This window comes from Atopococcus tabaci DSM 17538 (assembly GCF_000429585.1).
Classification (GTDB): Bacteria; Bacillota; Bacilli; order Lactobacillales; family Carnobacteriaceae_A; genus Atopococcus; species Atopococcus tabaci.
This window is the reverse complement of sequence record NZ_AUCD01000003.1, coordinates 1-56,504: the sequence shown is the minus strand read 5'-3', so window position 1 is coordinate 56,504 and position 56,504 is coordinate 1. Positions and strand designations below refer to the sequence as shown.

The window sequence follows — 56,504 nt, the reverse complement described above, 5'->3', positions numbered from 1 at the left end:
ACATCATCCGGAACAACACCGCATAAGAGACCAACGACGTCACGCTCGGCAGGAAAAGTGCCAGGCAAAAAGAACGTCCGGCCTTTCAACCGCGGCGAATTCAAAATAAACGCCAGAATCAACCCCAGAACCAACATGATCGGCACTTGGAAAATCAAAAAAAGAAAGTTGTTGAACAGGGCCTGCCGGAACACGGGGTCCTGCAGCATCCGCACGTAGTTTCCCAGCCCCACAAACGTACTGTTCAATCCCTGCATGCTGTGCAGCGAGAGATAGATGGAATAAATAATCGGTACAACAGGAACACACTGCTCAACAAGATGGAAAAGATCGTAAACTTCCAGACTTCGCGGTTGTCTTTCCTGGAACGTTTGACTGATTGCTGTAACTTCTTCATGAGAATCCCTCCAAACTGCAAAGAAAACGAAAAGACGGTCATCGCCAAGTGGGAAACAACCGTCTTTCCACTGCTTTGTTATTGCTGACCAACTTGCATGTTGTAGTATTCTTCGGCCTGCTGGATCATGTCATCCAACGAAATTTCCCCATCCATGTATTGCTGCATCACTGACCGGAACGCTTCCCCGCCTTGCGCTGGAATGTACGTCCCAACCGCCCCGTTTTCCACCAAGATTTCTTGATAGAACTCTTCGTTTCCGGCAAATTGGGTTTCCAACAGTTCGATGGCGGCTTCTTTATTCGGGGAATCTTCCCAAACATACCAGCTCGCACCGCCGAGGTTCGTGTACGGTGTGGCATTGTCCACTGTCTCCAACTGCGGCACATTGGTGTAAGCCCACAAACCGGATTGGTCTTCTGCGGAACGGATTGTTGCCGAATACCAAATCGCGGAGTTGACTGCAGCAACATCTCCGCTCGTCACAGCGCCCACCGCTTCAGGAGAGAAATAGTCCACCGGCATCGCCATCTGCATGTAATGCGTGCCCCGTCCCGGAATGAATACAAGGAACCATTTGCCCGTCGCTTCTTTGACGTCTTTTCCGATTTCGACAAATTCGGACCACGTCAAATCTTGCATGTCTTCTTGTGTATATCCTGCCTGCTCGAGGTAATCGGTTCGGTAGTACAACCCGGCAGAACCGGAATCGAACGGCACCACGTATACCCCGTCGTTATGTGAAACCAAATCTACTTTGTAATCCGCAAATTGGCTCATGTCTATGTGCTCAGACAATTCTGAGAATTTGCCTTCGTAACCCGTCAGCATGCGCTGGGCGTCGTAGTCATCCATCAAGACGATATCCGGCAGTCCTTCCGACACTCCGGATGTGAACCCGGAAATCAACCGCTGCATCACGTCTTCGTTTGCCATCTCCACGACTTCCACGTTTGGTGCGCCGTCCACTTGTTCCGTGTAATATTGCCCGGCTTTTTCCATGATCGGCACGTTGAAGTTGGCGTCCCACGCCCATACTGTCAGCGTATCGCCACCTGCACCGCCGCCTTCTGATCCTTCAGGCGGCTGCGTTCCATCCGTTCCGCCACACCCCGCCAGAGCACCCACAATTCCAATCCCAACATCCAAGAAAGAACTTTCTTCATTCCAGTCCCTCCGTTCTCTATTCTTGTGAAAGCAGTTTCTTTCAGTTGAATCCATTTAAACACAGGAATGCAAAAATAAAGGAATAGAAACGCTTGGAAGCAGCGGTCAATCGTAAGCGGCAAACGCTTCTCGTTGCGCACTTTGGAGAAAGATGCATTGATTCCATAGTGTTTTCTTTGTATAGTTAAACTGCAAAATTGTATTTGGAGGAGTGTACAAATGGACGCATTTAACGAATTTTTATCCGGTATTGACCATCCGGAACAGCGCCAGCGCACAGAAGAAGTACTGACTTGGGTGAAAGACACCTTTCCAAATCTAGTCCCTGTGGTGAAATGGAACCAGCCGTTGTTTACCGAGCATGACACGTATATCATTGGTTTCAGTGTGTCGAAGAAGCACTTGGCCGTCGCACCGGAACAGGCGGGCATCCATCATTTTGAAGAAGAAATTCAGTTGGCGGGCTATGACTATACGAAGGAACTCATCCGGATGAGCTGGGACAAACCGGTCAACTACCCTCTTCTCCAAAAGATCATCGAGTTCAACATCCAAGACAAAGCCGACGCCACAACTTTTTGGCGGAAATGACGGCAACCCGACCCGTTTTTTAGAATGAGTTTGGGTCAAAACGGAGAATGACCTCAACTCAGACGGAATTTTTTTACGAGTTTGCATCAAACAGCGAAATGACCGCAACTCAACTAAAATGAACCCGCGAGTTTGGGTCAAAGAGCCTTTAAAACGAAAAAAAAGACTGAAGCCCGCGCTTCAGTCTCTTTCGTATTTTCTCTTAACTTAATTCTTCGCTTGAGATGGTGGCGCCTTCGCGGTTTTCAATCGATGGCTTCCACAGTCCCAAGACCAACGCCGAAACGGCTGTTCCAATCAACAGGGCCAAGAGGAACATCAACGGGCGTTCCGCCAGGGTGATGACGAAGATGCCGCCGTGTGGAGCTGGAATGGAGACATTCCAGAATTGTGTCAACCCGCCTGCAATCGCGGAACCAAGAATGGAAGATGCGATGACGCGGATCGGGTCTGCCGCTGCGAAAGGAATGGCGCCTTCCGTAATGAACGAAGCGCCCATGACAAAGTTGGACAGTCCGGATTTGTGTTCCACATCCGTGAACTTATTGCGGAACAACACAGTCGCCAATCCGATCGCCAACGGTGGAATCATTCCGCCGGCCATGACCGCCGCCATCAAGCTTCCGTCCCCGGTGTCGGTGAAAATTCCAATGGAGAACGCATACGCTGCTTTGTTGAACGGACCGCCCATGTCGATGGCCATCATGCCGCCCAATACGGTGCCGAGAAGAACCGCGTTTCCGGTTCCCAAGTTTTCCAACACGCCGATCATTGCGTTATTGATGGTGGCAAAAATAGGTCCGACGAGGAAGTACATCAACAATCCGACCAAGAGCAAGCCCAGCACGGGGTAAATCAAAATGGGTTTCAACCCGGCCAAGGATTTCGGCATAAACTGGAACGCTTTTTTCAACCAGACCATGAGGTACCCGGCTAAGAACCCAGCGACCAGACCCCCAAGGAATCCGGCGTTGCTATTGACGGCCAATAGTCCGCCCGCCATCCCCGGCAGCAGTCCTGGACGGTCGGCAATACTCAACGCGATGTACCCGGCAAGAATCGGAATCAAGAAGTTGAACGCAGCGCTTCCAATATCATTGAACGACGTGAACCAAATACTTTCAGAACCGAATTGGCTTTCAAACAAGAAAGAGATGGCCAACAAAATTCCGCCCCCTACCACAAACGGCAGCATATGCGAAATTCCGTTCATCAGGTCTTTGTAGATGCTTCCCCAAGCAGATTGGTTTTCATCCGGCGTTTCTGCACGGGAAATTTCGTTTTCGTCGACGTGAAGTACCGGCGCTTGGCCTTCCACTACCCGATTCAACAAGTCTTCCGTTTTGTTGATGCCGTCACTGACCGGACGCTGCAACACCGGTTTGCCGCTGAAACGGTTGATTTCCACTTTTTTGTCCGCCGCGATGATGACACCGTCTGCGCGCCGGATTTCATCATCCGTCAACGGGTTTTTCACCCCGTCGGATCCGTTGGTTTCCACGCGGATGTCGATGCCCATCTCGTTGGCTTTCTTTTTCAACGCGTCTTCCGCCATATAGGTGTGAGCGATACCGGTCGGGCAGGCAGTGACCGCCACGACAAACGGCCGTTTCGTTTCCGCTTCCGGAGCTGGCTGGGCTGCGCGGGTTTCTTCCGCTTCTCGTTCCTCTTCTTTGCCCGCGAACAACTGAAGCACGTCATCCGGCGTCTGTGCCTGCTTCAATTCAGCCACCAGTTCAGGATCCACCAACGAACGCGACAAGGAAGCCAGCACTTCCAAGTGAACGTTGTTTCCGCCTTCGGGAGCTGCAATCATGAACAGCAAATGAACCGGCTGCCCGTCCAGTGATTCAAACTCTACACCTTTTTGGCTTTTGGCAAAGACAACCGCCGGCCGCCGGACCGCTCTGTTCTTCGCGTGCGGCATCGCAATCCCGTCACCCAGCCCGGTGGAAGTCTGCGCTTCGCGGTCCATGATGCCCTGCTTGTAGACTTTGATGTCATCGATAATGCCGTGCTCATAGAGCTGCGCGATCATCTCATCAATCGCCGCTTCTTTTGTTTCGGCCTGCAAATCCATGATCATCAATTCTTTCAATAAAATGTCTCTGATTTTCATTTTGTACTCTCCCTTTCTATTTCTTGAACGTTGATTTCCGGCAAGAGCCGCTCGATTTGTTCTTTCGTCGCCAAATCTTCTTCAAACGCCGTGGCGCTGCCGCATGCCAAACTGATGCGGAACGCTTCCAACGGGTCGCGCGTTTTCCAATATGTGCCGACAAATCCGGCTATCATCGAGTCACCGGACCCAACGGAATTTTTTACGGTTCCTTTAGGGGCGCTGCCTCTGTAGACGCCTTCATTTGTGAAGAGCACCGCTCCTTTTTCCGCCATCGAAATGATCGCATGCTCTGCACCTGCTTCGAGCAGTTTTTGCCCGTACTTGAAGATGTCTTCTTCGGATTCCAATGTGACGCCGAACAATTCCGCCAATTCATGGTGGTTCGGTTTGACGACGAGCGGGCGGTACTGCAGCGCCTGCTTGAGTTCTTTTCCCGTGGTGTCGATGACAAACCGACATCCTGAAGCCGTGATGCGCTGAATGATTTGTTCGTAATAGTCCGCGGGCAGGTTGGCGGGTTTGCTGCCGGAGAGGATAACAATGTCTTCCGGGCCGAATCCGCTGACTTTATTTAGAAATTCTTGAGCTGTTTTTTCCTCAATCGCAGGACCTTTGCCGTTGATTTCCGTTTCTTCGGCGGCTTTGAGTTTGACATTGATGCGTGTGATATCCGGGACTGGCGTGAAAGCCGTCTCTACCCCTTCTTCATTCAATTTTCCTTGGATGAACCTTCCAGTGAAACCGCCCATGAAACCCAGCGCCGTATTTTCGTATCCCAATCGTTTCAAAATACGGGATACGTTGATGCCTTTTCCTCCGGGAAGAAACTGTTCCTCTTGAATGCGGTTCAACCCTCCGACGTTCAGTTCATCGACCCGGATGATGTAATCGATCGACGGGTTTAAAGTGACCGTATAAATCATTTTGCTGCCTCCCATACTTTTGTCCGTCTGTTGAATGCCTCTTGCTCGCGCGACGCCAAGTGGTCGGTGATTACCACATAATCTTCCAGTTCGCCAACTTTTGAAAAACTCACTTGGTGAAATTTCGAATGATCCGCCAACACGTAGCTCTGATTGGCGTGGCTGCCCGCCAGCCGTTTGATGGCCGCTTCTTCCACATCAGGTGTGGTGCAGCCAAACTCTTCGTCAATTCCGTTCATGCCGAGAAACGCTTTGCTGAAGCGGTACCCGCTGAGCTGCTCCTGGGCGGTGGCGCCGATAATCGCTTTCGTTTTCAACTTGATTTGACCGCCTAAAAGAATCGTGGCGATGTTGTGCTCCGTCAAGAGCTGCGCATGGCTCACTCCGTTGGTGACCACCAGCAAGTTTTGAATACCTTCCAAATAAGGGATGACTTCATATGTCGTGCTTCCGGCATCCAGAAACAAAATGTCCTCTTCCTCCACCAATCCGGCTGCGAATCGGGCAATCTGCTGTTTTTCTTGAATGTTTTTGGCGGATTTTTCTTCCATTTCCGGTTCAGAAGACATCGTATACACGCGTTTGGCTCCCCCATGAACACGAACAAGCACGCCTTCTTCTTCCAGCTGCGACAAATCCCTCCGCACCGTGGACTCTGAACACCCTAACTCCTCCATTAATTCTTGGGTTTTCAAGGTGTGTTCTTTTTGTAATTTTTCGATTATATATTGATGGCGCTCTTCTGTAAGCACTTTCTTCACCTCGTGATTACTATATCACCTCTGTCATTCAAAATCAATCATTTTCCGTCATAAACCTTCAAATATTTGAGTGGCATTTAGTACCTCCCAAACCTGTTTAGTGATAGAATGAATTTGATAAAAAGACACTCGTTATCTTTCTCCCGCCCTTTTACTCATATGTCATGCTTCCGGTTTTTACTAAAAGGAGTGGTGCCTCAATTTATGAGCTGCGGTTGCTGGGTAAAATGGGGTGGATCATGAGAAACGATCAACAAAATCAGCGGAAATGGCTCCGACTGGTGTATATAGTGACGTTATTGGTGATGGCGCTGTCCGTTTTCTCCTTATCCGTCCATGCGTCTAATATGAACCGGATGAGCGATACACTTGTACTGGCGGAAGGCGATACGATTGACGGACCGGGATTCTTTTCAGGTGATGTGGTTCAAATTGACGGGACGGTAAACGGAACAACTTTCGCATCCGGGCAGTCGATTCAAGTGAACGGAACTATCAACGGCTCGTTGTTCGCGGCAGGCCAAACGGTGATTATCAACGGTGAAGTCACCGGGAACATTTATGGTGCAGGTCAGACAATCACGATGAACGGGCAAAATGAGCAAGACGGTTTTCTGGCCGGGGCTACAATAACGGTCAGTCAAGACGCACAAATCGGTCGAGACCTCTTCATGACGGGCTCCACCCTCGTGCAGTTAGGAACGCTCTCGCGTCATCTGTTTGGAGCCGGTCAACGGTTTACGCTGGATGGTTCGGTTGGGGGCGATACCAACTTTGATGTGGAGCAGTTGACCTTGGAGGATTCTGCAGTCCTTGAAGGGGATTTGAATTATACCAGTCCGAATGAAGCGACGATTCATCCGGATGCAACCATCAATGGGCAGACCGATTTTCAGCGAAGGTCGCAGGAAAATAGGCGCCCCGCTCCGCCTACCACTTCAGAACGTGTCATCGCCACGCTGCTTGGTATCTTGTGGAGCTTGTTGAGTGCGCTGTTGGTTTGGCTTTTATTCAAGTTGTGGCGTTCGGATTTTTGGATGAACACGATTCCGCCTATCGCAGCAGTTCCCTTGAAAACTATGGGGTTCGGTTTGTTGGCCTTGCTGGTCACTCCGTTAGTGGTTGTGTTGTTGATGATTACAGTCATCGGTATTCCTCTCGCTTTGATTCTTGCGGCGTTGTACGCCATCTTCTTGTATCTTTCGAAAATTGTTGTGGCGGTCTTTATCGGCTCATGGCTGGCCAATCGGTTCCACTGGGAAAATCTTCATAGGGAAATTTGGCTGGTGCTCATTGGTTTGGTGATTTTGGAACTGCTGGATTTGATTCCGTTTGTCGGCGGTCTGGTTGGCTTGTTGGTCGCCATCACCGGTCTCGTCGCATTGATTCTTTCCCACTACCGGAGACCCGCTGCACCGGAAGTGACCTCACCGTAAATGGTGTCTCCCCTCGTTTGGTGAGGGGAGTTTTTGTTTGAGTGGCTCCACTTTTACGTGAGCGGCTGTCTCACGAAAGAGTGAGATGAAAAAGAAGGTTTGCTTTTACGTGAAAAGTTGTTCCACGAAAGAGTGAGCTAAAAAAACTACCCCACTTTTCCGTGGCAATGACCTTCATGGAAAAGTGGGACCCCCATTCGATTCGACGAAACAAAAAAGCTGCTCCTCTTTGATTGCGGGGCAGCTTTTTCATTCATTACATCACTTTTTCATCGTCAATCCAGACACTTGGTTTTGTGGTCACACAATCGATGTGGACTCCGGCTTCGTTGATTCCGCCGAATGGCTTGTTGCTTCCGAAAGCGATGTGGACGGTGCCGTAGACTTTTTCGTCTTCCAATACCACACCGGTGATTCGGGCAGCTGTGTTGGTGCCGATTCCGAATTCCGCAATAATTCGTCCGTTGCCGTCTCCAAGAAGGTCCAGCAGCTTGCGGCCCATTTCGCCGGACGCATCCACCAAGCGACCTTGTTCGATCGTCAAAACAACCGGCTCATCCACTTTTCCAAGTTGGGCGATACTGCCGTCGACGACAAATTTTCCGTTCGCGGAATCTTCCAACGGGGCGGTGTACGCTTCTCCAGAAGGGATGTTTCCTGCTTCCCCTTTGTTTCGGAAAATGCCCGTACTTGGAATGCCTTTGCGGCCGTTGATGGAAAACTCAACGGTTTCGCCGTCTTTTTCGATGCGGACAGAACGCCCTGTTTCAAGCAGTCCGGCAAAACGAGCTGTCAACTGTTCGACTTCTTCCGGGTCTGCAGTGATCGCGCCCTCTTCCAGCATATCCAACGTGATGCCCGGCATGGTGCCGATACGTGTGTCTTCTGCGGAGGCTTCTTTGCGGGCTTTTGTATGCGTGAGTGACGCTTTGGTGATGCACAGCGCGACATCCGCGGCTTTCATTGCAGCCGCAACCGAAACCGGCGGCTCTTCACCGGACGTGTAAATTGCCGGCATCTGTATCCACGCAACCTCATTTCCCAATGCTTTCCCGGCATTGTAAAAATGTTCCGCGATGGACGCCAACTCGTCATCCGTCACGATCAACAAACTTTCTGTTTCTTTTAAATCAAAATTATTTTGGAACACTTTTTTGGCGTTTTCTATGTAAGAAGCCATATGGTTCCTCCTTTTCTCTTTTCTTTATCGTACCATACTTTTTTTGTCAAACTCGAGCGTTTATTCGTTGTCGTCCTTTTTCTTACTTTGACTTGCTCCGTATGCTGCTCCGAAAGCAATACCCAACGCAATGCACACTCCCAAATTATCCAACAGCAGTCCGAAAACAACCCCAAAAGAAATCCCAAGCGCCATGCCAGACCCCATTGAAAATGACAACTGCTCTTTTTTCGGTTCTTTTTTCATTTCCGTCACTCCTCTTGTATTCCTTCTTTAGTATACAGAAAAACGTTTCCAGGTGGGATATTCTTTAAAAATGAAAAAACCCCCATCCACAATGGACGGGGGTTTTCCCTTATATAGATCTATATGGGCACTTGCTATAGCAAGTTGGTATTTCACTATGTGAACTCACTATAACATGTTTGGAAAAAGTTTCCAGTGAATTTTAAAAAATTCGCAATTCTGACAAACTTTTCGGATAACTTTGTCTTATTTAATTTTTTTCTTTCTTTTTTGCGTATCTTATTTATTTAAGATGACAGCGTCAAATCCTGCTCGTTTCAGCTCTCGAATCTGTGCTTCCGCATTCTCTATTTTTGAAAAAGCACCCGTTTGGACCCGATATAATTGTTTCTTCTTTGATTGGGGCGAGACATACGACACGCCCAGACTGGGACAGAGTGTTTGAACCACCGCTTCCGCCGCTTGATAAAATGTGTCTTCCCGGCTGTAGACAGCATGGTCTTCGCGGTTGTCGATAAAGCCGTATTCAAGAATCACCGTCCGGGTATTCCCGGTCAAGCGGTGCATGTAATACCAATCCTGTCCGGTGCTGTTCTTTTTACTGAACACGCGTCGAAACGGGATGCCGGCTGCTTTTGAAACCGCCCGGGCGAGGTCTTCCGCCATCTCCTTTCCTGCATAAATCGAATGGATGGCTTCCACTCCCCGTGCCTTCCCGTTGAATGCATTCCAATGGTTGCTGAGACAATAGTCGTACTTGTTTTTGATCTGCGCTGTACGCTGCGCCGGCTCCAATGTCGCATCGGTCGATCGAGTCAACGCCACATCGGCTCCCAATTCTCTCAAACGGGCATATTGGTAGATGCTGATTTTACGCGTCCACTCTTTTTCTTTTGTCCCGAATCCGACAGCTCCCGGATCTTTTCCTCCATGTCCCGCATCGATGATGAGTGATTTTTTCATCTTTGTTCTCCTCCTTGTTGTGCTTGTCCCGTTTCATTTTTCAATACCGGTAAAAAGTGACGCAGCTTGTGACCGATTTTTTTGCGGCGAGTGTACACCGTTTTGCGGATCACTCCATATTTCTCCGCCATCTCGGTCGATGTCAGCTGATGCAGTACCAAATCCACCAAGTACCGCTGCTCTGTTTCTGTCAGCAACGACAGCATACTGCGGACCAGTTCCCTCTCCACCTGGCTGTCTTCCACGGGGGACTGGTCATCCGGATACAACGTGTCGAATGTTTCCGGCAGTCCTGTTTCATGTTCGGTTTTCTTTTGCGCCTTTCGCAACAAGTCCAACAAGTGCCAGCGCACTCTTTGATAGGCATACCCGGCGAATGGATTCCGGCTGTTTGTGTGATCCACCGTTTCTGGATACGTTTCGTACGCTTCCACCAGTTTCATCAACCCATGTTGCGCATAGTCCTCGTAGTCCGGATGTGTGCGGAGGATTTCCAACCGCTTCATCGCTCCATAAACAATTCCAGCGTATTGTTCGAAAAACGCCGCTTCCTTTTCAGGTGTCAATCTGCGTTTCGTCATTTCTCATCGTCCTTTATGTTTGGTACAAGGCCTTGTTCTCCTTCATCCTACTTTGGGACAACACACTTTGACAAAACGCCAAACGTCCATGAATTGGCGCCGTATTCTCTGCTTTTTCCAATTCCGTTTCAAAAGCCCCCACTTTAGAATAAAAACAACTCTTTTCTCACTCTTTTTTTAATATAAAGTGGAGGTTAATCGGAAACACACAAGACAAAGTGAATAAAAATAAAAATCCGCTTGTATTTTTATGTGGGTATCGCTTACAATATTATGTGAAATAAATAACATGAAAAGGAGGCAGGTCACATGGTCGATTGTTTTGAAGAACGTCAACATGAGAAATTTTTCTTTAGGTGGAAGGAAGGCTTCACAAACCGTTCGTTGTTTTCCGATCGAAACGGGCACCGACTCTCTAAAGAAGATTATTTCAATGAGCCGATTCCTCATGAGCCACCGGCCGTATTTCCTGTGTATCACACAACGATAGATCCGTTGAAGATTAAAACCGATTTGTTGACGGAGGTGTTGGACATCAGTTTCGAATGCCCGCATATTCTGGTCAATGAAGACACGCTGTATATTTTGGATATCAGCGAACAAGATGCGACTTCTTACAACACCCTCGTCTTTCAACTGAAGGATGCGCCGTTGAAGACGAAAGAAACCTCTAAACAATTAATGGACCGGTATTTCGAACACAAACGGTTCCCGTATACGGTGAATAAGAAAATCCACAAGTACTTCGGATTTACCCAGCGGTGTCCCTACATTTCCGGGGAAACTGTCTTTGTTCCGGACCGCGGCACCAGTAAGCAACCAGCAAGTTGGTATGCAATGCATCACGTGCTGCATGCCACGTTTGAGTCCACTCTCAAGCAGACTGTTTTGAATTGCCGTATGCACCGCCAACTTGTGCTGCCGCTTGAAAAGGCGGCATTCAAACAACAACTGGTCCGTGTTGCGACGGTTTACCTGGCGCAGCGGAAAATGCGGGATGAGATGATGGCTCATGGAAATTATGTCCGTGTGCCGGAGTCGTATGGGTCTGAAAACATCATACATAAACAACTCAAGGAACAAGCATATCCGTTCTTTGAATACTCTTTTTATGACTTTCTCGATTACATCATCCACCGGGCGACCTCCAATGAGTTGGTCCGCATCCTGGAAGCGGAAAACCCCTATCTGGACGATCTTTCTGAGGAGTACAAGTTTCCTACTCTTGGTTGAAGGAAAACAGCGGTACAAAAAATAGGCATTCGCCCCTAAGGAGACGAATGCCTCTCTATGTTGTGGTTTAGTTGAACTCACCCGTAATCGGGTCCATCACCGACAGTCTTCCACTGCTCAAGTCGTACTGGTAAATGCCTGTCATATTGGAGATTTCCACATCGCCTTGCAGGTTGGAGTGGCGGATTTCCACTTGGTACAGGGTTGCATCCAGTTTGACCAAGAAAAACTGGTGCCCTTCCGCATCAAACGGCAGCTGGGAGATGACGGCTTCCAAAATTTGTTGTTCTTCTTCGTAAGGGTCGGTTTCTAACTCGTTAGTGGGTTCGGATGGGAACTCTGAGGATGGTTCGGTTTCTTCTGGCGGCGTTTCTTGCGGTTCAACGGACGAACTCGATGATTCTGGTTCCGTATCGGGAGTTTCTTCGATAGTTGATGTCTGAGAGGCGGCGTTTGGAGTGGACGGAGGTGTGCTTTCTTCTGCTGAGGGTTTTGTTCCTGATTCGGGAACTTCTGTTGCTGTTTCGGTTTCGATCTCGGGTGCGGCTTCTTCCGGCACAGTGTCCGACGGCGCTTCTTCATGGACGGCCGTCTCTTCCTGCGGGATTGCTTCTTCGTTTTCCGGTTCAAGAGCTGCCGTTTCGATGGTTTCAATCGGAGCAGGTTCATATACAACCGCCGCAAACAGCGCTGGACTTCCATAGAGGAAGCGGACCGAACTTTCTTGTGTTTGCTGCGCGACTTTTTCTATAGCGGGAGGCGGCAGTTCCACCTCGGAGCTTTCAACCGGTGAAGCCGTTGACGAATAGCCAAGCAGCAGCGTACTGAATAATAAGTAAAGCCAACCTTTTTTCATGACTTTTCCTCCTGTTCAGGAACGTTTATGAACTTTTTTGTTACCGCTTACTTTAACTATCTTTATTATATCATTCAGATATCTTTTTCCATAAAAAAACATCCTCTTGGTATATTTAAACAAAAGAGCCCCACTTGTCCGTAAGGTTGTTCGTTACGGACAAGTGGTCTTATCAGTTGTTGCTGTAGTGGTCGATTTCCGCACGTGAATGGCGGGTATTTTGGATGACCCGGTCGTAGTTACGTGAAGCGTAAGTGTAAAACAACACATCCACCACCAGGAACTGGGCGTGCAGCGAACTCGTTGCCGCGCTCCGGAGCTCTTCTTCTTTTGCCCGCACCGTCTGCAGAGAGACATCCACCTTCGACGCAATGGTGTTGCCGCCAAACCGTGTCAAGCCGATGGTGGTGCACCCGTTGTCTTTGGCAATCTGGACAATTTTGCTTACTTCTTTCGTTTCTCCGGAATTGGAGATGCCAAAAAAGACGGTGTTCTCATCGCTTCCCGCCAAAGCAGCCACAAGGTTGTGCGGATCGTTGGGACAAACGCAAGTCTTCCCGATGCGGCTCCATTTTTGGGCAATATTTTGCGCCACCAATTGGGAGGCACCGATTCCGAACACATAAATCACCGACGCTTTTTCCAGTGCATCAACAGCTGCAAACAATCGGTCTTTGTTCAAAATCGATACAGTATCCTGCATCGACTGGAAGGCATTCCCCAACAATTTATCCATGATGTCGTCAATCTTTTCATCCGCAGTGATGTCCGCATACCCTGTGGGACTGGTATGGCTGATTTCGCCGGAAACCATGACTTTCAACTGGGTGAAACTCTCCACTCCAAGGCGTTTACATAAACGGATGACCGTTGCGGCACTAGATTTTGCTTCTGTTCCAAGTTGGGAGGCCGTCATATTCACAATGGTTTCCGGTGAATGAAGGATCACTTCTGCAATTTTTTTCTCTGCTTTCGGCAAATCCTCCATGATACTGGCGATTCTTCCCAGCACATTATGTCCAGCCATAGGTCATTCTCCTCTGTTCATTCTACATAAAATTGAAATTTGTCGTCCGGGCCGATATAGTTCAACAACCCGACGGTTCCTTCTTTGAGATGAGCCAACACATTGACACGGTCATCTTGGGGCAACATTTTTTTCGTGATTTGGATTTCCCCCGCGTAGCGCCCGTATCGCACATTGTCTATCGTAACACATCCGACGGGTCTTTCGGTACAATATTTCGGCTGAATCACTTGGTCCTGCAACGTCAAACGGGATTCAGAAGCCCGGACGACATCCGCCGCCACATCGGGACGGTTGGCATGAACCGCATAAAAATTCTCCGGTAGCACCTCTTCATCCACCACCTCCACCGGCAGTTGGATAATCCGCTCCGTCACCCATTTCATCAATCGGCGCATGCTGGACGGGGCAAGAGAAATATCCCCAATGAACACCTCATCCACGAGGCAGTGGCGCATCAAATCCAAATAAGCTTCCAAAGGATCCATGTCCCGGTGTTCTTCCAAGGTCGGCAGCCCCGCATAAACTGGTCCGCGCTTTTCTCCGTCGCCGGCGATGAAGGCCATGACGGAAAAACCTTTCTCTTTCAAGTACCGGTTTCTTTCCAGGAAAAATTGGTGGTCCAACCCGGTGTTCTCCCGCGGGTAATAATTGTGGCAGACTGTCACTTGGGACAAATCGATGCCGGCTTGTTCCAATTCATTGCAGTAAGCTTCATCGATGGTGCTCGCGTTCAGCACCAAATGAAAGCGGCCTGCCAACTCTTTGATGTCTTCCATTGAAAACCCGAAATCCAGACGGATGACGCCTACTCCCTGTTGTGTCAAGAAATCGGAGAGCGCATCCTTTTCCAAACCGTACTGGCTGGCCGTGTTGGACGACACATCCACCATCAGTTCCATCTCCCAGTCTTTCATCAAACGAGTCACTTCCCGCAGCACATCCAACGTCTGGGAAGGATCGTCTTCAGGGATATGGAGGGAGGTGAACACTTTCCGGATTCCCGCTTCTTTCATTTCTTTGAGGAGGTGTTTGTTTTTTTCCGTTCCTTGTGATAAATACAATGACGCTCCTAACATGCTTTCGGCTCCTTTAATTGTTTGATTCAAAAAGAATAGTGCAGAACCCAACAGTTGGATTCTACACTATCCGGTCTTTTGCACCTTAGATATTCATGGCTTCTTCTACAGTCGGTTGGCTGGAATCATCTGCTTCAGACGGTTCCATCGCTTCAGCCGGTACTCCGAAGAAGTACGTGACGAGGAATCCGCCTGTGTAAGCTGCAAGAAGTCCTGCAACATATGCCCACCACAAGCCGTCCACAATCAATGGAATCAAGGCCACACCACTTGGACCAATTGCGCTGGCACCGACGCCGCCGATTGCTCCGATGACCGCTCCGCCGATACCGCCGCCGATACATGCTGTGATGAAGGCACGTCCGAGTGGCAAGGTTACTGCGTAAATCAACGGTTCACCGATACCAAGAATTCCGACCGGCAAAGCTCCTTTAATCATGTTGACCAATTGTTTGTTTCTACGTGCTTTCACCCAAAGGGCAATAGCTGCTCCCACTTGTCCGGCACCCGCCATCGCCAAAATCGGCAGCAACTGGGTGGAACCGGTCTGTGCAATCATTTCGATATGAATCGGTGTCAAGATTTGGTGCAAACCGAACATCACCATCGGCAAGAACAAGCTGCCCAAGATGAAACCGGCTACTGCTCCTCCGATTTCAAGGACGGTTGTAATGAAGCCGACCAACCCAGAGGAAATCGCACCTGCCAAAGGCATGATGATGAAAATGGTGAACAATCCGACAGCCAGCAGTGACAGCGTCGGCGTCACAATGATGTCCACTGCGTTCGGCACCACTTTGCGCAACTGTTTTTCCACTACAGACAAAATCCATACAGCTGCGATAACACCAAGGATTCCACCCTGTCCTCCAGCCAAATCTCCGCCTGTGAAGATGTTTGGAAGAGGCATTTCCGGGTTCATGTTCGTCAAATAAATGATACCACCGATGATCCCGCCGAGACCTTCCGTTGCACCGAAGACTTTCGCTGCGTTGATCCCTACGTAGATGTTTAGGTAACCAAATAATCCTGATTGAATAATACCTGCGACCATGACAAAGTATTGCCATCCGGCTCCTTCAATGGTTCCGGCTGTTAAAAGGTTGGTAAAGATGGATGCGATTCCGCCGATGATTCCCGATCCAACGAATGCTGGAATCAATGGAATGAAGATGCCCGCGATAGAACGCAGCACCCGTCTGAGCGGCGTATCGTGTTTTTTCTTCTGTTTGGCTTTGTTCTCAGCTGCCCGTCGTTCCGCTTCTTCTTTGCCTGTCTTAAATTGATTGACATCTGCACTCGGTGCCGCTTCCGTCTGCATCTCCACACCGGCATTTTTCGCCATTTCCTGCGCAACCTTCACAGACAACCCCGGTCCCAAAATGACTTGCAGGGTATCTTGGTTGACCACCCCTAAGACTCCGTCAATCTGTTTCAATTTGTCTTCGTGGACTTTGCCTTCGTCCCGAATCGTCAAACGAACACGGGTCATACAGTTGACTACATTGTCCACGTTTCCAGGACCTCCGATTTGCTCGTATATTTGACGAGCGAGGACTTTTTCGTCTTTGTTTGCCATTTCGTTTTCCTCCTTATTGTGCTTCCTTAACCCACTCGATGCGACTGGTAATGCGTGTGTTTTCCCTCCTTTACGATTGTTTGATTGCTTCTCTCACGAAACCGTCCGCTTCTTCCAGACGGGTTTCGGCTGTTTCCTTGTCCACATCCGTCAAGTACATCACGATAGCGGTCTTGACGTGGTGATCCGCTTTTTCGAAGTACTCAGCGGCTTCTTCATAGGTGCAGCCGGTCGCTTCCATCAAAATGTTTTTCGACCGTTCTTCCAATTTGATGTTGGAAGGCTGCACATCGACCATCAAGTTTTGGTAGACTTTCCCGATGCGTACCATGGATGCCGTCGACAACATGTTCAACACCAATTTTTGAGCTGTTCCTGCTTTCAACCGGGTGGACCCGGTCAAGACTTCCGGACCGGCATCCACTTCAATCGCAATGTCTGCGTACTGGCTCATTTTGGCGTTTTTGTTGCACGAAAGAGAGACCGCGGTTGCGCCTGTTTCTTTAGCGTATTCCAACCCGCCGATTGCGTAAGGCGTCCGTCCGCTGGCGGCGATTCCAACGACTGTGTCCTTTTCGTTCAACGACAAAGCACGCAAATCGGCTTTCGCCAATTCTTTGGAGTCTTCCGCCCCTTCCACCGCATCAATCATCGCCTTTTGACCGCCTGCGATGAGGCCGCGCACCATATCCGGGCTGACGCTGAACGTCGGCACACATTCCGCCGCATCCAACACACCCAACCTTCCGCTGGTTCCGGCGCCCATATAAATCAACCGTCCACCCTGTTGGAAGGACGCCACAATGGCGTTGACCGCATCTGCAATTTCCGGCAGCGCCTCTTTTACGGCCGGCGCCACTTTTTGATCTTCTTCATTCATCGCTTGCAAAATTTCTTCTATTGATAACGTATCCAATTCCATGGTGACTTTGTTTCGTGTTTCCGTGGATAAATGGTTCAACTTCTCCACACGCTCACTCCTTTTTGTGTTTCCTTGCTTATTTACCTACAGTATAATGTAATCGCTTTCGGATTTCAACATAAAATTTTATTTGTTTTGTTTTATTTATGAAATATTTTTTCTGAGTATATACAAAAAGCTGCACGACGGATGAATGCCGTGCAGCTTCGTTGGTTTAATGAATGCCTTCTTTTTCCAGCCATGTGTAGAACTCCCGTTTCTGTTTTCGGCGTAAAGCGGCTTTTTTAATCCACCCTTTTTCCGGCGAAAACAGGAATGCCAGCAAACACGTGACTCCGGTGACGACCGCCGCCATTCCCGCCAAGGAAGTGTCCAGCAGAAAAGCCAACTCGATGCCGATCAAGCTGTTGATGACAGCCGCCAGGACGGCGATGCCGATCATCTGTTTCAACCGGTTCGTGAGCAAGTAACCGGTCAATGCCGGTCCGACCATAAAGCCGACCACTAAGATTGACCCCACCGAGTCGTACGCTCCCACAGCGGTGAGTGAAACCAGCGTCATCAGACCGTAATGCAGCAGCGCCGGTGAAAATCCGACCGCCGCCGCAAATGCGGGATCAAACGTCGTCAGCTTCAACTCTTTGTAAAACACCCCGATGAAGGCGGCGTTCAATGCCAAAATCACGGACATGGTCCACAACGATTTCGGACCCAAATCCATTCCGAACAGCGTCAACCTTCTGAACGGCGCAAAGGCCAGCTCCCCCATCAACACGGAGTCCGCGTCCAAATGCACATCTCCGGCGTACCGGGTGATCAAGATGATGGCGATGCTGAAAAAGAGCGGAAACACAATGCCGATTGCGGTGTCGTTTCCCAACAGCTTGGTGCGTTGGAGCGTTTCAATCAGCCAGACGGTGGCCACGCCCATCAAGGTGGCGCCGATCATCAACAGCGGCGAATTCAAATCTTGTGTGATGAAAAACGCCAGCACAATGCCCAATAAAACAGTGTGCGTGATGGCATCCGACATCATGGTCAAACTGCGCAGCACCAAAAACACTCCCGGAAGCGCGCAGGCCACCGCCACAATGACGGCGATCAATCGAATTTCAACCAACATACTCGTTCGCTTCCTTTCTCGTTTGTAATTGTTGTGCGTATTTCTGTTTGCGTTTTTTCTGTTCCAACTGTTTCATCAGCAGGCCGCGTTTCGGCGCAAACAAAAGACTCGCCATCACAAAAATACTCAGCACGACGACAATGGTCGGGCCTGTGGGAATCTGGTGTCCGATGGAACTGAGCGTGGTCCCAATCACTCCTGAAAGGAACCCGAACAAACCGGACAGTCCCATCACACCACTCAACCGGTCGCTCCATTGACGCGCCGCGACAGACGGTCCGACCACCAACGCACTCATCAAGATGACGCCGACCGATTCCAGTCCTAAAATGATGACGACAACCATCATGCCGGACAACAGAAACTCCAACAGCGTGCCTGAGAACCCAAGTGTCTGCGTGAAGACCGGGTCAAAGGTGTACGCTTTGAATTCTTTCCAAAACAGCCCCACCACCAACAGCAGGACCGCTCCGATGCCGGCAATGGTTTGAACGTCTTGGATGAGCATCGCCGACGCCTGCCCGTAAATGAACGTATCCAACCCGGCCTGATTGGCGTTCGCGCTGCCTTGGATATGCGTCAACAACACCAAACCCAGTCCGAAAAAGCTGGAGAGGATGAGCGACAAAGCACTGTCAAATTTCACGACACGTTTGCGGCTCATCCATTGAATCAATGCCGTAGCCGCCAATCCACTGGCCGCCGCTCCCAACATCAAGACCACCCATTCTTTCCGGCCGATGAGCAGGAACCCAATCGCGATTCCCGGCAGTGCGGCGTGGCTCAACGCGTCCCCCAAAAGACTCTCTCCCCGGATCGTGGCATAGGTGCCGATCACTCCGCTCAACAATCCCAGGAAACCTGTTCCCAAAGCGACCACTTGAAACGTGTAATCGGTCAGTAAACTGATCAGTTGGTCCATCATCTTTCACTCACCCCTGATTGGACAGTTTGTTCTTTGCGGTATGTTTCTTCAATATTCCCTTCTGTGAAGGTGATTTCTGTGGGGCCGGCCGCAATGATCTGCCGGTTCAAAAACACCACTTCGTCAAAATACTCTTCCACTGTCTGCAGATCGTGGTGCACCACCATGACCGTCTTGCCTTCCAGAACCAGCTCCCGCAGCAGCTGCATGATGATCCGTTCGGTTTTGATATCCACGCCCGCCAGCGGTTCGTCCAAAATGTAGATGTCCGCCTGTTGCGCCAAGGCCCGCGCCATGAACACCCGCTGCCGCTGCCCGCCGGAGAGCTGACTGATTTGACGGTCTTTGAATGCTTCCATGCCCACTTTTTCCAACATTTCTTCCGCCAGTTGGATGTCGTGTTTTCTCGGCCGCTTAAACCAGCCGAGGTGTCCGTACCGGCCCATCACCACCACATCCAACACGGTCGTCGGGAAACTCCAATCCACCGAACTCTTTTGTGGCACATACGCGATGGCTTTCTTCACTTCCGAGTAAGCCGCATCCGTTTTTCCGGCCGCAGAAAAGGACACGCTGCCCGCCACCGGTGGATGCAGGTCCAACATCGCTTTGATCAACGTCGACTTCCCTGCGCCGTTTGGACCGATCAGCGCCGTCAACTTGCCTTTATAGATGTCTGCCGAGACATTCCACAAAACCGGCTGGGACTGATACGCCACAACTACTTGATTCAATGAAATTGCTATTTGAGTCATCTGTTTCATCCTTCTTTCTCTTTATTTCAGTGCGTCCACAATCGTGTCGATATTCGAACGGTACATTTTCACATACGTTTCTGCGTTTTGCGCTGCATCCCCGAGGGCATCCGAGAACAACTCCCCGCCGATGGTGACTTCCCATCCGCGTTGCTGGACCGCTGCTTGGAGGGATTCGATGGTGCGGGTCGGCACCGAGCTTTCCACAAAGACCGCTTTGATCCGATGGTCTGCCACGAACTGCGCCAAGTTGCTCACGTCGCGCGTGCCGGCTTCCGTCTCCGTGTTGAGTCCCTGCAGGCCGATGACGTCAAATCCGAATGCTTCCCCGAAGTAATGGAAGGCGTCATGGGCGGTAATCAAATAGCGACTTTCTTCCGGTACTTCTTCGATACGGGCGGCGATATATGCTTCCAGTTTGTCCAACTCTTTTTGGTACCGCTCGTTGTTCGCCCGGTAGTCTTCTGCGTGTTCCGGGTCGATGACGCTCAACTTTTCTGTAATGTACGCGGCGGAGTGTTTCCAGTTTTCCACGCTGAACCAAATGTGCGGGTCATATGCTTCCGCAGAATCATCCGAAGCCAACAGATTTTCTTCCGGGATGCTTTCTTCGAGCACCAGCACGTCTTTCCCCTGTTGGTCCAGTCCTGAAAACACTTCCCCCAGCTGGGCTTCCAAATGGAGTCCGTTATGCACGACCACATCGGCTTCCATCATATCGATGACATCTGAAGCGGTGGCTTGATAACCATGGGGGTCCACACCCGGCCCCATCAATCCTTCCACCTGCACATGCTCTCCGCCGATCTGCTCCACCAAATCGGTGATCATCGTTGTGGTTGTCACAATCTGCAAAGCATCGGTATCCTCTTCCCCGGCTTCTGTCGCGGTCCATTGGCAGCCTGCCAGAAAAACGGCCACCATCCCGATTAAAAGAAAAGCTCTTTTTTTCATCATTGGTCTCCTGCTTTCCGTTATTTTAATTCTATTTTTAGACTAGACTAAAAATAGAATAAAGTCAAACTAAACCTACCTATTCTTGGAAAGTTGTTTTCGGTGGGGTATACTGGATATGACAAGTACTCAAAAGGAGCGAGTCAATGACGCCCAGCAAAGAAGATTATTTAAAGACGATCGTGGAACTCGGCGGTGAAAACCAAGTGGTGAACAACAAGCAGTTGGTTCAGGCTTTGCAAGTTTCCGCTGCTTCCGTGACCGATATGAACGCGAAATTATTAAAAGAAGGCTTGATCACCCACATTCCTTATAAAGGGGTTCAAGTGACCGAGAAAGGATTGCGGATTGCCAACCAGTTGATCCGCAAACACCGGATTTGGGAAGTGTTTTTGGCTGAAAAACTCGGCTATGACTGGAAAGAAGTGCACGCGGACGCCGATCGGTTGGAACACGTGTCATCCGACCTGTTGATTGAACGCCTCTTTCAGTTCTTGGGAGAACCGGAAGTCGATCCCCACGGCGGGAAAATCCCCAACCAGGACGGCACAACGGACAACGCCTCTTTCTGCCAATTGATTGACTTGGGTATTGGAGAGCCGTTCTTGGTAAAAGAAGTGGACGATGACACGGATTTATTGGAGTACTTGACCCAAAAAGGCATCCAGCTCGGCGCGCACTTCCGCCTGGTTGACAAAGAACCTTACGAAGGTCCGCTCACATTGGAATCCCCGGACGGTTCAAAGACCATTCTAGGATACAAAGCCGCACTCAATATATTCGTCGAAAAGATGGAAGATTAAGCAGGTCCCTGTCTCTATGGAGGCAGGGACTTTGTTTGCATTGATGATGAGAGGGAGTCTCAAGGCACTTATTGCTTCCGCTCACGAATTATTTGCTTCGAGAACGGGTCTCAATGGAGTTATTCCTGACTTTTTCAAAATAAGTCGCTTGAGAGGCCCCATACCTATGCAAAAAGCCCTCCTGCACGCGCAGGAGGGCTTTTTCAGCTCATGAGCTCATGTTTAATTGTAGTACAAGTTTTCAGTGGCATACACCGGGTCGTTGGTGACATCAATGCCGAGTTTCTTCAATGTCTGCTCGTTTTCGCGGCTGAGGATGGCCGTGGAGTGTGCCTGTGCCCCTTCCAGATTGCCCAGCTGGTTGTACGCCAACGTCGCGGTCGGGTTGGTCACTGCACTGATCGCCAATGCGATCAACAACTCGTTCGCGGTCAACGTCGGAACCCGGCTGTGGAGTTCGTCTGTTTTCAAGCGTTGGATGGTTTCCAAAATCATCGGCGCCAACAAGTCGATTTCATCCGCAATGTTCGCCAGTGCTTTCAAACTGTTCAAAATCGCAGCGGCGGATGCATCCATCAACGGTGTGGTCCGGCCGGTGATGAGTTCGCCATTCGGCAGTTCCATCGCAATGACCGCCTGCAAGTTGGAACTTCCGATGCGTTCTTGTACTTCCAGGGCATAGTCGCGTGCCGGGATAACCGGAACACGGTCTTCTTTTTTCAAATCGGTCTCTTCCAAAATCACTTGCATCCGGCGCAGCGTCTCATCGTCCGCGGTGCCTTTTTTGTAGTCATTTTCCACGGCAAAGGCGCGGCGGAGAATTTCTTGTTTGGCAGCGTCTTTTACCACTTCGTCATCGGTGATGCCGGTTTTCAAGCGGTTGACGCCCATGTCGGTCGGAGACAGATACACGGATTTTTTGCCGGAAATTTTTTCAATGATGCGGCGGATCACCGGGAACATTTCCATGTCGCGGTTGTAGTTGACCGCCACTTCACCGTACGCTTCGTAATGGTAGTTGTCGATCATGTTGACGTCTTTCAAGTCGACGGTGGCCGCTTCATACGCGATGTTGACCGGGTGTTTCAACGGCAGGTTCCATACCGGGAAGGTCTCGAATTTGGCGTAACCCGCTTCTCTTCCGCGTGCGTATTCATGGTACAGCTGGTTCAAGCACGTAGCCAGTTTTCCGCTGCCTGCTCCCGGAGCGGTCACGACCACAATCGGTTTGGTCGTTTCGATGTACGCATTTCGCGCAAACCCGTCTTCTCCCATGATGGCGTCGACATTCGTCGGGTACCCTTCGATGGAACGGTGCGTGTACACCTTGATGCCGCTTCGTTCCAATTTGCTCATGAAAATTTTGACGTTCGGCTGGTCTTGGTAACGGGTGATCAGCACGCTGTTTACCGGAATGCCGTATTCCCGGTATTCATCAATCAACCGCAGCACGTCACGGTCATACGTGATGCCGTAATCTCCGCGGATTTTGTTGCGTTCGATGTCGCCGGCGTAGACGCAGATGATGATTTCCGCTTGGTCTTTCAACGTGGCCAACAACTTCATTTTCGCGTCTTCGTCAAACCCCGGAAGCACGCGCTTGGCATGCATGTCTCCAATTAGTTTGCCGCCGAATTCCAAGTAAAGTTTGTCAATGTTTTCCACTCGTTCCAAAATATGGGCGGATTGTTCGTGTAAGTATTTCTCTGTATCAAAGCCGATTTTTTTCATATTTCCTCCTGGTTGCACTTTTTTGTTCACTTGTTCGCAGGATGCCCCCTTTAAATCATACTTAACTATTATAAATCTTTAAGTGAATTTAACAAGTGGCCTGCGCCAGAAACTTCCTTTTTAAGAGCTACCTGTCCGAAAACTCCTGCAGCGCACGGTTCACATACGCCACCGGCAGACCGATGACGTTCGGGTAATCTCCGTGGATTTCCGCCACCCACAACGCAGCTTCTTCTTGGATGCCGTACGCACCCGCTTTGTCCATCGGGCTTCCGGAAGCCACATACTGTTTCATCTCCCGGTCCATCTGTTCATTCCACTCCAAAAAGCGGACCTCTGTTTCCACCGACCGGGACACCACTTTCTCTCTTGTTTGAATGCTGAAACCCGTCAACACCGCATGCGACCGGCCTGCATACGAACGCAACATCGCATACGCTTCTTCTTCGTCTTTCGGCTTGCCCAAAATTTGGTCGTCCTGCACGACAATGGTGTCCGCCCCGATGACCAGCGCACCCGGATGGGTGTCCAACACTTTTTTTGCCTTCTCTTCTGCTAGGTGTTCCACCAATGTTTTGGCGCGTTCAAGAAACGGTTCTCCGCCGCCATTTGCCATGACGCGCTCTTGGATGGTCCGCTCGTCAATGTCCGCGGCTTCCACCTCAAACTCTTTGATTACCTGCTGCAACAGCTCTTTTCTTCTCGGGGATTGACTGGCTAATATAACTTTCTTCATTTCCTGCCTCTTTCTTTTTTCCTCTATTGTACGCTCTCCATGAAAAAAATGTCACGGATTCCGACTGAAAAAGTTTGCGTTTCATCATTTCGAAAATGTGTGCTATTTTTATAGTTGTGAGGAGGAATAAACATGTCACTTATAGAACGCATACAAGCTTATTTAGAAACGTACTACCCTCAATTGATGGAAATGGCCGATGAAGACGGCGGGCATTATTTCGAACACCGCTGCCTCTTCGGCCACCACCCTTCCCTGGTGGCGGTGACGGTGGACAGAAAGGTACAGACCATCACCCTGCAGGTCATGATTGGAAAATATTTTGACTGCCATGAATCGGAACTCGATGTGTACCGAACCGTCAACGAGTTGAACAAAGACTACAAATTTGCCAGTTTTTCAGAAATCGACGGCGCTTTAAATTTGGAATACCACTTGTTGGTGGACTCGTCGGGCGAAGAGATTCCGCCGATCATCGAGCATTTGTTGCTTCTGACGGCAGCCGCCAATGACATCACCGGCGCGAATGTCTCGTTCGACTTCGCTTTGGACGAATAAGAAAAGAACCGCCCCAGTCACCGAGACAGTTCTTTGTGAAGCTTTTGGGATTTCTCCAATACTTTCAACGCCGTGTTGTAATTGCGGATGGTGAAGTATGGGTAACACTCTTTTTTCGCCAGTTTGGAGTATTGGGTTTTGTAGTATGCTTTGCGGTCTTTGAAAGCCGAAGACCAAAAGATCATCCCGTATTTGCAGTAAATCTGTTCGTATTGGGGATCTAGTTCGCCGATTTCCTGCAGCGCTTTGTCAACGGGATAGTTGTGGGTCAAAAAGAGGACGTTGTGCCGCCAGTCTTCATTTTTTCCCCACCACTCCGGTGCTTCCTCCAATGCTTTTTTATAATAAGCAAACGGAATCGCTGTATACGAAATCTTCATATCGAATGTTTTGTGCAATCGTTTTTCTACATACGGTTCAAACAAACACTCAGAGGAGTCATAAATCACGCAGCCCGTGTTGCCGACCGTTTTCACTTTGGAGGCACCCAAGGCCGCATACATCTCTTTCAGTTCTTCCATGGAAACTTTTTTCTTCCCCCCGACATTGATGCCGCGGAGAAAGCCCACACACAGCATCTCACTCCCTCCTCCCTGCACTTTCCTTCACCCTTATCATACACCGGCAGCTCACGAATTAAAACGATTTCATTCTGTGTTTCGATATTTGTCATAAAAACGCAATTGACATCGTTTCATTTGAAACGTAAGATTGGAGTGCTTAAATAAAGTGAAAAAGAGGGGAAAAATGAATCGTATCAAACAAATAAGGCTGCTTTTCTCATTGTTGGGAGTTATGTTGATCGGGGTTGCTATCGCATTTCTGCGTATCGCTGACTTGGGAACCGATCCCTTTTCAACCTTGAACTTGGGCATCCATTCATTGACGGGCATCCGTTTCGGTACCTTGAATATTTTATCTAACTTAGTCGGTCTCATCATTGTGTTTTTCACTGCACGCCGTTTCATCGGCTTGGGAACAGTGCTCAGCATCCTTTTGGTCGGAAACATTTCTGACTGGGTCTTGGCCCTTTTCCAGTCACAGTTTGGAGATGTGTCTTCATTCTGGCTCCGGCTCCTCCTGGCGGTGATCGGAATCGTGGTTGTAGCGATGGGAGCGTCGTTGTACATTGCTGCAGATTTGGGTGTGTCACCAGTGGATGCATTGCCGATCATCCTCGAGGAAAAATCTAACGGCAAGATTTCATTCCGGGTGGCGCGAGTGACATTGGATGTTCTCTACACCGTTCTCGGTTTTTCATTCGGAGCGACCGTCGGCATCAGCACCGTCATCACCTCCTTCTTCTTAGGACCGTTGATGCATTTCTTCCGAACTCGATTCCAACGTGCGTTCGACCGGTTCAACGCCCCCTCTTCGACCATTCATTAAACGATTCGATTCGCAAAGATTCCTGGACGCAGATGCGCCCGGGAATCTTTTTTTCTTCTTGCGTTCTCTTCTTTCCTCCAGTACAGTGGGAACAGCACTATAAGGAGGACAGGGAATGATTTATCAACTGTATGTAACCCTGAAAAACGTGGGAATTCCTGTCTGGCGGCGCCTACAGGTTGACGGCAGCATGACCTTTCAAGAATTCCACCAAGTCTTGCTGGTCGCTTTCGACTGGACGGGTACCCACCTGCATGATTTTGAAATCTACAAATCAAGCGGCAAACACATCAAACACCTGCGAATCGGCAGCGCAGAAGATGCGGAAGAATCTGAATTTTATCAAATGAAACAGATGGAATCCTTAAAAGAAGAATTCACCAATGAGCTGATTTTCCACGACATCGTGGACGACTACCTGAAAAACGCCGCACGCGACCATTTCCATACTGCGTTCAACGAAAGGAACAACGGGTTCGGTCACTTGTCCTGCCGCCAGTTTCCCCGGACGCTCGATGAAGAAACCACCCTGTTGTCGGAATGGTTGAAACAAAAGAACGACTCTGTCTTATTTACGTATGACTTCGGGGAGAATTGGTCGCACGTCGTGGTGCTGGAAAAGGTGATCGAACACGACTCTTTCCTTCCCCTTCCAGTCTGCATCGACGCGGAAAACAATACTCCTGACGAAGACAACCGCAGCGGACTCATTTTGTTGAACGATGACCAAGAAAGCATTGTAGACGCAATCAATAGTGAGCTGCACGAAGGACCGCCGTGGCGCGGGGCACCAGTTGGAGAACAATAAAATCGATCAGACATACCATGTCCATCGATGGCTCCTCAACGCAATTAATTCCTTAAGAAGCAAATAACTCGTCTGAGAATGGTTCTCAGACGAGTTATTTCTATTATCCCTTGAATCATTCCTCCGAGAACGCTTCTCAAGAGAATTAATCGGACGACTGATGATTTATTTCACCTGAGAGAAGGAATCAAGTCAATAAAACGGTACTCTCTTTATTTATTTCTTCCGAGACAAGATTCTCTTCACCCTTCTCCAAAATCCGACAAAAACGCCACGACATTCTGCTCGTTTTTCATCCGTTGCAGCAACTCCGTTTGGTCCATCAACCGGTGGACATAGGCGAAAAATCCTTTGGCGTCGTTGTTTTTCAAGTCTTCTTTTCTTACCGCCACTAAAAAGAGGACAGACACCGATTCGTTCCCCCACTGAATGGGTTCCTTCAACGTCATGCAGCTGATGGTCGGTTGGTTGACATAAGCGGAGTCACCGTGCGGAAGGGCAATCCCTTTCCCGATGGCCGTCGACGCCCGTTCTTCACGTTCCAACACGGTGTCGAGATAAGGTTCTTCCACGTAGCCGCGGCGGATGATTTCCTGGCACATAAACGTCAGCGCTTCTTCCCGCGTTTCAAATTCTTTTTGCAAATGAATCAAAAATGGCTGCGAATAATCCAGCAAGGAAAAAGAAGACGGCATTTCCGCTGAAAATGTCTGTTCCGTCAATTCCAACATATCGCTGACTTTATCTAGTTCTTCTTCATGCAGCAGCGGAGAAATCATCAGCACAGGAGTTTCCGCCACCTCCAAAGGTAAGGTGGTCAGGATGAACGCCAACGGATGGGTCCGTACGAAAGTATCCACCTCGTCTTCCGACAGAGTGACGGTGCGCTCGATTTCAGGAAAGCGACTTTCAATCTTGGCCTGAATGAACGCCGATACTCCCACGCCGTAGTGGCACACAATGCCGACTGCCACCTCACGAGTCTCGGAGACTTTCTGCCTTTCCAAAGCGCCTTGAAAATGAACCGTCAAATACCCGATTTCTTCTTCCGGCAGACTCCGCTGTTCGTTTTTCCAACTGCTTTCCACGACACTTTGGATGAAATAAAATAGGTGGACATATTCTTTTTTGATTTCTTTTAATAAAGGATTGGAGATGACCAAGCCGTTTCCCAGACGAGATGCGGTGGTGGTCAGATGCAGCATCAAGTTTTCCCGTAACAACTGATCTTGGTCCAAAGGCAGTTTGAACAGGTCCGCCACTTCTGAAATCAGCTGCTGCACCAACTCTGCGACCCATTGAGGATGAGAGTCGTCCTGTGTCTGGTCTGCATGCCTACTTTGAAAATGCAAGGCTAGGTACGTGAGTTCATTCACTGGAAAACGAACGGCGATCTTTTCTTCAATGGTTTTGGCCAATTGGGCAGCCCATTCATAAAAGACTGTCTCTCGTACGCTGGTCACTTTTTCCTTCGGCAGTTCCACCGGCTGCTTCAGGTGCAGGCGCTTGACTGTAAACAACATATGGAGTTTCAGTCCTTCCAACTCTGTTGAATTGAACTGCACATCATGTTTCCGCATCAACTGGTCAAAGGCCTCTTCCACAACGGAAATTTCTCCGGGTTCAAAAAACTGAAACAGCATTTTTTCCTTTGAGCTGAATGTGCTCAACTGCTTCACTGTGTGAGACAAGAGAGCCCGCTTCCCTACTTCCGTTCCTTCAATGGTTGTACCGGCACTTTGAATCGACCGGACGGTTAGTTGATAAGGTCTGCAAATCTCTGCCAACGCCTTCAAGTCCTGGCGAATCACAGGTGCAGACACATAGTGCTCTCGGGCTAAAGAGTCGATAGTGAGGGGCGTTTTGGACATCAACAACTGGTACAAGACAAACAACTGCCGCTCTTCCGCTTCCAACGGTGTGGTGCGTTCCAGCTCCCAGCTCCACCTCATCAATTCTTTCCACTGTTCTGGTTCGCATACCAAACGCACGCCGGTACCCGGCTTGCGTTCCACCGGCGGGAAGCCTCTCTCTTCCAATTCCACCGAAAAAGATGCGAGATCGTTCCGCAGTGTACGAACAGAGCAACCCAACTGTTCTGCCAGGCTCTGCATCGTCTCATACTGTCCTTTTTGATCGATCAGCTGTTTCAACAGCTGTATTTTACGCTTGTCCATCGTCTGCCCCCCTTTCCATTCTTTGCAGCAAAAAAAGCATCCTCCGCATGAAAGAATTCCCTTTCATTATACGGAGAATGCCCGAATGATTCAATTTGATTTTGTTAAGAGACGGTCTTCAACAGCTCATAAGCGTCCGCTTTTGTTTCCACGCTCAACAAGTCTTCCCGGAACTGATCGTCCATCAATCGACGAGACAACATTTGCAAAATCTTCAAGTGAGCGTCATTTTGGTTTTCTTCCGGAACCGCAATCATGAAAACCAATTTGGCCGGCGTGCCGTCCAAACTGTCCCAGTCGACGCCTTCCAGTTTGCGCCCGAATACCACGCTCGGTTCTGTCACCGCGGACGATTTCCCGTGAGGAATGGCGATGTTCATGCCGATTCCGGTTGTGCTCTCCGCTTCACGGGTGAGGATCGCTTTTTTAAATTCGTTCGTCGAAGTGACGCTTCCGTGTTGAACGAGTTTGGCGATCAATTCATCCATGACGCCTTCTTTTGTGTCGTTTTCCAAGTCCAGTTCAATCAAGTTGGAAGTCAAAATATCAGTCAGTTGGTTGATCTCTTTCGTTTTGGATGGCGAGGCAGGTGCCGGCACCACTTCTGTACTGCCGCGGGTTTCGACCGGAGCAGCGGTTTCCGCAACCATCACTGGTTCTTCGATGTCTTTCTTCAACACTTTGAGCAACAGCATGGTCACAGCCACTCCGACCGCTACCGCCACAAAGAACATCAACACGTTGTCCACTGCTCCAAGAACCGCCACAATCGGTCCGCCGTGCGCCACTCGGTCCCCGACACTTCCCAGAGAAGCCACGACCGCTCCGGCCATTGACCCAACCACGATGCTCGGGATGACACGCAACGGGTCTTGTGAAGCAAACGGGATGGCGCCTTCCGTGATGCCGAAGAGTCCCATCGTGAAGCTCGCTTTCCCGGTTTCTCTTTCGCCCTGCGTGAATTTGTCTTTCATCACCAAGGAAGCCAGTCCAAGCGCAATCGGCGGAATACAGATAGCGACCGCGATTGGTCCCATGATTTCATAGTTTCCTTCCGCAATCATCCCCGAACCGAACAAGAACGCCACTTTATTGAAGGGTCCGCCCATGTCGATGGCAATCATGGCGCCAAGGATCATTGCCAACAAAATGCTGCTGGCGCCCTGCATACCTGCCAGCCAGCCCGTCAACATTTCGAAAAATGCCGCAATCGGCTGTCCGATCAGTAAGATAAACAACAGTCCCACCACAACAGACGAGAGGATCGGAATAAAGATGATCGGCATCACCGACTGCATCGCTTTCGGAACCTTCGCCCGTTTCAGCCACAAGGCCACGTATCCTGCCAAGAAACCGGTGATGATGCCGCCGATGAAGCCGGCCCCGGCTTCACTTCCGTAAAAGCTTCCGTCCGCTGCGATAAAGCCGCCGATCATTCCAGGCACCAATCCTGGACGGTCTGCGATACTGTAAGCAATGAATCCCGATAGAATAGGAATCATGAGTGACATCGCTACGCCGCCGATGGAATTCAGCGCGGCCCAGATGGTTCCTTCAGGGATAACGATGCCTTCCGGTGTCGCTTCCCCGCCGATCGTCAACGCAATCGCAATGAGCAGTCCACCGACGACCACGAACGGCACCATGTAAGAAACCCCGTTCATCAAATGACGGTAAATCGGATTCTCCCGGTCTTTGCTTTGTGTTTGAGCCGGTTCCTGCGCCACGTTGGCTTCTCCGTACACTTTCGCATCTCCATTCACAATGCGTTGGATCAATTCTTCTGGATTTCGGATTCCTTCCTGCACCCCAACGTTGACCAGGCGTTTGCCTTGGAAACGGGATTTGTCCAAATTCGTGTCCGAGGCAATGATGATGCCGTCCGCCTCCCGGATTTCTTCATCTGTTACCGCGTTCTCCACCCCGATGGAACCGTGCGTTTCGACTTTGATGTCGATGCCCATTTTCTCCCCGGCTTTTTGGATATTCTCTGCAGCCATGTACGTATGGGCGATGCCGACTGGACAAGCCGTCAACGCGACAATCTTTGCTTTCTTTTCTGCCATGTCTCTCACCTTTCCTTTTCTTGTTACTCTTATTGTATCCCTTTTCATAAGGTTAGAAAAAAAGGATTCTGCCAGAGATGCGGCAAAAATGATTTAATTAAAAAACTCTTCGCGAAGGTATATCTGTCGCAAAGAGTTTTTCTTTCTTATTTCGTGAGTTTTTGAATTTCTTTTTCCACCGTCTCAAATGGGTTCGATCCGCATGGGTATTCGATGGCGTAGTGGATGTCTTCAGGGAAAACCTCCATCACATCAAACATTGGCACATCGCCCTCGTCCACCAGCGTCAATTCATGCGTGTCGGCGTTGACGTTTTTCATATGGACAAAAGAAACGTCTTCTTTTAATGTTTCGGCTGCTTTCACCGGGTCCTCTCCGATGATGAGGAAATTTCCGGTATCGAACGTCAACGCGGCCGGAATACCGATGTCCAACAATTGCTGGAGGAGCCGCTGCAACTTTTCAGGTGTGGAATAGTCGCTTTGGTCGTTCTCCAATGTCAAATGGTGAATATAGTATTCTTCCATCAGCTCTTCCAACATTTCCATTTCTTCTTCGGATGGAGCTTCTGCATAGCCGGCGACAATCTTGAGCTGTTTTGCGCCCAGCATATTGTATTCCTCGAAATATTGAACCAGCGTGTCTTGTTCCAAGAGTTTTTCTTGGAACAAGATGTCCGGAACCGAATAGAACAACTCCATTTCCAACGCTTGAGCTTTTTCTTTCAATTCCGTTAATTCGTCTTCATCGCGTAGGTATTCTCTTCTGATTTCCACTTTCTTGATGCCAAGTTGAGGGATACGGTCCAACAAATCGATTTGATGCGTCCCATTTTTGATGAGTTCGTCAAATACCAGCGTATTGATGACCAAATTTTCTTGTTTCATGCCGTCGCTCCCTTTCCGGAGTTCTTTCCCTCATCGTACTACAAATCATCTGGCACTGAAACCAAAAAAAATACCAGAATTGAATTATTCTGGCATCTTTTTGTCTAGTTAGTTTTTCAAATCGATGACCATACGTCCGGTGTATTTTCCTTGTTCCATTTCTTCAAAAATCTCGTTGATTTCTTCCATTGGACGCATCTGATATTTCGGAACCACTTTTCCTTCAGCCGCAAACTGGAAGGCCTCCCGCAAGTCTTGACGGGTTCCAACCAACGAACCGATGACTTCAATGCCGTCCAGTACCAAACGTGGGATGCTTAAGTCCATTGATTCTGACGGTAACCCGACAGCAATGACTTTCCCCCCTGCTCGGAGTGAATCGACCGCTTGATTGAATGCCGATTTGCCGACTGCTGTAACCACTGCAGCGTGTGCGCCTCCGACTCGTTCTTGCGCCACTTTTCCTAAATCTTCCTTCAATGGATTCACACAAATGTCTGCGCCCATCTCTTTTGCGAACTCCAACTGTGCGTCATTGATGTCCACGGCAATGACTTTCAATTCAAAGACATTTTTGGCGTACTGCAAAGCCAAGTTCCCTAAGCCGCCCATTCCTGAAATGACCATCCATTGGCCAGGAAGGGTATCAGCCACTTTGATGGCTTTATAGCAAGTCACACCAGCACATGTGATGCTGCTGGCCGCTTCAGAAGACAAGCCATCTGGAACTTTTACGGCGTAATCTGCAGTGACAATGCATTGTTCAGCCATCCCGCCATCGACGGAATAACCAGAGTTTTTCACTTCACGACAGAGTGTCTCACGCCCAGTGGTGCAATATTCACAGTGTCCACACCCTTCAAAGAACCATGCTACACTGGCACGATCCCCTACTTTCAAAGAAGTGACGCCTTCTCCCACTTCTTTGACCACACCAATTCCCTCATGTCCCAGCGTTCTACCTGCCACATCGCCAAAGTCCGCGTTTTTGACGTGCAAATCGGTATGGCAGACTCCGCAGCATTCCATATCCAAAAGCGCTTCTCCGTATTTCAACGGGCGTATATCTTTTTCTACGACTTCCGCTTTACGGTCTTTTGTTGCAATAATCGCTTTCATGAATCTTCCTCCTGTATAGGGTTTTTTGTGAATGTTTTAACAATTGTATTATATCGTTTTCACTAAAATCATCAATACTAAAAATAAAAATTTGTTACTTTTTAATTAGATTGTTAATTAAATCACATAAAACTAACAATAAAAAGTGCTGGGATTTCTCCCAACACTTTTCTACATATCTTCTGAATGAAGTTCAGGCAGTTCGTATTCGTACTCTGCCAATTCTTCTTCGGTCATAGCATAAAAGGGCTGGTCGGTTGCAGTAAGGAGAAATTTCGTGCCTTCTATTTCTTGCAACGTCACTTCAATGGTTCCCGAAGTGTCTTCTAACACATAGGCGCCGTCTGCTTTTTGTACATACTCAATCACCAATGTGTCGCCTTCGATTGTTTTCCCGGTGATTTCCATCGTTTCATATTCGGACAACCACCATCCCACAGTGATGTCTTCTTCCGTAATCGTGATCACCGAATCCACGTGTACCGGTTCATCGGGAGAAAAATGACCGTAGTTTCCTATAAAATCTTCAAATGTGTACGTTTGTTCCACTTCTTCTGATGCTTCCACTACCACGCCAAGACCGATATCAGGAAGCGCACCTTTTGCGATTTCCATACGATCTTGTATGTAACCGGCTCCATCCTCTTCAACTTCCATAGCTGCATACCCAGCTGCTGCAATTGTTACAACCAATGCACCTGCTACGACTCTTCTCAACATCTGAATCTCCTCCTTATTCAGACCACAGATACCAATTGACATGTAATATGAATGCGATTTCATCAAGTTATCATCATTATATAGCATCCGTTCTTCAAGCGCCACCCCTTTTTGTATAATATTAACAACTCCCACAATCATGCAAAAATCTTCCGAAAAAGCAAAAATAACGCCTTGAGACTTTTCAGTCTGCCCTCTTTTACTTTCTCTTAACGCATTGTTGAAGTGAATTCCATACGCGTTTGCTATACTGGAGACAAACAGTCTTTTAGGAGGAAATGCAATGACTTACTATGATCAACATATGCATACCCATTTTTCACCTGATTCATCAGAAACATTCGAGAACTATTTGGAACAAACGGACGGCGTGATCGTCACGACGGAACACTTGGATTTCAACGATCCATACAACGACGGAACGGACACTGTTCTCGATTACGATGCGTATATTGAAGAAATCGAAGGGTTGAACTTACAGTATGGCGGACGCATCCGGCGCGGCATCGAAGTCGGCTACACTCGTGAATCCTTCCCGCAAATCCAGTCTTACTTAGAAGGCAAGTCGTTTGACGTCGTGCTGTTGAGCGTGCACCAAAACGGCGAGTACGATTATTTGATGCCGGTGGTGGACACAAAAAATCCAAAAGACGTGATGAACGAATACTACGACTTGTGCCTGGAGGCTGTCCGTAATGTGGACCAGGCCAATGTATTCGCGCACTTCGACTACGGCATCCGCCGTCTGGGCGTTTCAGTGGAAGAACTGAAAGAGTTCGAACCGCAGCTGACGGAGTTGTTGAAGGAGATTGTCCGCAAAAAAATGGCGCTGGAACTCAACACTCGCAGCATGTACGAATATGGAAACGTCGATCTGTACCGCTACGTTATCCAGTTGTACCTGCAATTGGGCGGCACACGCTTCAGCCTCGGATCGGACGCCCACTCCACCGACAAATACCGGTACCACTTTGAAGACGCCGCGGATTTGCTGCGTGAGAATGGCGTGATTTCTGTGGTGCAGTACAGAAACCAAGAAGAGGAACTGGCGCGTTTGGATTAACTTTTTTTGGGATGCCCCACTCTTTCGTGAAACACTGGCTCACGGGAAAGTGGGGCTGCTTTTTTTGATTCATTTTTACGTGACGCAAACTTTCACAGAAGAGTAAGCCAGTTTTTTTCGCCCACTCTTTCGTGAAGCTTACTTTCATGGAAAAGTGGACACGCATTTAAATAAACAAAAGAGGCTGGAATCCATCCAGCCTCTTTTCTATACCGCGAGCAAGTTGTGTTTTCGATGATTTTTTACATGTCTTCGGAAATAAACTCCGGAATTGTAAAGCCGTAGCCCACCGCTTCCTGTTCTGTTACAAATTTGTAAGGTTCGCCGCCTTCGATAAATAGTGTTTTCTCGCCGTTCTCTTCTTTCAACGTCACCGCAAACGTTCCCCAGATGTCTTCTGGAACGTAAGCGCCGTCTGCAGGCTGGAAGTAGTCAATGATCAACGTGTCGCCGTCTACGAATGCATCGGTGATTTCCATCGTCTCGTATTCAGACATCCACCAGCCGACTGTGAGGTGATTGTTCGAAATCGCCAGCAGCACTTCCATATGTGACGGATCGTCGGCGGAAAACAAGCCGTAGTACCCTCTAAAGTCTTCAAATGTATAGGCTTGTTCCGATTTTCCTTTTGTCTCCGTGGTTAAAACCGGTTCAGCCGCACTGTCCGCCGAGGCCGCCTCTGTTTCTTCCAGAAGTTCAGCGTCGGGTTCCACATCTTCATCTGCGGAATCGACTGCCGCTTCCACTTCCGCTTCAATAGACGCCTCTTCTGTCTCTTCACTTATTGTTGCGGCAGGTTCCGGTTGTTCTTGGTCATCCTTTTCTGCATCCGCTTCTACAACGGATTCATCCAAAATTTTTCCATATAATCCGGGTTCGTTGTTGGAAGTATCTTCTTCTGTAGGACCGCCATTGGCACACCCGGAAAGAAAGATAGTGACAAAAGCAACTCCTGCGATGATTTTCTTCATCCGCTTCTCCTCGCTTTCCGTCTGCATCGTCCGAGAAACAATTTCCTTATGTTTACTATAGGTAAAACCCTTCGTCGGATGCCAATGATATGCATTGTGGATTTTCGTATGCAAAAAGCTCCTGACATTATCTCTGTCAGGAGCTAATTTAAATCAAGTTAATTTAATGGCTGCGGTATTTGTCTTCAATGATTCGGTAATTGTCATGGTGGATTTGGTCCCATTCCGTTTTTTTGTATTTGAGACCTTTCATCCATTCATTTATCCATGTTGGATTGTATTCTCTAAACCGCTGTCCTGAAGCCCATTCTACAGTCTGTTTGTGATCCGGATGGGATGGGTTGCGGTAGACGTCTAAAAACTCATAAAACCCATCCAGTCCTCCCACATCTTCAGGCGGAGCTGTCTCTGCCCCGTCTAATAGCGTCGGATACCCAAAATGATAATCCTCCACCACTTGTTCCAACTGGATGGTGAAACGCCAATCATCCCCATAGTCGTATAAGTAATCGATGGTTTTATCTTTCTCAAGATAGTTGTCAATTTTTAATCCGGTGGGTTTCCGTACGACAACCTTTAATCTGTTTTGATGATTTTGCTCGAACTCCAAGAACTCTTCGGGAGTCTCTGCTAACCGTTTCTCAAACACTTGTTTATTTTTCTTGTACGCTTGGTGCTCCAAGTAACGTTCATCATTATTGGTCACCACCATGTCTTCTTCCCTTAAATCGAATTCGTAAAAATGATAGAAATCCCTTGGGTAACCGCCTTGGAAATTGGTCACAGATTGGATCACATCATGCAGCCGGTTGAACGTCGCTCCTGCCGGCATAATCACTTTACGCCAAATCAATGGGCGTGAGTTGTCCAGTTCAATACGGATAATATACGCTTTCAAATAAAAACTCCTTTCACGGTGCTTCGACTTTCACTAACTATACCCGACACAATTAGCATTTGAAAGAAAAAAAGCATCTCCTCTTTTTTGCGTATCTTAATTAAAGAGAACACTTTTTTGAAGGAGGCCGTCATGATACTGAAAACACGCACGAAATCTGTCACGCATCGAGTATATGAGTTGTTGCACCACCGGATGAATTTATCAGCGAAGGAAAAACGGGACTATGAAAATCAAGTGAAGGGCTTCGAGGGAGAGCTGCAGTTTGATTCTTTCATGAAGCCGTATCACGAATCAGGCATCGTATTGAATGGATTGAATTTGAGCAACGGGGATTATGAGTTTCAGGTGGATAGCTGTATTGTTTTGAATGACGTGCTTTACTTATATGAAGTGAAAAATTACAGCGGCAGCTACTATTATAAAGACGGTCAGATTTATTCGCAGTCGGGTTACCTATTGTTAAGTCCGCTGGGTCAGACCGATCGCAGCATGGTCCATTTCCATAACAAACTGCGCAGTCTCGGTTTCCGCGTTCAAATCAAACCCTATGTCGTGTTCGTCCATCCTGATTTTTTTGTCCACTCTTTTCCGCCAAACGACTCGTTTTTATTTCCAAATCAACTGCACGCCCATTTTAAACATATGTTCAGTCAAGGCGGGCAGGAGACGATTAAGGAAACCCGGTTAGCAAATCAAATTCTGGCGTTACATAACGAGAATTACCGCCCGAAGAACTTGCCGGAATATCGTTGGGAGGATTTGCGAAAAGGCATTTTGTGTCCTGAATGCTTTTCTTTTGAACATGCGGACACTCGTCAAACCTGCTTCTGTGTTGCATGCGGACACAAAGAGACAATCGCGGATGCCATTTTGCGCAGCGCGAAAGAAATATGGTTATTGTTTTCAGATATGCGGCTGACCACCAACTTGGTGTGGGAGTGGTGCGGTGGGATTTATTCGAAGGAACGAATTCGAATTGTGTTGAAAAAGAATTTCCAAAGCCACCTATCTCGCCGAATGACTTATTATACTTAAGCCACTCTTTCGTGAGGACATGTTTCACGAAAGAGTGAACAGTTTTTTCAGTGTTCACTTTTACGTGAACCGGTTTTTGACGTAAAAGTAGAAAGAAATTTGCCCTCTCACTTTTCCATGAAACCTTTCTTCACGTAAAAGTGAGCACCCATCAAACAGGCTATTTTCTCAGCTCAACGAGAAAATGGCCTTTCTGAACAGAAAAAGCCTGCGCGTCGATGCGCAGGCTTCCTTATTAAAACCGGTAGTGAATCGAATCCTTGTATTGCTCAAACAACTCGCGGTTCAAGGCGTCGCCGCCGTCCAGGTTGGCGCTGTAGAAGATCGGCGGCTTCTCCAATCCTCGTTCCACCAAGCGTTGAACAGTTTCCACTACGATGGTGTTCACAATGGTGGCGCCTATGACCGTGGAGGAAGGACCGACTTTTTGTTCCAACCCTTCGATGTCGCAGGCCGCATCCCCAACATCTCCGTGATTGTCGATCACCACGTCGCTGTATTCATAAAGGTTCTTCCCGGATGGGTGCCTGGACGAAACAGATTTCGAATACTCAAGGTTGGTGATGGAAATCGTGCGGACGCCTTTCTTCTGAGCCTCCATCGCCAGTTCGATCGTTACCGGGTTGCGCCCGGAAACGGAATGTACAATCAACACGTCTCCCTCTGAAAAAGGCGTCTGGTTCGCGATCGCCGTGCCGTATCCGACTAGCCGCTCCATGTGCGACGTCCGGGTCACCGGCTCCACATCCAGCAAGACTTCCTTTCCAAAAATTGGGTTGATCGTCATCATTCCGCCGGCACGGTAAAACAATTCCTGTGTTAAAATCCCTGCATGGTTGGCTCCGAACGCAAAAACAGATTTTTTCTTTTCCGTTGCGTCCACCATCAACTCGACCGCTTTCTCGATGGCTTCCGCTTCTTCGGTTTCCACTTTTTTCAACAAGTCATACATTCTTTCAAAATAAGCAAAGGTCATTTAAAACACTCCCGACAATAAGTCTGCGATCCATTTGGCAATCGTTCCGAACAAGGAGAAGTCGTTTCCTCCGAAAATCAGCATCCAGTCGCGGATGGTGTTACTGTAAATGACGACGGAGATTCCCATGATTCCGACCATGACAATCGCGGAAACGATGGTGCCGATGATGGCGCCCCGCATCCCGCCTTGGCCTTCACCGACAACCGCTGCACCGCCCATTTCAAAAAAGGAGGTGACCACCAGCGGAATCAGCAGCACGCCAAAGACGTTGAAGGTGTTCGCCAGAATAATCATGATGGTCGACGTCACCATCGCCACCAAAAAGCCGAGAATCACGGCGTTGGGACGGTAGTTAAACAAGATCGGCACGTCAAACGCCGGGATGGCTCCAGGAATGACTTTTTCCGAAATCCCTTGAAACGCCGGCACAATCTGGTTGATCAACATCCGGACCCCGTGCAGCATAATGATGAGTCCCGCACCAAACGTGATTCCTTGGGTAACGGAGACGAAAAAGGCATTCTCGCCTTCTGGAATAAGATTCGGAATAAAGAGCGAGAGAATCAGGTACAGCAAGAAAATTACAATGCCGCCGGTCACCGAAATTTCACGGAAAAAGGACAAGCTTTTCGGTACATTGAGCTCTTCGGTTGATCGCTCCTTGTTTCCAACTTTCCGTGCCACCAACCCTGAAATGATACTTAAAATACCGGTCGGATGCCCAATCAAGAAGGAATCGTCTTCGGTCACGTCCCAAATGAACCGCCGCATAATCCACGGCATAAACGACCAATAGCAGGCCGACAAGATGGCGCTGAAGCCAATCAACGGAAACCCTCTCAAGCCGCCTTCCACTCCGGCCGCCACAAAGATGAATGGGAACCACCACAGCATGTGTCCGGTCAAGAAGACGGTTTTGACTTTGGTAAAGCGGGCAATCAACAAATGAAGAATCAAGCCGAAAAACATCGCCAAACCGACTTCGCCTCCGAACTGACCGGTGAACGTCACATCCGTCAGTTCATCCCCTACCGTTGCGCCGCTCGTGATGGTTTCTTGAAACGCGGTGTTGATTTGGGCAATCGAGCCGGCAATCATACCGACCCCCGTTTCCAAAATCAACATCCCAAACGCCGCCATCAGCGCTCCTTTGACGATATCCCCAACGTTTTTCCTCTGCACAATCAAGCCAATTGCGGCAATCAATCCTAACAGAATCGGCGGGTTACGCAAAATGTTATTCGTCAAAAAATCCAAAAAAGCTTGCATGGATTAGACCTCCTCATGAGTGGCCAAGAAATCGTCAATCGCTCTCCCTACTTCTTCTTTGTCCATATACCGCTTGACTGGAAAAACCGGAATCTTCTCACTCCGTTTCAACTCGTCACCCAGTTCTTGACTCGTGAAAATGGCATCCGCACCGGACCCTTTGGCGGACGACAAATCCATCGTTTCCACCTCCACTTCTATCCCTCGTTCTCGGGCGACTTTCTCAAGCGTCATTTTCAATACCATCGAAGAACCTACTCCAAACCCACAAACGGCTAAAAATTTGTACGCCATTCCGTTTCTCCCCTTTGTCATAGTTTCAAGGCGTTTCCAATCGCATCCAAATCGCCGGACAGAAATACTTCGTAGACCTCATCGTCCATCAGCTGTTCAGAAAGTTGAGACAGTGCTTCTAAATGTGTGGATGAATCGATGGCCGCCAACACAAGAAAGATTTTCACCGGATTCCCTTTCAAATCAACGGGGTCTTCCAATGTCAAAAGCGCCATTCCCGGCACATACACTCCTTTCCCCGCAGCCGCATGAGGTAACGCAAAGTAGTCTTTCAACACAATGTACGGGCCGTTGTCTTCCACACTTTGAATCATGGCATCCACATACATTTCGTCAATGACATGCTCTTTCAACAACGGACCGCTCGCGACTCGGATCGCTTCTTGCCAGCTTTCGACACCTTTTTGATGCTGCATGCGGTCCCGGTTCAACAACTCATTCAGCATCTCATTCCTCCTTTCTAGAAAAACCGCTTTCATTTACACTTTTATTATAATCAATTTATGCAAAAGGTGATAATGATAAGAAGTGGAGTTGCTCACTTGTCCCTAAGAGGTGCTTTTACGGACAAGTGGCACCGTTCAACACAAAAAAGCCGCAAAAGCGGCTTTTTCCATAAATTCTTTATCCCAACATATCTTTCACGAATGCCAAGGCTTCGTTTTTCGCAATCAGTCGCAACACGGCAAGCGGGCGTTCATTGAGAGGGTAGGTCTTCACTTGGCTGGCTTCTCCTTTTCGGGCGAATCCGATATAGGCGGTTCCCGATGCCAGGTGCTTGTCTTCGTTGGCTGTTAGATCTCCGATAACACTGAGCCCCAATTCTGTGCCGCATTGTTCGACGCACTGCTCGGCCAGTCGAACCGCGAGCGCCTCGCCTATCTTGTATTCCGTATCTTCCAACTCAAACAACCGACTCGTTGCCTGCTCATTCAACGCAATCACCCCGCCTGCAAACGCAGACGACACGCCCGAAACCGCGGCCAATGACTCCATCACTTTGCCGCTCGTGAACCCTTCAGCCACACTCAGCGTCGCCTCTTCTTTTTTCAACCGGTCCACGACAAAGTGCTCGATTGTCTGTTCTTCCCCGTATCCGATAAAGTAAGGTGAAAAGTCTTCCAATATTGTCTCGGCGAGGTCCAAGTTCAGCTTTCGCGCTGATTCGGTGTCCGCTGCATTCGCCGTCAAACGGATCGTCACCTGCCGTGGTTTGGCATACACCGCGATGGTCGGATTCGTCTGGTTTTCGATCAACTCATCCAACTGGTCCGCTACTTTCGATTCGCCGATGCCGTACAGGTTCATGTACAACGATTCAATGACGCCGTCCGTCTGCACTTTGGACTGGATGTACGGTTTCACATAGTTCTTCAGCATATGCGTCATTTCAAATGGCGGCCCTGGAAGCAAGACAAAATGCTGCGGAACATCCCCCGGCCGCTCCACTTCATACGCCGACCCGCAGGCAAGCCCCACTTCATTCAAAAACGTGAGTCCGTTTTTGAATGTCAATGCTTGTCGGTAAATATTATCCGGCAAATCGTCGCCGCGATTCTTGAAGTAGTCCACAATTTTCTCTAATTGCTCGGGGTCTTCAACCAGTTCATCACCCACAATCTCCGCCACCACATGTTTGGTGATGTCGTCTTTGGTGGGCCCGAGTCCGCCGGTCAAAACCACCAAATCTGAACGCTCCGCAGCAATTTCCACCGCTTCACGCATCCGCTCCGGGTTGTCTCCAATAATCTGCCGGTAATACGTCCCGATGCCGATATCCAATAACTCCTGCGCGATGGTCGTCGAGTTCGTATCCACGACATACCCCATCAATAGTTCCGTTCCCACTGAAATGATTTCTGCTTTCATACACGCTCTCCTCTGTCAATCGTACTAGTCTCTTCATTGTAACAAACTCGAATGAGAGATAAACAAAAAGAGCTTTCAAGCCGGATGCTTAAAAACTCTTTGGGATTATTGAATGTACGGCCACGTCAAGGTAAGCAACAGTATGCCAATAAACAGCATTCCATTGGCCAGTTTCACGTTGCCAGCTTTTTTATGTAACCAAATGTATATCCGCCAATACAACCCTATGCCGGCCAATGCGACCCCGGTCAGAAAAGACCATTCTATGAGGATGCCGCTCATAATGCAAATAATTGTGACGATGCCGTATGCCCACAATCCGATTCTTAATATCCTTAGTTGCATTGAAGTCATCCCAACGCCTCCTTTTCGTTTACAGTATACCAAAATATCATTCACGAGAGAATGAATCAAAAAAACTGCCCCTGACTCAACAGTTCTGAGTCGGGAGGCAGTTCAAAAAGTTTAAACATTCATGTACAAATACGGAGCTGGATCGACTTGGACGACGTTGTTGTGAACTTCAAAGTGCAAGTGAACACCTGTGGAAGATAGAGTCCATATAATTGTGTAAAAAGAAAGAGCCCCATTCATTCCTTTGGTACAATGTAATCACCACAATATACATTGGAGGAATGAATGATGGCCCGCTTACATTTTAACCTAGATACAGATCAGTTAAAAGAAGAAATCATGGACTCTAACTTAAAAGATGTCACGAAAGCGGACGTGTGGCCTGACTCGTATCAAAAGACTCATCCTTTTCAATGAAGTAACCCGCAAACTTCGGGTCCTCTTCCAAAAATCGCTGGAACCATGGACTTGATTTTGACATATGGTTGGCGACGAAATCGAACATCAACCGGAAGTCTTGAGAAAACTCAGCGATGTCATCCCATGAACCCAAGTCCGGATTGACTTCGCGGTAATCCACCACCGAAAAGCCGTCACCGGATGTGTAAGGAAACATCGGCAACAAATGAACATCTTTGATGATCTCGTGCGCTTCTTCTTTCAAAAAGCGGTGCAGCACAGAAAGCGGTGCTTCCCCTTCTTCTTGAATGCTGTCGCCGTATGTGATCAGGTAGACGTTTTTCTCGGACAGGCGTTTGGATGGGACATGGTCTTTCTTTTTCCATTTCTGGAGTAGGTTCTCCATTTGATCGGTGTAGTCTTCTTTGTAGTCGGGTCCGTAGATTTGTTTTAAGTGGTGGGTGATTTGGGTGTAAAGAGAATGGTTTGTGAGCATGCGAGGGACTCCTTTCATTGGAGTTGCTTTCTTATATTCAATCTATGTCTCCCACCTGTACTTTTCAAGTAACATCATTTGACTACTCAATTTATAAAAAGAAAGGCACCTCAAACCACATTCACACGGTTTGAAGCACCTCTTTTCTTTATTCTATTTCCCCCACTTACTCGGGTTCTTGCGCCATTCTTCCAACAATCGCTTGTCGTCTCCGGTGATGGTGCCTCTTTCCACAGCTTCTTCAATCAACGCTTGGTAGTTGGAGAGGGTGTGCAGTTCCAGGCCGGATTCTTTGAAATTCGTGTCCGCCTCTTCCAACAAGTAGCTGAAAATGGCTGCGCATCCGATCACGTCTCCGCCGGCCTGTTGAACCGCTTTGGTGGCGTCGATGACGCTTCCGCCGGTGGAAATCAGATCTTCGATGCAGACGACTTTTTGTCCTTCTGTCAGACAACCTTCAATCTGGTTTTGTTTGCCGTGTCCTTTGGCTTTGCCTCGAATGTAGATCATCGGCAGGTTCAGTTCTTCCGCGACCCAGGCGGCATGTGGAATGCCTGCAGTGGCGGTCCCGGCAATGACTTCTGTTCCCGGGTAAAACTCTTGGATCAGTCCCGCCAACCCGCGGGCAATCTCTTTCCGGACATTCGGATAACTCATCGTGATTCGGTTGTCACAGTAAATCGGGCTTTTGATGCCGCTTGCCCATGTAAAAGGTTCATTCGGACTTAAGCTGACCGCTTCACAGTCCAACAATAATCCCGCAATCTTTTTCGCTTGTTCCATCATTCTTCCCCTCTCCATTGCTTTTCAATCATTCGGTATGCCGCCACGGGATTTTCTGCCTGTGTGATCGGACGCCCGACCACAATGTATCCGGCTCCCAGTTCACGGGCTTTTCCTGGTGTGGCCACGCGCTTTTGGTCGCCTACTTCCGCGCCTTCCGGACGAATTCCTGGTGTCACGCATAAGAAATCTTCGCTGGTTGCTTCGTGGATTTTCTCCGCTTCCCATGCCGAGCAAACCACGCCGTCCAATCCGGCTTTTTGGGCTAGCGACGCGTACTGGCTGACGCTCTCTTTCAATGAAACAGGGATCAACTGTTCCCGTTGCATCGTGTTTTCTGTGGTGGATGTCAACTGGGTGACCGCAATCAACAATGGTCGTTTCCCGTCCGCGGCTCCTTCTTCCAATCCTTTTTTAGCGGCCCGCATCATTTCAGTTCCCCCGGCTGCATGTACGTTCACCATGTCCACGCCCAATCCGGCCAACACTTTCATTGCGCGGTACACGGTGTTCGGGATGTCATGCAATTTCAAATCCAAGAAAACCTGGTGACCTTTCTGCTTGATGTCACAGACCAGATCCGGACCTTCTGCATAGAACAATTCCATCCCGATTTTCACATAAAGGGATTCGTCTCCAAATTGTTCCAAGAATTCCAATGCGTCTTCGCGTGACGGTACATCCAGTGCCACAATCGGCTTTGTCGTCATCCAAACTCCTCCTCATTTTCCCTATAAAAAAAGGCCTATACCAAAAATAGGCATAGGAACGCACAGACTGCTTCTTAATTCCGCACTTCCTTTCAGCCTCTCTGGACCAAGTTAAGGAAATCTCTATTCATATCGGTTTCATCTTAAAGAACGCTTATTGTTTTGTCAACAAAATTTAAAAAGCTTGCCATAATGAAAATTACCGGCTATACTGTGTTGGAGTTAAAATAAAGGATGACAGAGAGCATCCATTTTAAGGAGAGATGTCAAATGGCTAGTACCACTATGCCCAAAAATAACCGGAAAGCCCTCTTCGCGGCCTTGACCGGATCAGGATTGGATGATATGAACGTCATGTTTTTGTCGTTCGCGTTATCGTCTATCATCACTGATCTCGGGTTAACAGGTGCGCAAGGAGGCTTTATTTCTACCATCACGAATCTGGGGATGCTGCTGGGTGGACTGATTTTTGGTGTCCTGGCAGACCGTAAAGGAAACGTGAAATTGTTCAAATGGTCGATTCTGATTTTCTCACTCGCTACTGCTGCTTTGTTCTTCGCTGAGTCATTCTTCTGGGTGTGCGTGCTCCGCTTCATCGCCGGGATCGGTGCAGGCGGCGAGTACGGCATCGCCATCAGCATGATCGCCAAAGTTTCCCCACCGGAAAAAATGGGCGTCATGTCCTCTTGGAACGGCGTCGCGGGACAATTGGGTTCCATCGCGGCTGCGCTTTTGGCAGGAATGATTATCCCGCTGTTGGGCTGGAGAAGTTTGTTCTTGTTCGGTTTGATTCCAGTGTTGTTGGTGGTTTGGCTGCACGTTTCGGTGGACCGGGAGTTTGAACTGATGGCATCTCCTGAAGAAATCGACCGCGTGAAACCGTCTTTGAAAGAATTGTTCCAAACAAAAGAGCTGACGCACACTACGCTCGCTTTGATGCTCATGACAACCGTTCAAATCGCCGGGTATTTTGGATTGATGAACTGGCTGCCGTCCATTCTTCAACAGCGCCTCGGCTTGTCCGTCACCGGTTCTTCTTTATGGATGGTCGTGACCATCATCGGCATGTCGTTGGGGATGCTGGTTTTCGGCCGGTTGTTGGACAAATTCGGACCGCGCCGGATCTTCGCGATTTTCCTGTTGGTCTCTGCCGCATCCGTGTTCTTGTTCGTCTACATCAACAGCCAGCTGGCCTTGTTGTTCGGCGCTGCGTTTGTCGGATTCTTCGTCAATGGCATGTTCCCCGGCTACGGCGCAGTGGTCAGCCAATTGTACCCAAGCCGCATCCATTCCATCGCAAACAACGCGGTGTTGAACGTGGGACGCGCTGTCGGCGGGTTCTCTTCTGTGGTGATTGGCTTTCTGATGGACCACTACAGCTTGTTCGCAGTCATGGCGTTCCTGTCTATCCTCTACCTCACCAGTTTTGTGGTGATGCTGACGATTCCGGGTATCCGCACGACCGCTTACCGCACAGTATCAAAAAAAGCAGTAAAAGCATAATAAACCAAACGAAGCTGTCTCCTCGGAGGCAGCTTTTTTTGGTTTTGGTGTGCCACTATTCCTCCACCACTTTGACTTCCTCCGCTAATCGGGCATAATAAGAGGTGTAACACATTACTTTTCTAGGGGGAAAAGAGCATGAGAATTTCAAGTGAGCACGTGATTTTCGAAATGAACAAAGACAACGAGCCGGCACTCCAAGTGGACAGCGGGTCAACCGTCGTGTTTGAGACATTGGATTGTTTTTCCAACACAGTTCAAAGCGAAGCCGATGTGGTCAGCTCCATTGATTTCAGCAAAGTGAACCCGGCAACCGGACCGCTTTACGTCAACGGCGCTGAACCGGGCGACACACTCAAGGTGACCATCCACTCGATTAAGGTGGCGGACCAAGGCGTCGTGGTGACCGCACCGGGTCTGGGGAACTTGGCCGACAGCATCACCGAAGAAGAAACGGTGGTCTGCCGGGTCACCGACGACTATGTCGACTACAAAGGCATCCATATTCCGTTGCGTAAAATGATCGGCGTCATCGGTACGGCGCCGGCCGGAGAAGGCGTCAACACTGGCACACCTCACGACCACGGCGGCAACATGGACACCACCCGCATCGCGGAAGGCGCCACCCTTTACTTACCGGTCAATGTGGAAGGCGCACTGCTGGCGATGGGTGATTTACACGCCACGATGGGTGACGGCGAAATCATGGGCGACGGGCTGGAAATTCCAGGTGAGGTCGAAGTTACCGTGGAAGTCGTGAAAAACTTCAACTTGCCGGTTCCGTTGGTGGAAACCGAAGACCTTTGGGTAACGATTGGTGCCCGGGAAACCTTGGAAGAAGCGGGCAAGCTCGCTACACACAATATGGTGAAATTGGTCCAGGAAAAATCCGAATTGACGTTCAACCAAGCCGGGATGCTGTTGTCCTTGGCCGGCAACCTGCACACTTGCCAGGTGGTCAACCCGAATGTCTCCGTCCGGATGGAACTGCCGAAAGCGTTGTTGAAATAAATAATACAGAAACCCCAGTGCTTCGTTTGAGGCACTGGGATTTCTTTTATATAGGAGTCCAAATAAAGCGAGACTTTCCTGGCGATTTGGTCCTTAGGCGTGGAAAAGGTCCAAATCTTCAGCGCTCTTCTGTCGGATTTGGTCCAAATCACTCCGATTTCTTTTCAAAATTTGGCCCACAGAAAAACCACCAACGGCCCCCTATTCCGTTGGTGGTTTTTCTTATCCTTTGTCTCCCGATGATGCATCCGTCCCCACCACGTGCTTTTGCAGGAACATAAACAACAGCGTGATCGGAATGATGGACAACACCGAAGCGGCCAGAATCGAGTTCCAATCCACTCCGTTGAATCCGATATAGTTCCGGATCGCAATTTGGATGGTGAATTTCTCCTGCCGGGTCAACACAATAAGCGGCAGGATATAGTCGTTCCACCGCCACATGAAACTGAACAACGTCAAAGTGATGGTGGTCGGTTTCGCCAGCGGCAGCATGATTCTTCCGAAAATATAAAACTCCGACGCACCGTCCATGCGGGCCGCTTCAATATAGGAAGTCGGCGTGGACAGGTAAAACTGGCGGTACATGAAGATCCCCGTTGTCGTGGTGACCACCGGAAGGATAACACCCCAAATGCTGTTGTACAATCCCAAGGCACTGATGACCGTGAATTGGGAGATAACCATCGTTTCTCCGGGAATCAATGTTCCCAGTAAAAAGATGGCGAACACCAAGTTGGTATATTTCACTTCTTTCCGGTAAACCGCCAAAGCGTAGCCGCACATCGAACTGATGGCCAATGTGATGGCGGTTCCCACCACAGCCAGGATAAAACTGTTGCCGACATAGGTGAAAAATCCGTCGTTGATCACATCGGTGTAGTGCTCCAGCGTCGGCGCTTCCGGAAGCAAAGACAACGGATATCCGAACAGCTCGTTGGACGGTTTGAAGGAACTGAAGATCAACCAGATAATCGGAAAAAGAATCAAGAGTCCGCAGACCATGCTGATAAACGTGAGGGTGAAATTCGTTTTTTCCTTACGCATGATTAAATTTCCCCTCCTCTGGTGATCCTGAACTGGATATACGCCACAATCGCAAAGACAATCATCACCAACGTCGAAACGGCCGCGGCATATCCATATTCAAATTGGTTGAAACCTTGCCGCATGATGTATTGGATGATAAACGTGGTGCTCGTCCCCGGTCCGCCCTGCGTCACCCCTTCGACCAACGCAAACTCTTTGAGCAAGTTGATCGTACTCAACAAGGTCACCAAAAAGGTGGTCGGCGCCAGCAGTGGAACCTGAATCCGGAGAAACTTTTGGATCGAGTTGACGCCGTCGATTTCCGCGGCTTCATAAATGGTTTCAGGAATGTTGTTGATGGCGCCGATGTAGATGATCATATAAAATCCGGCCGTCATCCAGTTGCTGGCGACACTGATGACGAATGTGGCCAGCCATTTGCTGCTGGCCCACCCGATCGCCGTGCCGCCGAACAATTGGATCAAGAAGTTGATCAAGCCGTATTCCTGACTGAACATCCAGTTGATCGTGATCCCCGCCACCAAAGGCGACAACAACACCGGAATGTAAATGGCGGTCCGCGTCAACGTTTTGAACCGCACTCTCTTGGACGTCAACAAAGTGGCCAAAACAAGCGGAATCCCGACTTTAAAAGGCAGGTTCACCAAGGTGTACACCATCGTGCGGGTGAACGACGCGTAAAAATCCCGGTCGTTCAGCGCACGAGTGTAGTTGTCGATGCCGATAAAATCCATCGTTTTCCAGCCGTCAAAGTTGGTGAATGACAGGAACATGTTCAAAGCCAACGGATAGAGAAAGAATACGCCGAAAAGCAATCCGCTCGGCAGGACAAACAACCAAAAGGCTTTTTTTAAGGATGACTGATATTTGTTTTTCTTGCGTTGCTGCTTTTCACCCACTTTTCTTTTATCGTCCAAACTGTAATCGCTCATACTAAAACCCCTTACTCTTTAATCTCCCAACCTGCTTTTTCAGACAAATCCTGTGCGAAAGCATCCAACGCTTCCTGAGGCGTCATCTCTCCGGCAACGGCTCTTCTGAGGTAGTCGCGGTATTCGCTGTCCAAGTAGTTGGTCCATCTGGCTGAGTGATCCGTCATGAATTCCTCCGTGACATTTTGCATCTCGTTTTGGATGATTTCGTAGTCAGCGGCGACTTTCTCGTCGTCATAATCCACCGTCACTCCTTCGATGAAGGAAATGCCTTTGTCGCTTTCCAAGTATTCCAGGTAGTTGTCTTCTTCATACAACCAAGTCAAAAACTCTTCAGCCATCGCTTGGTTTTCAGAATTTTCAGGAACGGCCAGTCCCGAACCGCCTGAGATGACGGACTGCTGTTTCGACCCTGTCGGAGACGGCATGACCGCGAAGTTGAAGTCTGCGTTATGAAGGATTTGGTTGTAGTTCCACGTTCCGGAAAGGTAAATGCCCACGTCCCCGTTGATGAAGTAATCCGTCGGGCTGTCCGCAGAACCGCCTGTCCAAATGACTTTCGGCAGAATGCCTGCATCGTTTTTCTCCACGAACGTTTCCAGCACTTGAACATTTTCCGGAGCGTTGGCATTGACCAAAATTTCGTCGCCTTCCTTGACTGTGATGGATCCGCCGTCACTGTACATCAAGTTGTCGTACCGAGCTCTGGAGTAGTCAACCGCCAGACCGTATTTCACTGCTCCGCTCTCTTGCAGCTGTGCAGCCGCGTCGTACACTTCTTCCATCGTCCAAACGTCGTCGGCGCTCGGTGCTTCAATCCCTGCTTCATCAAATGCATCTGCGTTGTAGTACCAATTGGATAACGTGTATTGGTTCGGCGCAATCAGCAGGCGCGACTCCAACTCATCGTCCTGAGCAATAATTTGCAGCGCTGTCTGGTCGAACATCGATTTGTCGATCACGTCACTCAAGTCATGAAACTCTTCCGGGTACAGGCGGGTCAACTGGGTGGTCGCCACCAAGTCGGGTAAATCATTGTTTTGCGCCATCGACCGGAAACTGGTCACCTGGTCTTCATATGGAACAACAAGCGGTTCAACCTTGTTTCCAGTTTCTTCCGCCCATTTATTCAAGGCATTATTTAATGCGTGTTCTTCCGTTGGCTCTTCCGAAAGCATCACCCGCAGTGTTCCGTTTCCAGATGCGTTCCCCCCGGCTGCCTGCTCACTATTTCCACAGGCCATCAGGACAAAAGGCGCCAACGCAAAAGCTGAGATTTTCCATAATTTCTTCATATCCATTCTCCTTTATAAACAATCATTTTTATTGAACCTGCTTCTTTGCGTTTGATTCCGCTTTCATTTTCTCACGAAACTAATCCCGCCCCTGACCTATTCCTCAGCTCCGATTTTGTAACGCTTTCATTTATTTCAAAAAGAACTGAATAATGTTTCAGGTTACTTAATATTATACCACAATATATAGAAGAAGCACAATCCGGGAAGTGAAACTTGGTTCAGGGGCGCAGCGTGTCCAAATAAAGCGCGACTTTCTTGGCGATTTGGTCCTTAAACGTGGAAAAGGTCTAAATAAGGAGCAGACTTTTTTACGATTTGGGCCACCCCGCTGTTTTTGGACTAAATATCGTCGAACCCGCCTCAATATTTGGCCCTCAGCACACGAAAAAACAGCGAGCCTAAACTCGCTGTTTCAATAGGATCCTTATTTCGTTGTATTCACAAACGACATCTCGACCATGTCGAAGCGGTGGTGGACGATGGAATATTCAAACGGGACGCCGTTTTCTTGGAACATGACTTTCTCCACTTCGAGCACCGGTTCCGTTTCTTTGCAGTTCAAATATTTCTGGTCGGTCTCGTTCGGTTGGGCGGCGCGGATGGTCTGCCGGTTGTCGCCGAAAACCAAGCCCGCTTCTTCCCGGATGTATTGGTATAAGGAGCGCTCCAGCACTTCCGCCGTGATATTCGGCACGAGATGCACCGGAATAACGGTATGCTCGACGGAGTACGGCCGGTCTTCCAAAATTCGCAGCCGGTTGATTTCATAGACAGGAGATTCTTTTGGAATCATCAATAATTCCGTCTCCTCTTTTGAAGGAAACCGGACGGAAAAGTCCAAGACCTTGCTCGACAAATCTAAAATTTTATTGGCTGCCGTCGTCAAACCGACGTTCTGCCCGATTTGGATGCTCGATTTCACCGAATGGAGGGCGTTCTGTTTCACATACGTCCCCGACCCTTGGATGGAATACACCAACCCGGCCGTCGTCAACAAGTCCAAGGCTTTTTTGATGGTGACGCGGCTGACACCGAATTCTTCCGCCAGTGTCATTTGATCCGGCAGTCGGTTGTCCTCGTACGCGCCGTCTTTGATGTTCTCTCGGATTTTTTCCGCGATGGCTTTGTATTTAACCATAGTCTCTCCTGCTTTCAAAAGTTGTCTATACAAGTATAGCATATGTAAAAGGAACCTTATTTCCAAAAGGTTCCTTTTGTATGTTTACTTATCTGTGATCTCTTCCACCTCAAGAACCCGGTTCTCAATGATCTCTTTGTACCAAAGACCGGATTTTTTCAGCTTGCGCGTACGTTCCTCGTCCAGTTCGATGCGGACCAGTCCGTACCGGTTTTTGAAGGCGTTCATCGGCGACACACAATCCGTGAAGGCCCACAACATGTACCCTTCGCAGCTCGAACCGTCTTCCACCGCATCCAGCAGAGCACTCAAATGGTCGCGGATGTAGTCGATGCGGTAATCGTCCTGCACCATGCCTTGGTCGTCTTGGAATCGCTCTTCGCCTTCGATGCCCATGCCGTTTTCCGTGATAAGCCATGGAATATTGCCGTATTCTTCTTTGATGCGCATCGCCATGTCGTACATCATCTGCGGATAAATTTCCCATCCCCGTGATTTGTTCATCCGGCGCCCCGGCAGTTCAAACGGGTCGTAGTACATCTCCGGATGGAATGGCGTGTCTTTGTTCCATTCATAGCGCGGTGCCTGGACACGTTTTGGATAGTACAAATTGATGCCCAGGAAATCGACCGGATTGTCCTTGATGACGGCGAGTTCTTCTTCTGTGTGGTCGAACAACACCCCTTGCTTCTCCAACAGCTCCAGCAACTCTTCCGGGTACGCGCCTTTCACCAGCGGATCAAGGTACACACGGTTGAAAAACAAATCGTACAGGTGCGCCGCTTTTTGGTCGGCTTCCGACGACGAGCGTGGGTAGGTCACTTCCGGATTGAGAATGATTCCGATGCGTCCGTCCATCTCTTTTTCGTGGAACAAGCGAACCACTTTGGCGGTCGCCAATACTTTGTGGTGGTTCCACTGCATCCATTTCTTCGTGTTTTGTTCGTGCGGCCAACGGATGGCATCCAGATACACCCGCGTCTGAATCACCACCGGTTCATTGAACGTGAACCACTGCTTCACGCGGTCCCCATATCGGTCAAACGCAATTTCCGCGTAACGGACAAACAGCTCCACCACTTCTTTGGAGCTCCAGCCGTCGTATTTCTCCTGTAAAAAGGTCGGCATCTCGTAGTGTTCCAAACACAGCATCGGCTCAACTCCTGCGTCAAGGAGGGCATCGATCAAGTCATCGATGTGCTGCGCGTAGTCTTCGTCCACCACACAATTTTCGTAGTCGGTAAAAAATCGCGCCCAGTTGATCGAGGTCCGGTAATGCGTCAACCCGATTTCTTTCATGAAGTCCACATCGTCTTGGAACTTTTCATAAAAATTGGTCGCCACAGCCGGTCCGTACCCTTCATGCCAGACGAACCGCTCCTGTTTGTACCAACTATCCAAATACGAATCCTGGCCTTCCTTCTTGCCCATCCACCCTTCTGTCTGCCAAGCGGAAGACGCTGCACCTATCACAAAATCTGCTGGAATCCTTTTCTTCACAAATACCCTGCTCCTTTTTTGGTTACTTCACTTGTGTTGCACTCTCGGTTCTTTCTTCGCCGTATTTTTCTTTTTCGGCTTCTTCAATGGTCACTGCTTTGTTGCTGACTTGGACAAACGGCAGGTAAGTCAATGTGGCCACCGCAATACATACGATTTGCGTGATGACCGCCCCAATGCTTCCTGCAGTTGCGATGTAGGCACTTAAAATCGGCGGTGTGGTCCACGGAATCATGACCACTGCCGGTCCGGCAAAGCCGACTGCTGTCGCGAAATACCCGATTGTACCGGTCACGAGCGGTGTGAGGACAAATGGAATCGCCATAATCGGGTTCAGCATCACCGGAAGTCCGAAAATCATCGGCTCATTGATGTTGAACAAACCTGGTTCCGCTGACAGTTTGGCAATGGAACGGAAATCTTTCCGTCGGCTGACAAGGAAAATCGCAATCAGCAGTCCGATAGTGACACCGGAACCTCCCATGCTCATGTAAATATCCCAAAACGGCATATTGATGATGTTCGGAATCGCTTCTCCCGCTTCAAACGCAGTGGTATTTTCTGCAATCGCCGCCAGCAAAATCGGCTCGCGGATCGGTTTCACCATTTGGTTTCCGTGGATTCCGATTACCCAGAACACCTGCGCCACAAACATCAGAAGCAGCACGCCCGGCAATCCCTGTACAACGTTTTCCAGCGGACGCTGCACCAGGCTGTAGATGATTTCGTAGATGTGCATGCCGGTGACCAGTTGAATGAGGAAACTCAACGTCGCCATCGCAGTCACTGTCAAAATCGTCGGAATCAGCGCTGAGAAACTGCGGGACACGTTGGACGGCACCGAATCCGGCATCTTGATTTGCAGACGGTCCTGATTCGTGAGCCAGGTAAACAATTCAATCGACAAAATCGCAACCGCCATCCCCAGGAACAACCCGCGGGAACCGGTGTAGTCGCTCCCGATGACGTTGGCGACTTCCACCAGCTGTTCTTCCCCGGTCAGCACTTCAATCGTTGTCGGAATCACGGCTATATAACTGACCACCGCCAGCAATCCGGCAAAATGGCCTTTCAATTTATTCAAGTTGGCTACTTCCATCCCAATTAAAAACACGGCCGCAATCGTCAACAGGTTCATGGTCGCATAGTTGATTGCCTGGGAAATTGGCTTCATTTGCTCCAAAAATGCCAGCGGACCAAACCGCGCCAGCCCGTTCACGCTGTCGAAAACCATATTGGAAAATAAGGTCGCAAACGCTCCTGTGATGATAATTGGCAACAGACTTGCGAACGCGTTTTTAATCGCGATGATGTATTTGTAACTGTTGATCTTAAACGCAATCGCGCTCATTTTTTCAACAAATTTGCTGTTCTCCATAGTCTTGTTTCTCTCCTTGTTTGTTTTTCCTCCTAACAACCAATAGACGTAATCGTCGCCCGCCTCCTTTTGTAATCGTTTTCTTTATCGATATTGTACCGCGGTTTTTTGTAGTTGTAAAGACTTAATATAAATTTGTATTAACAACTTTTGAGTAAATACTAAATAAATCTTCTAGAGACTATTTGGTCGTGTTTCGTGTAAATGGACTAAATCACAAAATTATGTCACTTTAATTTGGCTTTATTTCCTTTCTTAGGACCAAATCGCATACTGCTTTCTGAATTATTTGGACAAAAAAAATTATTCCTGCCCTCTTTTGCGTATCTTTACTGTGAAGAGCTCAATGAGAGGAGTGGTGAAATGATTTTAAAACCGAGAGACAAATCAATCACGCATCAAATTTATGACGTACTGAATTACCGGTGGACTCTGACCGGACAGCACCGCCGCGATTATTTGAACCAGATTTCAGGTCACAAAGGAGAGTCGGTGTTCGACGAATATATGGCACCCTATTTTAAGCATGACGTCGTGTTAAACGGACTGAACTTGAAAAACGGGAACGCTGAATTCCAGACCGACACCGTGGTGGTGACTGCAAAGAGAGTGCTTCTTTATGAAGTAAAAAATTATTCCGGCGCATATCACTACCGGGACGGGAGCTTTTACAGTGAATCCGGATACCGCATGCGCAATCCTTTGGGACAGGCGGACCGAGCAGATAGTTTGTTGTATAACTTGATGCTGAACCGCGGGTATCAGTTGACAACTGCGTTTTATGTGGTCTTCATTAACCCTAATTTTTCGATTGAAAAACTTCCTCCCAACCCCGCTCTCCTGTTTCCAAATCAGCTGCACAGCCACTTCCGGAGTGTCGCAACTCCGCACAATGATCAAAAACACCAGCAGCTCCATCTGGCTCAAGAAATATTGAAACTGCATAACGACGACTACCGCCCCCACAATTTGCCGGATTATCGGTTTGATGAGTTGAAAAAAGGGATTTTCTGTCCTAAATGTTTCTCCACTCGCCACACCGATACGAGGAAAATGCGGACTTGTTTGAAGTGTGGCCACATAGAAACCATCACTCATTCCATCCAACGCAGTAGCAAAGAGTTTTCCTTGTTGTTTCCAGATGTTCCATTGACTACCAACTTGATTTACGAATGGATCGCTCATATGTATTCCAAAAGGCGGGTGCGCTATGCTTTAAAAGCCATTTACCAGAGCTGCCTCACCGGTCCGCGTACTTACTATATTTAATTATTTGGTCGTAGAAACAGTTTCTAAGACTAAATGAAACGGCTTCCCAACCTGTATTTAGTCGTAGAGAGAGTGGTGGAACCAAATCGTAACCCATTTATTGTGTTTTGCAATAGAGAAGTACATAGTTGTGCAACGAAAAGTACACAATTGGAATTAAGTCAAGAAAATGGACACACATCAGATAAAAATAATGGAAAAAGCCAAATCAAAAGCACAGTCAAGAAAGACAAAAAGCTGGCCGGTCACACAGATTGGACTGCCTGAAACAGCGGTTCATGCAGGCGTTCAAACTCATCCGGGGAAAGATAATCAATCTTGGAGTGCCGGCGCTTCGTATTATAGAAAACCGAGATGTACCAATTCACTGTCCGGATGGCTTCGGCTTTCGTTTGGAACCGTCGGCGGTATACCAACTCTTTTTTGAGCGTCGCAAAGAAGGAATCCATACAGGCATTGTCATACGGGTTGCCTTTCCGGCTCATGCT

58 protein-coding genes (2 of these 58 only partly in view) are annotated in these 56,504 nt (G+C 48.8%); 12 read left to right on the top strand and 46 right to left on the bottom strand.

Annotated elements, in window-relative coordinates; translation table 11 throughout:
• Window positions 1–7 carry the beginning of a carbohydrate ABC transporter permease gene (locus G470_RS14800; RefSeq protein WP_240470621.1) on the bottom strand. It extends 494 nt beyond the left edge of the window, so 7 of the gene's 501 nt are visible here — the first part of the coding sequence; the start codon lies at window positions 5–7; its stop codon lies off the left edge, out of view.
• Window positions 1–248, bottom strand: partial view of a hypothetical protein gene (locus tag G470_RS14795; protein WP_240470620.1) — the 5' portion only. Its footprint begins 25 nt before the window's first position; only the first 248 of its 273 coding nucleotides appear in the window; the start codon lies at window positions 246–248; its stop codon lies off the left edge, out of view. The genes G470_RS14800 and G470_RS14795 overlap by 32 nt, the downstream gene beginning before the upstream one ends.
• The gene (locus tag G470_RS14790; protein ID WP_240470619.1) at window positions 245–397 is read right to left on the bottom strand and encodes a hypothetical protein; all 153 of its coding nucleotides are present in this window, start codon (window positions 395–397) and stop codon (window positions 245–247) included. The genes G470_RS14795 and G470_RS14790 overlap by 4 nt, the downstream gene beginning before the upstream one ends.
• Window positions 398–475: 78 nt before the next feature.
• The gene (locus G470_RS0101335; protein WP_028273256.1) at window positions 476–1,546 is read right to left on the bottom strand and encodes an ABC transporter substrate-binding protein; all 1,071 of its coding nucleotides are present in this window, start codon (window positions 1,544–1,546) and stop codon (window positions 476–478) included.
• A 237-nt stretch (window positions 1,547–1,783) separates the two neighbouring features.
• Between G470_RS0101335 and G470_RS0101330 the strand changes: the two genes are divergently transcribed.
• On the top strand, window positions 1,784–2,155 hold the full coding sequence (locus tag G470_RS0101330) for an iron chaperone (RefSeq protein WP_028273255.1): 372 nt from the start codon (window positions 1,784–1,786) through the stop codon (window positions 2,153–2,155).
• A gap of 202 nt (window positions 2,156–2,357) precedes the next feature.
• Here the strand turns inward: G470_RS0101330 and G470_RS0101325 are convergent, their stop codons facing one another.
• Genes G470_RS0101325 through G470_RS0101315 form a run of 3 tightly spaced genes read right to left on the bottom strand, consistent with a single transcriptional unit; the run spans window position 2,358 to window position 5,952 of the window.
• Window positions 2,358–4,274, bottom strand: a complete 1,917-nt coding sequence (locus G470_RS0101325) for a PTS fructose transporter subunit IIABC (RefSeq protein ID WP_028273254.1) — start codon at window positions 4,272–4,274, stop codon at window positions 2,358–2,360.
• The gene (gene pfkB, locus G470_RS0101320; RefSeq protein ID WP_028273253.1) at window positions 4,271–5,200 is read right to left on the bottom strand and encodes a 1-phosphofructokinase; all 930 of its coding nucleotides are present in this window, start codon (window positions 5,198–5,200) and stop codon (window positions 4,271–4,273) included. Before pfkB ends, G470_RS0101325 begins: the two co-directional genes overlap by 4 nt.
• Window positions 5,197–5,952: a DeoR/GlpR family DNA-binding transcription regulator gene (locus G470_RS0101315; protein WP_028273252.1), complete on the bottom strand. Its 756-nt coding sequence runs from the start codon at window positions 5,950–5,952 to the stop codon at window positions 5,197–5,199. Before G470_RS0101315 ends, pfkB begins: the two co-directional genes overlap by 4 nt.
• Window positions 5,953–6,200: 248 nt before the next feature.
• Here G470_RS0101315 and G470_RS0101310 point away from each other — a divergent pair, with 248 nt between their 5' ends.
• On the top strand, window positions 6,201–7,397 hold the full coding sequence (locus tag G470_RS0101310; RefSeq protein ID WP_028273251.1) for a bactofilin family protein: 1,197 nt from the start codon (window positions 6,201–6,203) through the stop codon (window positions 7,395–7,397).
• 256 nt (window positions 7,398–7,653) lie between these two features.
• On the opposite strand, the gene G470_RS0101305 is transcribed toward G470_RS0101310, so the two are convergent.
• From G470_RS0101305 to G470_RS12320, 4 genes are all read right to left on the bottom strand, one after another.
• Window positions 7,654–8,577: an aminopeptidase gene (locus tag G470_RS0101305; RefSeq protein ID WP_028273250.1), complete on the bottom strand. Its 924-nt coding sequence runs from the start codon at window positions 8,575–8,577 to the stop codon at window positions 7,654–7,656.
• A 60-nt stretch (window positions 8,578–8,637) separates the two neighbouring features.
• Entirely contained in the window at window positions 8,638–8,823 is a 186-nt protein-coding gene (locus tag G470_RS0101300; protein WP_028273249.1) for a glycine zipper domain-containing protein, read from the bottom strand.
• 279 nt (window positions 8,824–9,102) lie between these two features.
• Window positions 9,103–9,786, bottom strand: a complete 684-nt coding sequence (locus G470_RS12325; protein WP_051258353.1) for an N-acetylmuramoyl-L-alanine amidase — start codon at window positions 9,784–9,786, stop codon at window positions 9,103–9,105.
• The gene (locus G470_RS12320; protein ID WP_051258352.1) at window positions 9,783–10,367 is read right to left on the bottom strand and encodes a sigma-70 family RNA polymerase sigma factor; all 585 of its coding nucleotides are present in this window, start codon (window positions 10,365–10,367) and stop codon (window positions 9,783–9,785) included. The genes G470_RS12325 and G470_RS12320 overlap by 4 nt, the downstream gene beginning before the upstream one ends.
• Window positions 10,368–10,676: 309 nt before the next feature.
• Between G470_RS12320 and G470_RS0101285 the strand changes: the two genes are divergently transcribed.
• Window positions 10,677–11,600, top strand: coding sequence for a competence protein ComK (locus G470_RS0101285; RefSeq protein ID WP_028273248.1), 924 nt, complete (start codon window positions 10,677–10,679; stop codon window positions 11,598–11,600).
• A gap of 67 nt (window positions 11,601–11,667) precedes the next feature.
• On the opposite strand, the gene G470_RS0101280 is transcribed toward G470_RS0101285, so the two are convergent.
• The 9 genes from G470_RS0101280 to G470_RS0101240 form a co-directional block, all read right to left on the bottom strand.
• On the bottom strand, window positions 11,668–12,456 hold the full coding sequence (locus G470_RS0101280; protein ID WP_028273247.1) for a hypothetical protein: 789 nt from the start codon (window positions 12,454–12,456) through the stop codon (window positions 11,668–11,670).
• A 172-nt stretch (window positions 12,457–12,628) separates the two neighbouring features.
• A complete protein-coding gene (locus G470_RS0101275; RefSeq protein ID WP_028273246.1) occupies window positions 12,629–13,483 on the bottom strand; it encodes a MurR/RpiR family transcriptional regulator in 855 nt (284 codons plus the stop codon).
• A gap of 17 nt (window positions 13,484–13,500) precedes the next feature.
• On the bottom strand, window positions 13,501–14,562 hold the full coding sequence (locus G470_RS0101270) for a MupG family TIM beta-alpha barrel fold protein (RefSeq protein WP_028273245.1): 1,062 nt from the start codon (window positions 14,560–14,562) through the stop codon (window positions 13,501–13,503).
• A gap of 85 nt (window positions 14,563–14,647) precedes the next feature.
• Window positions 14,648–16,141 carry a PTS transporter subunit EIIC gene (locus tag G470_RS0101265; RefSeq protein WP_028273244.1) on the bottom strand — a complete coding sequence of 498 codons (1,494 nt, stop codon included), beginning with the start codon at window positions 16,139–16,141 and terminating at the stop codon, window positions 14,648–14,650.
• Between the two features lie 70 nt (window positions 16,142–16,211).
• Window positions 16,212–17,111 (bottom strand): N-acetylmuramic acid 6-phosphate etherase, encoded by a 900-nt coding sequence (gene murQ, locus G470_RS0101260; RefSeq protein WP_028273243.1) that lies wholly within the window; start codon window positions 17,109–17,111, stop codon window positions 16,212–16,214.
• 166 nt (window positions 17,112–17,277) lie between these two features.
• The gene (locus tag G470_RS12315; RefSeq protein ID WP_051258351.1) at window positions 17,278–18,186 is read right to left on the bottom strand and encodes a metal ABC transporter permease; all 909 of its coding nucleotides are present in this window, start codon (window positions 18,184–18,186) and stop codon (window positions 17,278–17,280) included.
• The gene (locus G470_RS0101250; RefSeq protein ID WP_240470618.1) at window positions 18,176–19,111 is read right to left on the bottom strand and encodes a metal ABC transporter permease; all 936 of its coding nucleotides are present in this window, start codon (window positions 19,109–19,111) and stop codon (window positions 18,176–18,178) included. Before G470_RS0101250 ends, G470_RS12315 begins: the two co-directional genes overlap by 11 nt.
• Window positions 19,108–19,866: a metal ABC transporter ATP-binding protein gene (locus G470_RS0101245; protein WP_156907890.1), complete on the bottom strand. Its 759-nt coding sequence runs from the start codon at window positions 19,864–19,866 to the stop codon at window positions 19,108–19,110. The genes G470_RS0101250 and G470_RS0101245 overlap by 4 nt, the downstream gene beginning before the upstream one ends.
• Window positions 19,867–19,887: 21 nt before the next feature.
• A complete protein-coding gene (locus tag G470_RS0101240) occupies window positions 19,888–20,823 on the bottom strand; it encodes a metal ABC transporter solute-binding protein, Zn/Mn family (protein ID WP_205617865.1) in 936 nt (311 codons plus the stop codon).
• Between the two features lie 143 nt (window positions 20,824–20,966).
• Here G470_RS0101240 and G470_RS0101235 point away from each other — a divergent pair, with 143 nt between their 5' ends.
• Window positions 20,967–21,623, top strand: coding sequence for a metal-dependent transcriptional regulator (locus G470_RS0101235; RefSeq protein WP_028273239.1), 657 nt, complete (start codon window positions 20,967–20,969; stop codon window positions 21,621–21,623).
• A 222-nt stretch (window positions 21,624–21,845) separates the two neighbouring features.
• On the opposite strand, the gene G470_RS0101225 is transcribed toward G470_RS0101235, so the two are convergent.
• The gene (locus G470_RS0101225; protein WP_028273237.1) at window positions 21,846–23,354 is read right to left on the bottom strand and encodes a DUF1846 domain-containing protein; all 1,509 of its coding nucleotides are present in this window, start codon (window positions 23,352–23,354) and stop codon (window positions 21,846–21,848) included.
• Window positions 23,355–23,481: 127 nt separating this feature from the next.
• A complete protein-coding gene (locus G470_RS0101220) occupies window positions 23,482–24,090 on the bottom strand; it encodes a Maf family protein (RefSeq protein WP_028273236.1) in 609 nt (202 codons plus the stop codon).
• Between the two features lie 132 nt (window positions 24,091–24,222).
• Here G470_RS0101220 and G470_RS0101215 point away from each other — a divergent pair, with 132 nt between their 5' ends.
• Complete coding sequence (locus G470_RS0101215; protein ID WP_028273235.1) at window positions 24,223–24,648, top strand: hypothetical protein; 426 nt, start codon at window positions 24,223–24,225, stop codon at window positions 24,646–24,648.
• 17 nt (window positions 24,649–24,665) lie between these two features.
• On the opposite strand, the gene G470_RS0101210 is transcribed toward G470_RS0101215, so the two are convergent.
• Complete coding sequence (locus tag G470_RS0101210; protein WP_028273234.1) at window positions 24,666–25,226, bottom strand: DUF1697 domain-containing protein; 561 nt, start codon at window positions 25,224–25,226, stop codon at window positions 24,666–24,668.
• Between the two features lie 169 nt (window positions 25,227–25,395).
• Between G470_RS0101210 and G470_RS12310 the strand changes: the two genes are divergently transcribed.
• Both G470_RS12310 and G470_RS0101200 read left to right on the top strand, forming a co-directional pair.
• Window positions 25,396–26,037 (top strand): YczE/YyaS/YitT family protein, encoded by a 642-nt coding sequence (locus G470_RS12310; protein WP_051258350.1) that lies wholly within the window; start codon window positions 25,396–25,398, stop codon window positions 26,035–26,037.
• A gap of 115 nt (window positions 26,038–26,152) precedes the next feature.
• Entirely contained in the window at window positions 26,153–26,845 is a 693-nt protein-coding gene (locus tag G470_RS0101200; protein ID WP_028273233.1) for a plasmid pRiA4b ORF-3 family protein, read from the top strand.
• 242 nt (window positions 26,846–27,087) lie between these two features.
• On the opposite strand, the gene G470_RS0101195 is transcribed toward G470_RS0101200, so the two are convergent.
• The 5 genes from G470_RS0101195 to G470_RS0101175 all read right to left on the bottom strand — a co-directional run bounded on the left by G470_RS0101195 (window position 27,088) and on the right by G470_RS0101175 (window position 33,814).
• The gene (locus G470_RS0101195; RefSeq protein ID WP_028273232.1) at window positions 27,088–29,022 is read right to left on the bottom strand and encodes a BglG family transcription antiterminator; all 1,935 of its coding nucleotides are present in this window, start codon (window positions 29,020–29,022) and stop codon (window positions 27,088–27,090) included.
• 104 nt (window positions 29,023–29,126) lie between these two features.
• Complete coding sequence (locus G470_RS0101190) at window positions 29,127–31,088, bottom strand: PTS fructose transporter subunit IIABC (protein ID WP_035444821.1); 1,962 nt, start codon at window positions 31,086–31,088, stop codon at window positions 29,127–29,129.
• Between the two features lie 146 nt (window positions 31,089–31,234).
• Window positions 31,235–31,975: a sugar phosphate isomerase/epimerase family protein gene (locus tag G470_RS0101185; protein WP_028273230.1), complete on the bottom strand. Its 741-nt coding sequence runs from the start codon at window positions 31,973–31,975 to the stop codon at window positions 31,235–31,237.
• 108 nt (window positions 31,976–32,083) lie between these two features.
• Window positions 32,084–33,094: an alcohol dehydrogenase AdhP gene (gene adhP, locus G470_RS0101180; protein WP_028273229.1), complete on the bottom strand. Its 1,011-nt coding sequence runs from the start codon at window positions 33,092–33,094 to the stop codon at window positions 32,084–32,086.
• A 171-nt stretch (window positions 33,095–33,265) separates the two neighbouring features.
• A complete protein-coding gene (locus G470_RS0101175) occupies window positions 33,266–33,814 on the bottom strand; it encodes a hypothetical protein (protein WP_028273228.1) in 549 nt (182 codons plus the stop codon).
• Between the two features lie 283 nt (window positions 33,815–34,097).
• Between G470_RS0101175 and G470_RS0101170 the strand changes: the two genes are divergently transcribed.
• Window positions 34,098–34,877 (top strand): histidinol-phosphatase HisJ family protein, encoded by a 780-nt coding sequence (locus G470_RS0101170; protein ID WP_028273227.1) that lies wholly within the window; start codon window positions 34,098–34,100, stop codon window positions 34,875–34,877.
• A 242-nt stretch (window positions 34,878–35,119) separates the two neighbouring features.
• On the opposite strand, the gene G470_RS0101165 is transcribed toward G470_RS0101170, so the two are convergent.
• Window positions 35,120–35,848: a hypothetical protein gene (locus tag G470_RS0101165; protein WP_028273226.1), complete on the bottom strand. Its 729-nt coding sequence runs from the start codon at window positions 35,846–35,848 to the stop codon at window positions 35,120–35,122.
• 163 nt (window positions 35,849–36,011) lie between these two features.
• Complete coding sequence (locus G470_RS0101160) at window positions 36,012–36,746, bottom strand: plasmid pRiA4b ORF-3 family protein (protein WP_028273225.1); 735 nt, start codon at window positions 36,744–36,746, stop codon at window positions 36,012–36,014.
• 132 nt (window positions 36,747–36,878) lie between these two features.
• Here G470_RS0101160 and G470_RS0101155 point away from each other — a divergent pair, with 132 nt between their 5' ends.
• On the top strand, window positions 36,879–37,784 hold the full coding sequence (locus tag G470_RS0101155) for a nuclease-related domain-containing protein (RefSeq protein ID WP_084172024.1): 906 nt from the start codon (window positions 36,879–36,881) through the stop codon (window positions 37,782–37,784).
• Between the two features lie 235 nt (window positions 37,785–38,019).
• Here G470_RS0101155 and G470_RS0101150 read toward each other — a convergent pair whose 3' ends face one another.
• The 9 genes from G470_RS0101150 to pyrF all read right to left on the bottom strand — a co-directional run bounded on the left by G470_RS0101150 (window position 38,020) and on the right by pyrF (window position 44,937).
• Window positions 38,020–38,760 carry a sugar isomerase domain-containing protein gene (locus G470_RS0101150; protein WP_028273223.1) on the bottom strand — a complete coding sequence of 247 codons (741 nt, stop codon included), beginning with the start codon at window positions 38,758–38,760 and terminating at the stop codon, window positions 38,020–38,022.
• Entirely contained in the window at window positions 38,761–40,020 is a 1,260-nt protein-coding gene (locus G470_RS0101145; RefSeq protein WP_028273222.1) for a PTS ascorbate transporter subunit IIC, read from the bottom strand.
• Window positions 40,021–40,035: 15 nt separating this feature from the next.
• Window positions 40,036–40,326, bottom strand: a complete 291-nt coding sequence (locus tag G470_RS0101140; protein WP_035444818.1) for a PTS sugar transporter subunit IIB — start codon at window positions 40,324–40,326, stop codon at window positions 40,036–40,038.
• 17 nt (window positions 40,327–40,343) lie between these two features.
• Window positions 40,344–40,772, bottom strand: a complete 429-nt coding sequence (locus G470_RS0101135; protein WP_028273220.1) for a PTS sugar transporter subunit IIA — start codon at window positions 40,770–40,772, stop codon at window positions 40,344–40,346.
• Between the two features lie 178 nt (window positions 40,773–40,950).
• Window positions 40,951–42,195 carry a CinA family nicotinamide mononucleotide deamidase-related protein gene (locus tag G470_RS12305; protein WP_051258349.1) on the bottom strand — a complete coding sequence of 415 codons (1,245 nt, stop codon included), beginning with the start codon at window positions 42,193–42,195 and terminating at the stop codon, window positions 40,951–40,953.
• A 105-nt stretch (window positions 42,196–42,300) separates the two neighbouring features.
• On the bottom strand, window positions 42,301–42,549 hold the full coding sequence (locus tag G470_RS0101125; protein WP_028273219.1) for a hypothetical protein: 249 nt from the start codon (window positions 42,547–42,549) through the stop codon (window positions 42,301–42,303).
• A gap of 361 nt (window positions 42,550–42,910) precedes the next feature.
• Window positions 42,911–43,354: an alpha-amylase family glycosyl hydrolase gene (locus tag G470_RS0101120; RefSeq protein WP_420806580.1), complete on the bottom strand. Its 444-nt coding sequence runs from the start codon at window positions 43,352–43,354 to the stop codon at window positions 42,911–42,913.
• A gap of 243 nt (window positions 43,355–43,597) precedes the next feature.
• On the bottom strand, window positions 43,598–44,230 hold the full coding sequence (pyrE, locus tag G470_RS0101115; protein ID WP_156907888.1) for an orotate phosphoribosyltransferase: 633 nt from the start codon (window positions 44,228–44,230) through the stop codon (window positions 43,598–43,600).
• Window positions 44,227–44,937, bottom strand: a complete 711-nt coding sequence (pyrF, locus tag G470_RS0101110; RefSeq protein ID WP_028273216.1) for an orotidine-5'-phosphate decarboxylase — start codon at window positions 44,935–44,937, stop codon at window positions 44,227–44,229. The genes pyrE and pyrF overlap by 4 nt, the downstream gene beginning before the upstream one ends.
• A 270-nt stretch (window positions 44,938–45,207) precedes the next feature.
• Between pyrF and G470_RS0101105 the strand changes: the two genes are divergently transcribed.
• Both G470_RS0101105 and G470_RS0101100 read left to right on the top strand, forming a co-directional pair.
• Window positions 45,208–46,440 (top strand): MFS transporter, encoded by a 1,233-nt coding sequence (locus G470_RS0101105; RefSeq protein WP_028273215.1) that lies wholly within the window; start codon window positions 45,208–45,210, stop codon window positions 46,438–46,440.
• A gap of 138 nt (window positions 46,441–46,578) precedes the next feature.
• Window positions 46,579–47,451 carry an acetamidase/formamidase family protein gene (locus G470_RS0101100; RefSeq protein ID WP_028273214.1) on the top strand — a complete coding sequence of 291 codons (873 nt, stop codon included), beginning with the start codon at window positions 46,579–46,581 and terminating at the stop codon, window positions 47,449–47,451.
• A 222-nt stretch (window positions 47,452–47,673) separates the two neighbouring features.
• Here G470_RS0101100 and G470_RS0101095 read toward each other — a convergent pair whose 3' ends face one another.
• The 6 genes from G470_RS0101095 to G470_RS0101070 form a co-directional block, all read right to left on the bottom strand.
• Entirely contained in the window at window positions 47,674–48,498 is an 825-nt protein-coding gene (locus G470_RS0101095) for a carbohydrate ABC transporter permease (RefSeq protein WP_028273213.1), read from the bottom strand.
• A gap of 2 nt (window positions 48,499–48,500) precedes the next feature.
• On the bottom strand, window positions 48,501–49,433 hold the full coding sequence (locus tag G470_RS12300; protein ID WP_084172022.1) for a carbohydrate ABC transporter permease: 933 nt from the start codon (window positions 49,431–49,433) through the stop codon (window positions 48,501–48,503).
• 11 nt (window positions 49,434–49,444) lie between these two features.
• Window positions 49,445–50,728 carry an ABC transporter substrate-binding protein gene (locus G470_RS0101085; protein ID WP_028273212.1) on the bottom strand — a complete coding sequence of 428 codons (1,284 nt, stop codon included), beginning with the start codon at window positions 50,726–50,728 and terminating at the stop codon, window positions 49,445–49,447.
• A gap of 427 nt (window positions 50,729–51,155) precedes the next feature.
• Window positions 51,156–51,869, bottom strand: a complete 714-nt coding sequence (locus tag G470_RS0101080) for a GntR family transcriptional regulator (RefSeq protein WP_028273211.1) — start codon at window positions 51,867–51,869, stop codon at window positions 51,156–51,158.
• An 84-nt stretch (window positions 51,870–51,953) separates the two neighbouring features.
• Complete coding sequence (locus tag G470_RS0101075) at window positions 51,954–53,369, bottom strand: glycoside hydrolase family 1 protein (protein WP_028273210.1); 1,416 nt, start codon at window positions 53,367–53,369, stop codon at window positions 51,954–51,956.
• A gap of 22 nt (window positions 53,370–53,391) precedes the next feature.
• Entirely contained in the window at window positions 53,392–54,747 is a 1,356-nt protein-coding gene (locus G470_RS0101070; protein ID WP_028273209.1) for a PTS sugar transporter subunit IIC, read from the bottom strand.
• Window positions 54,748–55,110: 363 nt separating this feature from the next.
• On the opposite strand from G470_RS0101070, the gene G470_RS0101065 reads away from it, so the two are divergent.
• A complete protein-coding gene (locus G470_RS0101065; RefSeq protein ID WP_051258348.1) occupies window positions 55,111–56,016 on the top strand; it encodes a nuclease-related domain-containing protein in 906 nt (301 codons plus the stop codon).
• A gap of 245 nt (window positions 56,017–56,261) precedes the next feature.
• Here the strand turns inward: G470_RS0101065 and G470_RS0101060 are convergent.
• On the bottom strand, window positions 56,262–56,504 hold a 243-nt coding region (locus tag G470_RS0101060; RefSeq protein ID WP_028273207.1), incomplete at its 5' end, for an integrase core domain-containing protein.

What these genes read in the sequence shown, in the direction of transcription:
- G470_RS0101170 (WP_028273227.1), top strand. Translation starts at nt 34,098, where the DNA reads ATGACTTACTATGATCAACATATGCATACCCATTTTTCACCTGATTCA.
- G470_RS0101140 (WP_035444818.1), bottom strand. Translation starts at nt 40,326, where the DNA reads ATGGCGTACAAATTTTTAGCCGTTTGTGGGTTTGGAGTAGGTTCTTCG.
- G470_RS0101265 (WP_028273244.1), bottom strand. Translation starts at nt 16,141, where the DNA reads ATGGCAAACAAAGACGAAAAAGTCCTCGCTCGTCAAATATACGAGCAA.
- G470_RS0101200 (WP_028273233.1), top strand. Translation starts at nt 26,153, where the DNA reads ATGATTTATCAACTGTATGTAACCCTGAAAAACGTGGGAATTCCTGTC.
- G470_RS0101080 (WP_028273211.1), bottom strand. Translation starts at nt 51,869, where the DNA reads ATGGTTAAATACAAAGCCATCGCGGAAAAAATCCGAGAGAACATCAAA.
- G470_RS12320 (WP_051258352.1), bottom strand. Translation starts at nt 10,367, where the DNA reads ATGACGAAACGCAGATTGACACCTGAAAAGGAAGCGGCGTTTTTCGAA.
- G470_RS0101250 (WP_240470618.1), bottom strand. Translation starts at nt 19,111, where the DNA reads ATGATGGACCAACTGATCAGTTTACTGACCGATTACACGTTTCAAGTG.
- G470_RS0101085 (WP_028273212.1), bottom strand. Translation starts at nt 50,728, where the DNA reads ATGAAGAAATTATGGAAAATCTCAGCTTTTGCGTTGGCGCCTTTTGTC.
- G470_RS0101100 (WP_028273214.1), top strand. Translation starts at nt 46,579, where the DNA reads ATGAGAATTTCAAGTGAGCACGTGATTTTCGAAATGAACAAAGACAAC.
- G470_RS0101325 (WP_028273254.1), bottom strand. Translation starts at nt 4,274, where the DNA reads ATGAAAATCAGAGACATTTTATTGAAAGAATTGATGATCATGGATTTG.
- G470_RS0101300 (WP_028273249.1), bottom strand. Translation starts at nt 8,823, where the DNA reads ATGAAAAAAGAACCGAAAAAAGAGCAGTTGTCATTTTCAATGGGGTCT.
- G470_RS12305 (WP_051258349.1), bottom strand. Translation starts at nt 42,195, where the DNA reads ATGAAAGCAGAAATCATTTCAGTGGGAACGGAACTATTGATGGGGTAT.
- G470_RS0101190 (WP_035444821.1), bottom strand. Translation starts at nt 31,088, where the DNA reads ATGGCAGAAAAGAAAGCAAAGATTGTCGCGTTGACGGCTTGTCCAGTC.
- G470_RS0101215 (WP_028273235.1), top strand. Translation starts at nt 24,223, where the DNA reads ATGTCACTTATAGAACGCATACAAGCTTATTTAGAAACGTACTACCCT.
- G470_RS0101235 (WP_028273239.1), top strand. Translation starts at nt 20,967, where the DNA reads ATGACGCCCAGCAAAGAAGATTATTTAAAGACGATCGTGGAACTCGGC.
- G470_RS12300 (WP_084172022.1), bottom strand. Translation starts at nt 49,433, where the DNA reads ATGAGCGATTACAGTTTGGACGATAAAAGAAAAGTGGGTGAAAAGCAG.
- adhP (WP_028273229.1), bottom strand. Translation starts at nt 33,094, where the DNA reads ATGAAAGCGATTATTGCAACAAAAGACCGTAAAGCGGAAGTCGTAGAA.
- G470_RS14790 (WP_240470619.1), bottom strand. Translation starts at nt 397, where the DNA reads ATGAAGAAGTTACAGCAATCAGTCAAACGTTCCAGGAAAGACAACCGC.
- G470_RS0101120 (WP_420806580.1), bottom strand. Translation starts at nt 43,354, where the DNA reads ATGGAGAACCTACTCCAGAAATGGAAAAAGAAAGACCATGTCCCATCC.
- pyrE (WP_156907888.1), bottom strand. Translation starts at nt 44,230, where the DNA reads ATGATGGAACAAGCGAAAAAGATTGCGGGATTATTGTTGGACTGTGAA.
- G470_RS0101245 (WP_156907890.1), bottom strand. Translation starts at nt 19,866, where the DNA reads ATGACTCAAATAGCAATTTCATTGAATCAAGTAGTTGTGGCGTATCAG.
- G470_RS0101150 (WP_028273223.1), bottom strand. Translation starts at nt 38,760, where the DNA reads ATGACCTTTGCTTATTTTGAAAGAATGTATGACTTGTTGAAAAAAGTG.
- pfkB (WP_028273253.1), bottom strand. Translation starts at nt 5,200, where the DNA reads ATGATTTATACGGTCACTTTAAACCCGTCGATCGATTACATCATCCGG.
- G470_RS0101125 (WP_028273219.1), bottom strand. Translation starts at nt 42,549, where the DNA reads ATGACTTCAATGCAACTAAGGATATTAAGAATCGGATTGTGGGCATAC.
- G470_RS0101185 (WP_028273230.1), bottom strand. Translation starts at nt 31,975, where the DNA reads ATGAAACAAGAAAATTTGGTCATCAATACGCTGGTATTTGACGAACTC.
- pyrF (WP_028273216.1), bottom strand. Translation starts at nt 44,937, where the DNA reads ATGACGACAAAGCCGATTGTGGCACTGGATGTACCGTCACGCGAAGAC.
- G470_RS0101285 (WP_028273248.1), top strand. Translation starts at nt 10,677, where the DNA reads ATGGTCGATTGTTTTGAAGAACGTCAACATGAGAAATTTTTCTTTAGG.
- G470_RS0101210 (WP_028273234.1), bottom strand. Translation starts at nt 25,226, where the DNA reads ATGCTGTGTGTGGGCTTTCTCCGCGGCATCAATGTCGGGGGGAAGAAA.
- G470_RS0101070 (WP_028273209.1), bottom strand. Translation starts at nt 54,747, where the DNA reads ATGGAGAACAGCAAATTTGTTGAAAAAATGAGCGCGATTGCGTTTAAG.
- G470_RS0101225 (WP_028273237.1), bottom strand. Translation starts at nt 23,354, where the DNA reads ATGAAAAAAATCGGCTTTGATACAGAGAAATACTTACACGAACAATCC.
- G470_RS12315 (WP_051258351.1), bottom strand. Translation starts at nt 18,186, where the DNA reads ATGTTGGTTGAAATTCGATTGATCGCCGTCATTGTGGCGGTGGCCTGC.
- G470_RS0101165 (WP_028273226.1), bottom strand. Translation starts at nt 35,848, where the DNA reads ATGAAGAAAATCATCGCAGGAGTTGCTTTTGTCACTATCTTTCTTTCC.
- G470_RS0101270 (WP_028273245.1), bottom strand. Translation starts at nt 14,562, where the DNA reads ATGTTAGGAGCGTCATTGTATTTATCACAAGGAACGGAAAAAAACAAA.
- G470_RS0101275 (WP_028273246.1), bottom strand. Translation starts at nt 13,483, where the DNA reads ATGGCTGGACATAATGTGCTGGGAAGAATCGCCAGTATCATGGAGGAT.
- G470_RS0101305 (WP_028273250.1), bottom strand. Translation starts at nt 8,577, where the DNA reads ATGGCTTCTTACATAGAAAACGCCAAAAAAGTGTTCCAAAATAATTTT.
- G470_RS0101240 (WP_205617865.1), bottom strand. Translation starts at nt 20,823, where the DNA reads ATGATGAAAAAAAGAGCTTTTCTTTTAATCGGGATGGTGGCCGTTTTT.
- G470_RS0101195 (WP_028273232.1), bottom strand. Translation starts at nt 29,022, where the DNA reads ATGGACAAGCGTAAAATACAGCTGTTGAAACAGCTGATCGATCAAAAA.
- G470_RS0101175 (WP_028273228.1), bottom strand. Translation starts at nt 33,814, where the DNA reads ATGTTGAGAAGAGTCGTAGCAGGTGCATTGGTTGTAACAATTGCAGCA.
- G470_RS0101105 (WP_028273215.1), top strand. Translation starts at nt 45,208, where the DNA reads ATGGCTAGTACCACTATGCCCAAAAATAACCGGAAAGCCCTCTTCGCG.
- G470_RS0101065 (WP_051258348.1), top strand. Translation starts at nt 55,111, where the DNA reads ATGATTTTAAAACCGAGAGACAAATCAATCACGCATCAAATTTATGAC.
- G470_RS0101095 (WP_028273213.1), bottom strand. Translation starts at nt 48,498, where the DNA reads ATGCGTAAGGAAAAAACGAATTTCACCCTCACGTTTATCAGCATGGTC.
- G470_RS0101280 (WP_028273247.1), bottom strand. Translation starts at nt 12,456, where the DNA reads ATGAAAAAAGGTTGGCTTTACTTATTATTCAGTACGCTGCTGCTTGGC.
- G470_RS0101310 (WP_028273251.1), top strand. Translation starts at nt 6,201, where the DNA reads ATGAGAAACGATCAACAAAATCAGCGGAAATGGCTCCGACTGGTGTAT.
- G470_RS12310 (WP_051258350.1), top strand. Translation starts at nt 25,396, where the DNA reads ATGAATCGTATCAAACAAATAAGGCTGCTTTTCTCATTGTTGGGAGTT.
- G470_RS0101135 (WP_028273220.1), bottom strand. Translation starts at nt 40,772, where the DNA reads ATGCTGAATGAGTTGTTGAACCGGGACCGCATGCAGCATCAAAAAGGT.
- G470_RS0101155 (WP_084172024.1), top strand. Translation starts at nt 36,879, where the DNA reads ATGATACTGAAAACACGCACGAAATCTGTCACGCATCGAGTATATGAG.
- G470_RS0101330 (WP_028273255.1), top strand. Translation starts at nt 1,784, where the DNA reads ATGGACGCATTTAACGAATTTTTATCCGGTATTGACCATCCGGAACAG.
- G470_RS0101220 (WP_028273236.1), bottom strand. Translation starts at nt 24,090, where the DNA reads ATGAAGAAAGTTATATTAGCCAGTCAATCCCCGAGAAGAAAAGAGCTG.
- G470_RS12325 (WP_051258353.1), bottom strand. Translation starts at nt 9,786, where the DNA reads ATGAAAAAATCACTCATCATCGATGCGGGACATGGAGGAAAAGATCCG.